The organism is Leptothrix mechoopdaensis (SeqCode), assembly GCF_053893855.1.
In genome coordinates, this window is record NZ_CM132699.1 from 1,931,217 (window position 1) to 1,986,196 (window position 54,980).

The following is a 54,980-nucleotide window of genomic DNA, read 5'->3' on the forward strand; positions in this document are numbered from 1 at the left end:
ATCGCGCTGGCCAACGGCACCGACTACGGCCTGCTGGCCGCCGTCTGGACCGAGAACGCCGGCCGCCTGCACCGCGTCGCCAAGGCGGTCAAGGCCGGCCAGGTCTTCATGAACTGCTACGGCGCCGGTGGTGGTGTCGAGTTGCCCTTCGGTGGCACCAAGCGCAGCGGCCACGGCCGCGAGAAGGGCCTGCTGGCCCTGGAAGAGGTCAGCACGACGAAGACCCTGGTGCACTGGCACGGTTGAGGTTGGCCCGGTCCACGCTTGCCCGGTCCATCAGTCGCCGGGCGCGCAGCAGCACCGGCGCATCGACCATGCGGCCGTCGACCGCGACGGCCGCGCCGCCACTGCCCGCCGCAGCGGCCAGCACGCGGCGGGCCCAGTCGAGTTCGGCGTCGCTCGGCGAGAAGCCGCGGTTGACCGCCTCGACCTGCTTCGGGTGGATGCACAGCTTCGCCCCGAAGCCCAGCCGCCGCGCCCGCGCCGTGGCCCGCGCCAGCGCCACGCCGTCATCCAGCGCGGTGCTGACGCCGTCGACCGGCGCCGCCAGCCCGGCCAGCCGCGAGGCCAGCACGAGGCCCGAGCGGAAGAACAGCAGCGCGTCGCCGCCGGCCACCTCGTCACCTGCGCCGCCCTCGTCGTCCCCGGCCGCGCCGTGCCCGGCCTCGATCCCCAGGTCGACCTGGAAATCGATCGAGCCGAACAGCAGCCGGCCGACGCCCGGCGCGCGCGCCACGTCCCGCACCGCCTCGTAGCCGGCCGCCGTCTCGATCAGCGGCAACACCGCCTGCCCGGGCAACGAGGCGATGACCGCCGCGACATCGTCGGCCGTCTCGGCCTTGGGCAACACGACACCCCGCACCGCAGGATGGGCGCAGACCCGCAGGTCATCGCCAAAGTCGACCGATGAACGCGCGTTGATCCGCACCAGCACCGGCACCGGCGCGGCCGAAGCGCCTTGCAGCCAGCCGGCCAGCCGATCGCGCGCCAACGCCTTGTCCTGTGGCGCGACGGCGTCCTCCAGGTCGACGATGACGGCATCGGCGCCGGAACTCAGGGCCTTGCCGATGCGCTCGGGGCGGTCGGCGGGAACGAACAGGTAGGAACGTGGGCTCATGACGGGGTCCGGAAGTGGCACTTCCGAGCATCGCAGCCAGACCGACCGGGCGCCATTGCCGGCTGGGCAAGGTCGTCTTGATGCGCGATCAACGCATCGCCGCGCATCAGCGTTTCGCCCGTTCTTCTTCCCGCAGCCTCAGCACCCGCCGCTGGACCTTGCCGGTGGTCGTCATCGGCAGGGCGTCGATGAACTCGATCTCCTTGGGGTACTCGTAGGGCGCGAGCCGGCCACGCACGTGCGCCTGCAGGTCGGCGATCAGGGCGTCGTCGGCGACATGGCCGGGGGCCACGACGACATAGGCCTTGACCACCGCGCCGCGCTCGGCGTCGGGCTTCGGGACCACCGCCGCGTTGGCGACGGCCGGGTGGCGCACGAGGCAGTTCTCGACCTCGCTGGGACCGATCCGGTAGCCGGCGGCCTTGAAGACATCGTCGCTGCGGCCGTGATACCAGAGGTAGCCGTCGTCATCCATGACCGCCGTGTCGCCGGTCCGGCACCAGCTGTCGGACGGGTCGCCAGTGAACTTGGCGCGGGTCGCGTCGTCGCGTTTCCAGTAGCCCAGGAAGAACACCGGATCGGGCTGGCCGTGGATGTCCAGCCGGTGCAGCGCGACGTCGCCGGGCCTGCCGCGCGGGCACTCGCGGCCGTCGTCGTCGATCACCGCGACACGGTGCCCCGGGTAGGCGCGGCCCATGCTGCCCGCGCGCGCTGGCCAGCCCGGGTGCAGGCGGCCGTCGACGCCCTGGAAGGCGCCGCAGTTGCCGACGATGTAGTTGATCTCGGTCTGGCCGAACATCTCGTTGACGCGCACGCCCAGCGCCTGTTCGCACCACTGGAACACCGCGTCGCCGACGGCCTCGCCGGCACTCATCACCGCACGCAGGCGCAGGTCGTAGACCTCGCGTGGCCGAGGCACCGCCTTCATCATGGCCTTCAGCGCGGTCGGGAACAGGAAGGTGTTGGTGATGCCGTGGCGCTGCATCAGCTCGAACGCACGTTCGGGCGTGAAGCGCGCGCGCAGGCCGACGATCGGCACGCCCAGGTACAGGCAGGGCAGCAGCGCGTCCATCAGGCCGCCGGTCCAGGCCCAGTCGGCCGGGCTCCAGAACACGTCGCCGGGCTGCGGGCAGGCGTTCTGGCTGCAGACAAAACCGGTCAGGTTGCCGATCAGCGCGCGGTGCGGGATCAGCGCCCCCTTGGGCGGGCCGGTGGTGCCGCTGGTGTAGATCAGCACGGCGGCCTCGTCGGCAGCGGTCGCCAACGCGGTCTCGATCGGCGCGCGGTGCGCCAGCAGGTCGGACCAGTGCGCATCGGCTCGCCCCGGCACCTCGCCCACCGCCACCAGCGTGGTCAGCAGCGGGGCCTCGGCACGGGCCTGTTCGAGCGCCGCCCAGGCCGAGTCGTCGGCGATGGCGATGCGGGCTTCGCTGTCGACCAGCCGGTAGGCCAGCGCCTCCGGGCCGAACAGCATCGACAGCGGCATCGCGACGGCGCCGATCGCGTAGATCGCCAGGTGCGCGACGGCGGTCTCGGGCCGCTGCGGCATGACGATGGCGACGCGGTCACCGCGTGCCACGCCCCGGTCGCGCAGGCTGGCGGCCAGCGCGCCGGCCTGGCGCCACAGCTCGGCGCAGGTCAGGCGGCCGGCGGGGCCGTCGACCGGGCCGTCGGCGTCCTCGGCCAGGATGGCGACCCGCTCAGGTGTCACGCGGGCCCAGCGTTCACCGCAGGCCTGGGCGATGTTGCAGATCGGCGGCACATGCCAGCGGAAGTCGCCGTGCAGGGCGGCGTGGTGGTCAACGGATCGGCGCATGGCCGCCAGCATAAGGCGGGCGCGCGGGCAGAATCGGCGCCCCATGCCGATGTTCCGACACCCCGAACCCGTCGACGCCGCCGCGATCGACGCCTGTGCCGAGCGCCTGTGCGAACAGGGCCACGTGCGTCTGACCCCTGCCGCGCTGGCCGCCCTGGCCGGCGTTCCGGCCGACACGCTGACCGCGCTCTCGCTGCACTGGCACGACCTGCCGCCCGATGCCCACCTGAAGGACGGCGGCCGCTACCGCCGCCGCCGCCACGGCAGCTACGTGCAGGACACCGCACGCGGCACGCTGGCCGCCGTACCCCACCGTGCGCACTGGCAGCCGACCACCTACAACGCGCTGCACGGCGGCATGCTGCGCTGGTTCGAGCCGCTGCAGCCCGAACTGGCCACGTCGCCCGCCTTCCTGGCCGTGACCCGGCGGCTGGGCGAGGTCTTCGCCGAAGCCGCCCGCGCCCTGCCCCCGGTGGCTGGCGAGCCGGTGTTCGACGGCACCTGGTCGATCGAGGCCCACGCCTTCCGCATCGACACCACCGGCGGCGTCGGCCGGCCGACCCCTGAAGGCGCACACCGCGACGGCGTCGCCTTCGTGGCGGTGCTGCTGGTCGACCGCCACGGCGTGATCGGCGGCGAGACCCGCGTGTTCGAGGCCGACGGCCCGCGTGGCGTGCGCTTCACGCTCGACCAGCCCTGGAGCGCCCTGCTGCTCGACGACGCCCGGGTGATCCACGAATCGACCCCGATCCAGCCGGCCGAACCCGGCGGCTGGCGCGACACCCTCGTGCTGACCTACCGCGCCGGCGGTTTCCAGGACCCGCCCGCGCCATGACGATGAGCTACACGCCCCGCCGCCCCGCGACCTCCGACCGCATCGGCCTGCGCGGCCGGCCCGACGCCCCGCTGCTGGACCTGCACGTGCTGCGCTGGGGCGCGCCGGCGGTCGACGACTCGCAACCGGCCTTGCCGCCGATCCTGCTGCTGCACGGCTGGATGGACGTCGGCGCCTCGTTCCAGTTCCTGGTCGACGCGCTGGACGACGGCTTCCTGCAAGGCCGCACGCTGATCGCGCTGGACTGGCGCGGCTTCGGCGAGACCCGCGTCGCCGAGACCGACAGCTACTGGTTCCCGGACTACCTCGCCGACCTCGACGCGCTGATCGACGCCGTCAGCCCCGACGCGCCGGTCGACCTGATCGGCCACAGCATGGGCGCCAACGTGACGATGTTCTATGCCGGCGTGCGCCCGCAGCGGGTGCGCCGGGCCGTCAACCTGGAAGGCTTCGGCATGCCGCCGACCAAGGCTGTGCAGGCCCCGGAACGCTACGCCCGCTGGCTCGACGAACTGCGTTCGCCCGCCACGCTGCGCCCCTACGACGACCTGTCCGGCGTGGCCCGCCGCCTGCGCGCCAACAACCCGCGCCTGGCCCCTGAACGGGCGCTGTGGCTGGCGGCGCAATGGTCCCGCCCGACCGACGACGGCCGCCGCGCGCTGCGGGCCGATCCGGCCCACAAGCACGTCAACCCGATGCTGGCCCGTCAGGAGGAAATGGAAGCCTGCTGGCGCCGCATCGCCGCCCCGGTGCTGTGGATCGAGGCGGCGCAGACGGAGGTCTTCGGCTTCTGGCAAATGCCGATGCCCGCCGTGCGCGCCGAGGTCGACCAGCGCATCACCTGGGTCCGCGACATCCGCACCCACGTGATCGACGGCTGCGGCCACATGCTCCACCACGACCAGCCCGACGCGCTGGCCGCGCTGATCCAGCCGTTCCTGGCGGGTTGAGGTCAGGGGCGACGCATACCGGCGCATGAATATGTGGCCTGATTAGCGCCGAGCACCGCGAAATACCCGTGTTCGCCAGCTTGAGCCCGAATGGTCAAGGCTGTGAGCACAGATCCGCGCTCACGTCGGTTCCTGGTCTGGAAGGAGAGTCATGCCCATCACGACCCGTTCACGTCCTGGCCGCTCCCATCGGGCGAGTGGGCAGCCATCGGCCATGTTGGCGACCACCCGGGCAAGCACCCTGTTGCGCGCCTCCTGTGTGGCTTCGGCACTCCTGTTGCCGTGTCAAACATTTGCCGCCGACGTGGACGGCAAGTACGTTCTGAGAAATGACCATCGACTCCACGAACTTCTGATCTTCAATCGTTCAGACGAAGGGTTCGATTTCGAACTGACCACCAGCTGGTACCCGGCCAAGAACTCGACGCCGACCAGTGGCTACTTCTCCGGGAAGGCGGTCATCAAGCGGGGAATTGGTCTTGCAAAGGATGCATCGAATGCCGGATGTGATCTGGTCTTCAATATCCAGAGAAAACCGAGCATCGAGGTGATCAGTTTTGGCGAGTGTTTCCATGGACACAATGCCTACCCCGATGAGGTTTATCAACTGGAGCGCAGCGAACCCAGGTAAGGCGGTGGTGTGGAGGGCGGCGTCGCCGGTTCCGTGACCCTGGCCCGCTCTCCACGCTCGCCCATCGCCCTCGTCGGCCCGTCGATGGCCCGTCGACGGCCGCCGGCCCTGACACGGGGCCCGAGCGGTCGGCGCCGGCCAACCCCAAGCGTCATGCGAAAATCGCGGGCTTGGTTCCCTGCGGGGAAGCCGCACCCGATTCCCGAAGAAGCACCGTCGAAGGACACCGTCCCATGGACATCGAACAGATCAACGCCATCGGCACCGCCCTGGCCGACCTCAGCGAGCGCACCAATGCGCTAAGGGGGTATCTTTGACTACGAGCGCAAGTCGCTGCAGCTCGCCGAGGTGAACGCCGCGCTCGAGAACCCGAGCGTCTGGAACGACCCGAAACGCGCCCAGGAGCTGGGCAAGGAAAAGAAGACGCTTGAGGACGTGGTCATGACCATCGACCACCTCACGCGCAACCTGGCCGACAACGCCGAGCTCTACGAGATGAGCAAGGAAGAAGGCGACATCGACGGCCTGGGCGCCATCGAGGCCGAGGTCGCCGGGCTGCGTGAGCTGATCGAGAAGCTCGAGTTCCGCCGCATGTTCAGCAACCCGGCCGACCCGAGCAACTGCTTCATCGACATCCAGGCCGGCGCCGGTGGCACCGAGGCTTGCGACTGGGCCAGCATGCTGCTGCGCCAGTACCTGAAGTACTGCGAGCGCAAGGGCTTCAAGGCCACGGTCGAGGACCAGACCGAAGGCGACACGGCCGGCATCAAGAGCGCGACGATCAAGGTCGAGGGCGACTACGCCTTCGGTCACCTGCGCAGCGAGACCGGCGTGCACCGGCTGGTGCGCAAGAGCCCGTTCGACAGCTCGGGCGGCCGCCACACCAGCTTCGCGTCGCTGTTCGTCTACCCCGAGATCGACGACTCGATCGAGATCGAGATCAACCCGGCCGACGTGCGCACCGACACCTTCCGGGCCTCCGGCGCGGGCGGTCAGCACATCAACAAGACCGACTCGGCGGTGCGCCTGACGCACATCCCGACCGGCATCGTCGTGCAATGCCAGGACGGCCGCAGCCAGCACAGCAACCGCGACGTCGCCTGGAAGCGCCTGCGCTCGCGCCTGTACGACTTCGAGATGCGCAAGCGCCAGGAAGCGCAGCAGAAGCTAGAGGACACCAAGACCGACGTCGGCTGGGGCCACCAGATCCGCAGCTACGTGCTGGACCAGAGCCGCATCAAGGACCTGCGCACCAACCACGAGACCTCGGCGACGCAGAAGGTGCTGGACGGTGACCTGGACGCCTTCATCGCAGCCAGCCTGAAGTCGGGCCTGTGATGAGCGCCGGCCGCCACGAGCTGAAGGCCGTGCTGTTCGACATGGACGGCACGCTGATCGACAGCATGCCGCTGCACGAACGGTCGTGGGAGATCTGGCATGCCGAGCTGGAACTGCCCTTCGACGACCCGGACGGCTTCTTCCTGGCGACCGCCGGGCGGACCCAGCACGAGATCCTGCGTGACCACTGGCCCGACTGGGACGCCGAACGGCGGCTGGTGCTGGCCGAGCGCAAGGAAGCGCTCTACCGCGAGATCGCCGCGCGCGAGCTGCAGCTGATCGCCGGTGCGGCCGAGGTCTGCGCCCATGCCCGCGAACGGGGCCTGAAGGTGGCGCTCTGCACGGCGGCACCGCGCGAGAACATCGCGGTGACCTTCCAGCGCTTCGGGCTCGACACGATGATCGACACGATCACCAGCCCGTCGGAGCCGAAGTTCGGTGGCGCGCCCGGCGAGACGCTGCGCGGCAAGCCGCATCCGGACATCTTTGCCGAGGCGGCCCGCCGCTTCGGCCTGGCGCCCGAGAACTGCCTCGTGTTCGAGGACGCGCCGCTCGGCATCGAGGCCGCCCGCCGCGCCGGCATGGCCGCCGTCGCGCTGACCACCACGCTGCCGGCCAGTGCCTTTGCCGGCTACCCGAACGTGATCGACACGATCGCCGACTACACCGGCTACGAGCTGCCCCGGCACCTGCCGGCCGTGGCGTCGACCTGAACCCCCGAACAGAAAGAGACTCCCCATGCGTGAAGGCACGACCCCGCTGGTGCGGCGCGAGGACTACACCGCCCCGTCGCACTGGATCCGCAGCGTCGACCTGAGCTTCGACCTCGATCCCGCCAAGACCCTGGTCATCAGCCGCATGCAGGTCGAGCCCAACGCCGACCGGCCGGGCGAGCCGCTGCGGCTGGACGGCGAGGACATCGTGCTGACGCGCGTGCTGGTCAATGGCGAGTCGGTCTCGTTCCGCAACGAGGGCGACCAGCTGGTGCTGGAGAACCTGCCGGCCGAGCCGTTCGCGCTGGAGATCCGCAACACCTGCGCGCCCGAGAAGAACCTGGAGCTGTCGGGCCTGTACACCTCCGGCGGCAGTTTCTTCACGCAATGTGAGGCGCAGGGCTTCCGCCGCATCACGTATTTCCTCGACCGCCCGGACGTGATGGCGATGTTCCGTGTCACGCTGCGCGCCGATGCCCGCGCCTACCCGGTGCTGCTGTCCAACGGCAACCTGGTCGAGCAGGGCAGCCTGCCGCAGGGCCGCCATTTCGCGACCTGGGTCGACCCGCATCCGAAGCCGTCCTACCTGTTCGCACTGGTGGCCGGTGACCTCGTCTGCCGCGAGCAGCGCGTGCGCAGCCGCTCCGGCCGCGACCACCTGCTGCAGGTCTACGTGCGCGCCGGTGACCTCGACAAGACCGAACACGCGATGAACTCGCTGATCGCGTCGGTCGTGTGGGACGAGGCCCGCTTCGGCCTGAGCCTCGACCTGGAGCGTTTCATGATCGTCGCCGTCAGCGACTTCAACATGGGCGCGATGGAGAACAAGGGCCTGAACATCTTCAACACGAAGTTCGTTCTGGCCAACCCGGCCACCGCCACCGATGTCGACTACGGGAACATCGAGGCCGTCGTCGGCCACGAGTACTTCCACAACTGGACCGGCAACCGCGTGACCTGCCGCGACTGGTTCCAGCTCAGCCTGAAGGAAGGCCTGACGGTCTACCGCGACCAGCAGTTCAGCCAGGACATGGCCGGCGAGGCCTCGGCCCGCGCCGTCAAGCGCATCGAGGACGTGCGCCAGCTGCGCCAGATGCAGTTCCCCGAGGACGCCGGCCCGATGGCCCATCCGGTGCGCCCGGAGCAGTACCAGGCGATCGACAACTTCTACACCACCACCGTCTACGAGAAGGGTGCCGAAGTCGTCCGCATGATGGCCACGCTGGTCGGCGAGGCCGGCTTCCGCGCCGGTATGGACCTGTACTTCCAGCGCCACGACGGCCAGGCCGTCACCTGCGACGACTACGCCCAGGCCATCGCCGATGCCAACCCGGGCAGCCCGCTGGCCACGCGTCTGGACATCTTCAAGCGCTGGTACGCCCAGGCCGGCACGCCGCGTGTCAGCGCCCGGGGCGTCTACAGCGCCGAACACGGCAGCTACACGCTGACGCTCAGCCAGCACACGCCGGCCACGCCGGGCCAGCCGGTCAAGGCGCCGTTCGTGATCCCCGTCGCGATGGGCCTGCTGGACTCCGATGGCCGCCCGCTGCTGCTGCAGCTGCAGGGCGAGGACGGCTACGGCGGCACCGACCGCGTGCTGGTGCTCGACCAGGCCAGCCAGACCTTCGTGTTCACCGGCCTGTACGGCCTGACCGGCTCGCCGGTGCCGTCGCTGCTGCGCGGTTTCTCGGCCCCGGTGATCCTCGAATGGGACGCCGACGAGGCGGCGCTGTTCACCCAGCTGCGCCACGACACCGACCCGTTCAACCGCTGGGAAGCGGCGCAGCGCCTGGCCGTCCAGCGCCTGCTGTCGGCGGTCCGCTCGGGCCAGCCGCTGCAGCTCGACGCCGCCTGGCTCGACGCCCAGCGCGCGGTGCTGCGCGATGCATCGCTCGACGCCGCCTTCAAGGACCTCGTGCTGACCCCGCCGAGCGCCGGCTACCTGGCCGAGCAGCTGGCAGCAGAAGGCGTGCCAGTCGACCCGCCGCGCATCCACGCGGCCCGCGAGGCCCTGCGCACGCAGCTGGCCCAGGCGCTGCACGACGACTGGGTCTGGGCCTTCGAGACCCACCACGACAACGGCGCCTACAGCCCCGATCCGCTGTCGACCGGCCGCCGCGCACTGGCCAACCTGGCGCTGTCGCACCTGGTGCTGGACGCCCAGCGCAGCGGCGACACCGTCTGGCCGGGCAAGGCCTTCCAGCGCGTCAAGGACGCCGGCAACTTCACCGACCGACAGGGCGCGCTGATCGCGCTGCTGCACGCCCACCACGAGCTGGCCGAGCCGGCGCTGGCGCGGGTCCATGCGCAATTCAAGGGCGAGGCGCTGGTGATCGACCGCTGGTTCGCGCTGCAGGCCGGCACGCCCGAGCGAGACGGCCGCGTCTTCGCCCGCATCAAGGCGCTGGCGCTGCACCCGGACTACTCGCTGCGCAACCCGAACCGCGCCCGCAGCCTGCTGGCCACGCTGTTCGTCATGAACCCGTCGGCGCTGCACCGCGAGGACGCCGCCGGCTACGTCTTCTGGGCCGACAAGGTCGTCGAGGTCGACGCCTTCAACCCGCAGCTGGCCGCCCGCCTGGCGCGTGGCCTGGACCGCTGGCGCACGCTGGCCGAGCCCTACCGCAGCGCGGCGCAGGAAGCGCTGGTGCGCGTCTCCGGCCGCGCCGATCTTTCTCCGGACACGCGTGAAATCGTGACACGCGCACTGCAAGACTGAAGTCAGACGCCGCCACTCGAATGGCGGCAGTCCCATCCCACAGGAAGTCCCATGGCCCAACCCGTCAGCCTCACGCGCTACCTTGTCGAACAGCACCGCAAGCACGGCCACATCACCTCCGAACTGCGCCTGCTGATCGAGGTCGTCGCCCGCGCCTGCAAGCGCATCGCCATCAGCGTCAACAAGGGCGCCCTCGGCGAGGTGCTGGGCAGCGCCGGCAGCGAGAACGTGCAGGGCGAGGTCCAGAAGAAGCTCGACATCATCTCCAACGAGGTGCTGATCGAGGCCAACGAATGGGGCGGCCACCTGGCGGCGATGGCGTCCGAGGAGATGGACTCCATCCACGTCGTGCCGAACCGCTATCCGCAGGGCGAGTTCCTGCTGCTGTTCGACCCGCTCGACGGCAGCAGCAACATCGACGTGAACGTCTCGATCGGCACGATCTTCTCGGTGCTGCGCAAGGTCAACAACCAGCGCGGCGTCAGCGAGGAAGACTTCCTGCAGCCCGGCAAGCAGCAGGCGGCGGCCGGCTACTGCGTCTACGGCCCGCAGACCACGCTGGTGCTGACGGTCGGTGACGGCGTTGCGATGTTCACGCTCGACCGCGAGACCGGCAGCTTCGTGCTGACCGCAGAGGACGTGAAGATCCCCGAGGACACGAAGGAATTCGCGATCAACATGTCCAACATGCGCCACTGGGCGCCGCCGATGAAGCGCTACATCGACGAATGCCTGGCCGGCAAGGAAGGCGCACGCGGCAAGGACTTCAACATGCGCTGGGTCGCCTCGATGGTGGCCGACGTCCACCGCATCCTGACCCGCGGCGGCGTCTTCATGTACCCCTGGGACCGCCGCGAGCCCAACAAGCCCGGCAAGCTGCGCCTGATGTACGAGGCCAACCCGATGGCCTTCCTGGTCGAACAGGCCGGCGGCATGGCCACCAACGGCGAACGCCGCATCATGGACATCGTCCCGACCGCCCTGCACGAGCGTGTCAGCGTGATGCTGGGGTCGAAGAACGAGGTGGCGCGGGTGACGCAGTACCACGTCGAGGCGACGACGCAGGACGCTGGCTGAGACGGCATCCTGTGGAGAAACGAACGGGCCCCGTGGGGCCCGTTTTGTTTTGGACCGTTCTGGACGGCAGCCGAGACGAACCGCGTCGATTCGCAGGGCTGGCTAGTTGTTTGCCGCCAGCCCGTCGGACACGTCCCGTGTCCGACCTACCGTGTTCAACGTCCGCCAGAAGGAGCACCCGGTCCGGCGTCATGCGCCATACCGGTAGGTCGGACACCAGCGGTGTCCGACGGGCTGGCGCCGACGGGCCTCCAGACCGCAACATCGTTCAACGCCTCCCCTGCCCCCGCCCAGCCCACCACCCATCCACCGACCAGCGCCCTGCCCCGCTGGCCACCAGCATCAGCAGCACCGCCGTCCAGGTGCCATGCGTGGGCCAGGCGCCCGGATAGACCAGCAGCTGGATCACCGCTGTCATGCCCAGCAGGGCGAGCGCGGACAGGCGCGTGGCCAGGCCGATCAGCAGCAGCAGCGGGAAGACGTGTTCGGCCGTCGCGGCCATGACGGCGGCGAGCGTCGGGTCGAGCAGCGGCAGGTGGTATTCGTCGCGGAACAGGTCGACCACGCTGTCGGACAGGCGTGGCCAGCCGAAGTGGAATTCGCCGGTGAGCGGGTTCAGCACGAAGCCCTGGATCTTGGTCTGACCGGACAGCCAGAACACGCTGGCAATAGAGACGCGGGCCAGCAGGGCGATGGCGTCCTGCGGGATGCGGCGGCACAGCGCCAGCAGCGTGTGGAGCGGAGACAGCAGCGGGGCGGTGGTCATGTCGGTTCCTCGTTCCAGGTCAGGTCGGTGATCGCGCCCTGGGCCAGCAGCAGGCCCAGCGTCGCGGCAAGGTCGAAGTCGGCGGCATCGGTCATCGCCTGATGCGCGCAGTCGGCCAGTGGCTCGCCGCATGTCGCAGCGGCGATGAAGGCGGCGGCGCCAGCGGGCAGGCGCAGCAGCAGGACGTCGAGCGCGGGGCGGACGATCAGCACGTCCTCGGCGCCATCGGGGTCGAAGGGCGTGACCTCGCCATCCGCGTGCTGATGCGCCGCCCAGATCGTCGCGACCGCATGGCGCGAACGCAGCAAGCGCAGCGACGGGTGCAGCGTGAAGCGCAGCCCACCAATGCGATCGCCCAGGGCCAGTGCCTGGCTCACGCGATGAGCCTGCACCGGATCGGCATCGGCCGCATGGCAGGACGAGACCCGCGCGTATTCCAGCCGGGCGACATCGCCCAGCCACGGCAAGGCGGCTGCGGGTGCGAAGGCTTCGATGAAGTCGGGCAGCGTGGCGCCGTACAGCGCCAACACGCGGCCGACCGGCGGTTGCTGCGTGGCGTAGACGCCGGCCATCGCCCGGAAGAAGTCGTCGCCGACGAGGGTGAGGGTGACCGGGAAGGTGCCGGCCAGCGCATCGACCAGGCCGACGCGCACGTTGTTGCGGTGGACGGCGAAACGCTGGGCCACGTCCGACCCGTTCCAGCTGCGCAGGCCCTTGGGCAAGGACGCCGCCGGATCCAGCAAGGCTGCGGCAAAGGTGGGGTGCGGCGTCATGCGGCAACACCTTCCAGGCTGCGCAGCAGGCGTTCGGCATGGGCGGCTTCGGCCAGCAGCACCGGCAGTGGCGGGACATCGTTGTCGCGCTCGATCAGCGTGGGCACCGGGCCGATGCGGTCGAGCAATTCGCCGTACAGCGACCAGACCGGCTCGGCGACCGGCGAGCCGTGGTCGTCGATCAGCAGCGGTGCGCCCAGGCTGTCGTGTTCGACGGCATGACCGGCCAGATGGACCTGACCGACCGCCTGCAGCGGCAGGCGCGCCAGCTCGCGGCGGGCGTCGCGGCCGTGGTTGGTGCAGGAGACGTGCAGGTTGTTGACGTCCAGCAGCAGGCCGCAACCGGTGCGGCGCACGACCTCGGCGAGGAAGCCGGGCTCGTCCATCGTCGACACGGCGAACTCGACATAGGTCGACGGGTTTTCCAGCAGGATGCGCCGCCGCAGCCGCGTCTGCACCTGATCGACATGGGCGCAGACCCGCCGCAGGTTCTCGCCGTCATAGGGCAGCGGCAGCAGGTCGTTGTAATGGTGGTGGCCGTGGCTGGACCAGGCCAGGTGTTCGGAGAAGGCGGCCGGCTGGTAACGCGCCAGCAGCGCGGCCAGCCGGTCCAGATGGTCATCATCGAGCGGGCCGGCACCACCGATCGACAGGCCGACGCCGTGGATGCTGATCGGGTGGCGTTCGCACACCCGTGTCAGCGCGTGGTGCAAGGGGCCGCCGTCGACGAGGTAGTTCTCGGCGTGGACCTCCAGGAAGCCGATGTCGGCGCGCATCGCCAGCAGCTCGGTGGCATGGCCGTGCTTCAGGCCGATGCCGGCCGCGCGTGGCAGGCAGATGTCGGATTCATGCGTGTTCATCGGCATTCCCGAAGATCGAGGGGTGCGCGGCGGCGGGATCAGCCCTTCTTCATCATGTCCTGGAAGGCCATGGTCTGGCCGTAGCCGGTCGGCGAGGTCTTCGACATCGTCTTCTCGCAGCTGCCCTTCGGGACATAGGACCAGGCGTTGGTCTGGTGGTCCATCTTCGAGGTACCCGCGCAGGTGGTGCCGGCACCGGCGGCGCAGTCGTTCTTGCCGGCCATGGCGACGCCGAAGCACTTCTCCTTGTCGGCCGACTGGGCGGCAGCGGGCAAGGACGTGAAGGCGGCGCCCAGGGCGATGGCGAGGGCGGCGGCGGACAGCGAGGTGTTGAAGGCTTGGGTCATGGTGAACTCCGTGAGGTCATGTGGATGGAAGGACCGGTCGCTGCAACCCTGCTGCGACCGCGAGGCTTGGACGGCCGAGCCCCCACGGTTCTTACGGGGTCACCCGCGAAAAACATTCGCCACGTATGCTGGACAGGCTGCAAGCTGAACGCTGGCCGCACGCCTCGCAGATCGGTGTAAGAACACCACCCAGACAGGCGACTGCCACCGGATCTCCCGACAACAAGCAGTCACGCCCATCCCCCCACGCCCGCACCGGGCAGGAGCCCCCGCATGAAAGCAATCTGGAATGGCACCGTCGTCGCCGAGAGCGACGACACCGTGGTCGTCGAAGGCAACCACTACTTCCCGCGCAGCGCGCTGAACGACGCCTACCTGCTGCCCAGCAACACGCACACGATGTGTTCGTGGAAGGGTCAGGCCAGCTACCTGACGCTGTTCATCGACGGCAACGCCAACCCGGACGCGGTCTGGTTCTACCCGGACCCGAAGGAGGCCGCCGCCGAGATCAAGGGGCGGGTCGCCTTCTGGAAGGGCGTGAAGGTCGTGGAGTGAGGCCGTGAGCGCGACGCTGGCCGAGCGCTACGCGGCGGTCCGCCGCCACTCGCTGGAGCGGGTCGAGGGGCTGTCGGCCGAGGACCTGTGCGTGCAGTCCATGCCCGACGCCAGCCCGGCGAAATGGCATCTGGCCCACACGACCTGGTTCTTCGAGACGCTGGTGCTGCTGCCGCAGGCCGAGACCGGATCGACCGGCCTGGCGCGCGGCTGGCGGGCGCATCACCCTGCCTATCAACAGCTCTTCAACTCGTATTACGAGGCCCTCGGCCCGCGCCACCCGCGCCCGCAGCGCGGTCTGCTGACGCGGCCGACGCTGGACGAGGTGCTGGCCTACCGGCAGGCGGTCGATGCGGCCATGCTCGACCTGATCGGCGTGGCCGAGCTGCGCGCCGACGACCCTGCCGTCCGCGCCCTGCTCGATCGCATCGAGCTGGGCCTGCACCACGAGCAGCAGCACCAGGAACTGCTGTGGACCGACCTGCTGCACCTGTTCTCGCTGAATCCGCTGCGGCCGGCGGTCAGGCCCGGGGCGATCCCGCCGTCGACGCCGGCGCCAGCCGGCTGGATCGAACGCCCTGGCGGCATCGCCCGCATCGGCCATGACCCCGGACGCGACGGCACCTTCCTGTTCGACAACGAGGGCCCGGCGCACGACGTGCTGCTGCAGCCGCATGCGCTGTCGACGCGGCTGGTGACCCAGGGCGAGTACCAGGCCTTCATCGACGATGGCGGCTACCGGCAAGCCGCCCTGTGGCTGTCCGACGGCTGGGCCACCGTGCAGGCGCTGGGCTGGACGGCGCCGCTGCACTGGCTGGACGACGGCCTGCAGTTCACGCTGCATGGCGCCGTGCCGCGCGAGGCCGATCAGCCCGTGCGCCACCTGAGCCTGTACGAGGCGGCGGCCTATGCCGAATGGGCCGGCGCCCGGCTGCCGACCGAGTTCGAGTGGGAGGCGGCGGTGCGCGCGCACGCCCTGCCCTCGCCCGCGATGACGCAGGCGCATGGCGAGGTCTGGCAATGGACCCGCTCGTCCTACGACCCCTACCCGCGCTACCGGCCGGCCGCCGGTGCGGTCGGCGAATACAACGGCAAGTTCATGGTCGGGCAGATGGTCTTGCGCGGCTCCAGCCTGGCCACGCCGGCCGGCCATGCCCGCGACAGCTACCGCAACTTCTTTCCGCCAGCCGCACGCTGGCAGTTCACCGGCCTGCGGCTGGCGAAGGACATCTGATGCCCGACACACCGGCCGATCTGTCCGGCTATGCCCAGGCCCTCGTCGAGGCGCTGTCGCAGCGGCCGCGGCGGCTGTCGCCGAAGTGGTTCTACGACGACGCCGGCTCGGCGCTGTTCGACCGCATCTGCACGCTGGAGGCCTATTACCCGACACGCACCGAGACGGCGCTGCTGGCCCGACATGCCGACGAGATCGCCGCCGTGATCGGCCCGGAGGCCGAGCTGATCGAGCCCGGCGCCGGTTCGGCCCGCAAGGTGCGCGTGCTGCTGCGGGCCCTGCAGCGCGGCGGCTGGCGGCCGGCCGGCTACCTGCCGATCGACATCTCCGGCGCCCACCTGCTGGCCGCCACCGAAGACCTGCGCGCCGACCTGGCCGATGCCCTGCCCGACCTGCCGCTGCGGCCGATGGCGGCCGACTTCCTGCAGCCCTTGCAGCTGCCTCCGCCACTGGCCGACGGCCGCCGCGTCGGCTTCTATCCGGGCGGTTCGATCGGCAACTTCGAGCGGCCCGAAGCCGTCGTGCTGCTGCGCCGTTTCGCCGACTGGATCGGACCGGGTGGCGGGCTGCTGATCGGCGTCGACCGCATCAAGGACCCGGCCCGGCTGCATGCGGCCTACAACGACCCGGAAGGTGTCACGGCGGCCTTCAACCTGAACCTGTGGGCACGCGCGAACCGCGAGGCCGGGGCGGACTTCGACCTGAGCGCGTGGCACCACGCCGCCTTCTACGACCCGCTGCAGCAGCGCATCGAGATGCACCTGGTCAGCCGCCGCGATCAGACCGTGCACGTGGCCGGGCAACGCTTCGACTTCGCCGAAGGCGACAGCGTCCACACCGAGAACTCCTGCAAGTACAGCGTGCCCGGCTTCCAGGCACTGGCCCGCGAGGCCGGCTGGCAGCCGCAGCATGGCTGGAGCGACGAGGCGGGCCTGTTCTCGGTCCACTGGCTCACGAACTGAGCCAGCTGGGGCCCGCCTCAGCCCACCTCACCCCGCCCGCTTGGCCAGCACCGCCCGCGCCACGCGCGAGCCATTGGGCTGGCCCAGCGCCGCGCGGATGCCCTGGCCGGCGTCGATGAGCCGGTCCAGGTCGATGCCGGTCTCGATGCCCAGGCCGTGCAGCAGCCAGACGACGTCCTCGGTGGCGACATTGCCGGTCGCGCCCTTGGCATAGGGGCAGCCGCCCAGGCCGCTGACGCTGGCGTCGAAGGTCGCGATGCCGACCTCCAGGCTGGCGTAGACGTTGGCCAGCGCCATGCCGTAGGTGTCGTGGAAATGGCCGCTGGTCTCGTCGATCGGGAAGTGGCGCAGGGCCGCTTCCATCGCCCGCTGGACGGCCTTGGGCGTGCCCACGCCGATGGTGTCGCACACGGCGATGTGCTGGACGCCGATGCCGTGCATCAGCCGCGCCACCAGCTCGACCCGCTCGGGCGCGATCTCGCCCTCGTACGGGCAGCCGACCGAACACGAGATGGCGCCGCGCACCTTGACGCCGGCCGCCCTCGCCGAGGCCACCACCGGCGCAAACCGTTCGATCGACTCGGCGATCGAGCAGTTGATGTTGCGCTGGCTGAAGGCCTCGCTGGCAGCGCCGAAGACGACGATCTCGTCGGGACGGCCGGCCTGGGCGGCTTCCCAGCCCTTCAGGTTGGGCGTCAGCACCGAATAGCGCACGCCGGGCTGGCGGGTGATGCCGGCCATGACCTCGGCGTTGTCGGCCATCTGCGGCACCCACTTCGGGCTGACGTAGCTGGTGACCTCGATCTCGCGCAGGCCGGCGTCCTGCAGCGCATGGACCAGCGCAATCTTGGCGGCGGCGCTGACCGCCTGCTTCTCGTTCTGCAGGCCGTCACGCGGGCCGACGTCGACGATCTTCACGCGCGTCGGCAGGTTCAGGGGCTGGTTCATGGTCACGGCTCCGGCTCGGGTCACGGGTGGCGGGTTCAGTCTTCCAGGCGCAGCAGTTCGGCACCTTCGCCGACCTGGTCGCCGATCGCGTACAGCAGCTCGGCGACAACGCCGTCGCGCGGGGCGGCGATGGTGTGTTCCATCTTCATGGCCTCCATCACCGCCAGCGCCTGGCCACGTTCGACGCGGTCACCGGCCTTGGCCAGCAGCGCGACGACCTTGCCCGGCATCGGCGCGGTCAGGCGCCCGCCGGCATCGGCGTGGTCGCCGGCATGGGCGATGGGGTCGAAGTCCTGCAGCTCGACCGAGCCCTGCGCGCCGAACACCGCGACGGTCTCGCCCACCGCATGCACGGCCAGCGTGCGGCGCTCGCTGCCCTGGGCATCCCCGAGCACGATGTCGTGGCGCGCATCGCCCAGCGCGCGGGTCTCGAGCGACCAGCTCGTCGCCCCCATCGCCAGCTGCAGCCGGCCGTCGTGGTGACGTTCCAGCGTGGCGATGTGGTGGACGTCGCCCCGCTTCAGGTCGAAGCGCCGCCGCGCCCCGCCGTGGAGGCGCCAGCCGTCGCGGCGCGACCAGGGGTCCGCATCCTGCAGCGCGGACTCGGTGTGCAGCGCCTGGGCGATGACGCCGGCGGCGGCCCAGTGCAGCGGCAGGCCTTCCTGGTCGAACAGCACGGCGCGTTCGCGCTCGATCAGCGCGGTGTCCAGATCGGCCTCGGCAAACGAGCGGCTGGCCACCACGCGGCGCAGGAAGGCCACGTTGGTCTGCAGGCCGACGATGCGGGTCTGCGCCAGGGCGGCATCCAGCCGGGCCAGCGCCTGGGCGCGGTCCTCGCCCCAGACGATCAGCTTGGCGACCATCGAGTCGTAGTGCGGGCTGATGGCGTCGCCTTCGCGCACGCCGGCATCGACGCGCACGCCGGCGCTGTCCTGCCCCGCACGCTGGAACGCCACATGCGCCGGCCAGCGCAGCACGTCCAGCCGGCCGGTGGCGGGCAGGAAGCCGGCGTCGGGGTTTTCGGCGCAGATGCGCGCCTCGATCGCGTGGCCGTGGATGCGCAGCGCGTCCTGCGTAGCCGGGAGCTTCTCGCCGCTGGCCACGCGCAACTGCCATTCGACGAGGTCATGGCCGGTGATGGCCTCGGTGACCGGATGCTCGACCTGCAGCCGGGTATTCATCTCCATGAAATAGAACCGCAGGTCGCCGTCGGCGGTCGGCTCCGCGATGAACTCGACCGTGCCGGCACCGACGTAGCCCACCGCCTTGGCGGCGGCCACGGCGGCGGCGCCCATCTCGGCGCGGCGTTCGGCGCTCATGCCCGGGGCTGGCGCCTCTTCCAGCACCTTCTGGTGGCGGCGCTGGACCGAGCAGTCGCGCTCGAACAGGTAGACGCACTGGCCGTGACCGTCGGCGAAGACCTGGATCTCGATGTGGCGCGGCCGGGTCACGTAACGCTCGACCAGCACGTGGTCGTCGCCGAAGCTGGCCTGGGCCTCGCGCTGGCACGAGGCCAGCGCGGCGGCGAAGTCCTCGGCCCGGTCGACCCGACGCATGCCGCGCCCGCCGCCACCGGCGCTGGCCTTGATCAGCACCGGGTAGCCGATGCGGTCGGCCTCGCGCTGCAGCAGCGCGGGGTCGTTGTCGCGACCGTGGTAGCCGGGCACCAGCGGCACGCCGGCACCTTCCATGAGCGTCTTGGCGGCCGACTTGCTGCCCATCGCGGCGATGGCCTCGGCCGAAGGGCCGATGAACACGAGGCCGGCGGCCGCACAGGCGCGCGCGAAGTCCTCGTTCTCGCTCAGGAAACCGTAGCCCGGGTGGATGGCCTGGGCACCGGTCGCGCGCGCCGCATCCAGGATGCGCTGCCACTGCAGGTAGCTGTCGCGCGCGGCGGCGCCACCGATGTGGACGGCCTCGTCGCAGGCCCGCACATGGGCGGCCTGGGCGTCCGCATCGGAATAGACCGCGACGGTCTGCACGCCCAGACGGCGGGCGGTGACCGCGACGCGGCAGGCGATCTCGCCACGGTTGGCGATCAGGATCTTCTTGAACATGGCGCTCTCCAGATTCGGATGGGGTGGCTCAGGCGCTGAGCCAGCCGGCGGGACGCTTGCCGAGGAAGGCCGACACGCCTTCCTTGCCTTCGGCGCTGCCGCGGATGTCGGCGATGCGGCGGGCCGTGTCGGCGCGCAGCTCGGCGGTGATGGGCTGGCTGGCGAGGTCCTGCACCAGCCGCTTGCAGGCCCGCACCGCTGCCGGGCCGTTGGCCACGAGTGCATCGACCAGCGCCTGCACGCGGGCATCGAGCTGGTCGGCCGCAAAGACCTCGTGGACCAGGCCGATGCGGCGGGCCTCGGCGGCATCGAACCGTTCGGCGGTGGTGAAGTAACGCTGCGCCGCCCGCACGCCGATCGCCTGCACGACATAGGGGCCGATCGTGGCGGGCAGCAGGCCCAGCCTGGCCTCGCTGAGGCAGAAGCCGACGCCCTCGGCCGCGACCACCGTGTCGCAGACGGCGGCCAGCCCGACACCGCCGGCATAACAGTCGCCGTGGATGCGGCCGATCACCGGCACGGGGCAGCGGTGGATGGCCCACAGCATGTCGGCCAGCGCCTGCGCATCGGCGCGGTTCTCGTCCCAGCTGTAGTCGGCCATGGCGCGCATCCAGTTCAGGTCGGCGCCGGCACAGAAGGCCTTGCCCTGCCCGGCCAGCACGACCACGCGCAGCTCGGCATCGGCCGCGAAGCCGTTGAACGCGGCGGTCAGCTCGGCGATCACCGCGTCGTTGAAGGCGTTGCGGACCTCCGGGCGGTTGAGCCAGACCTCGGCGACGTGGGGGCGGGGGCGGCGGATGTCGAGGGTGGGCACAAGGGTCATGGCACGGTCAGGTCGACGGACTCGGGGTGGGCAGACCGCGCCAGACGCGCAGGCCGCAATGAGCGGCGAAGGCGTCGTAATCGCGGTCCTGGTGCAGCAGGGTGTGGTCGTTCGCGATGCAGAAGGCGGCAATCAGGACATCGATCGAGCTGCGCACCGTGATGCCCAGTGCGCGCAGCGTCCGGTAGTGGCCGGCCGCGTCCAGCGCCAGGGCCGGGTCAACGCTCGCCTCGATCGACAACTCCTGCATCAGCGTACGGGCTTGGCGCATGTCGCGGTCGCTGCGAAAACCGCGCAGGACTTCGTAGAGAACGAGGTCAGGCACGACGAGGCGGGCCTTGTTCTCCTGGAGCAGGCGGCGCAGTTCGCCGCGAGCCTCGGACGTGCGACCGCTGAAGAAATCGATCCAGACGCTGGAGTCAACGACGACCACGGCGCGCCTTGGGAGTCTGGGTGGCACCTGCGTCTGCCGTCTGGCCGGACGCGCCATAGGGCGTCGCCGGCTCATGAGCCACCAGCTCGCCGACCTCGTTCGTGACGTTCCCGGTTCGCGGCGCCGTCCAGTCGATGTCCTGGTCGCCCTCCCACTTCAGCTTGCCTTCCCATTTCAGGATCTCGCGGTAGGCGGCCTGTCGGGCAAGCAGCTTCAGCCCCTCCTCGACCGCTTCCTTCTTGGTCTTGTAGGGGCCTGCCGCCATGGCGGCCGCCATCAGGGCCGGGTCGATCACGATGTTGGTGCGCATGGCGATGTGTATGAAAAGTACAGGACATACACACGATACATCACATCCGGAACACCCCGAACTTCGCGTCCGGGATCGGCGCGTTCAGGCTGGCCGACAGGCCCAGCGCCAGCACGCGGCGGGTGTCGGCGGGGTCGATGACGCCGTCGTCCCACAGGCGGGCACTGGCGTAGTACGGGTGGCCCTGGACCTCGTACTGCTGGCGGATCGGCGCCTTGAAGGCCTCTTCCTCGTCACGCGACCAGGCGCCGCCCTTCGATTCGATACCGTCGCGCTTGACCGTGGCCAGCACGCTGGCGGCCTGTTCGCCGCCCATCACGCTGATGCGCGCGTTCGGCCACATCCACAGGAAGCGCGGGCTGTAGGCCCGGCCGCACATGCCGTAGTTGCCGGCCCCGAAGCTGCCGCCGATGATCACGGTGAACTTGGGCACGTTGGCGCAGGCCACCGCCGTGACCATCTTGGCGCCGGCCCGGGCGATGCCCTCGTTCTCGACCTTCTGGCCGACCATGAAGCCGGTGATGTTCTGCAGGAACACCAGCGGCACCTTGCGCTGGCAGCACAGCTCGATGAAGTGGGCGCCCTTGTTGGCGCTCTCGGTGAACAGGATGCCGTTGTTGGCGACGATGCCCACGGGCATGCCCTCGATGTGGGCGAAGCCGCAGACCAGCGTGCTGCCGTAGCGGGCCTTGAACTCGTCGAACTCGCTGGCGTCGACGATGCGGGCGATGATCTCGCGCACGTCAAAGGGCTTGCGGGTGTCGGTCGGGATGACCGACAGCAGCTCGGCCGGATCGAAGGCCGGCGCGCGCGGCGGCACGGTGCGCAGGGGGCTGTCCTTGCGCCAGTTGAGGTTGCCGACGATCTGGCGCGCCAGTGCCAGCGCATGCAGGTCGTTGTCGGCCAGGTGGTCGGCCACGCCCGACAGGCGGGTGTGGACGTCACCGCCGCCGAGGTCTTCCGCGCTGACGACCTCGCCGGTGGCGGCCTTCACCAGCGGCGGGCCGCCCAGGAAGATCGTGCCCTGGTTCTTGACGATGATGGTCTCGTCGCTCATGGCCGGCACGTAGGCGCCGCCTGCCGTGCACGAGCCCATCACCACGGCCACCTGCGGCACGCCTTGCGCGCTCAGGTTGGCCTGGTTGTAGAAGATGCGGCCGAAGTGGTCGCGGTCCGGGAAGACGTCGTCCTGGTTGGGCAGGTTGGCGCCGCCGGAGTCGACCAGGTAGATGCAGGGCAGGCGGTTCTGCTGCGCGATCTCCTGCGCCCGCAGGTGCTTCTTGACGGTCAGCGGGTAGTAGGTGCCGCCCTTGACGGTGGCGTCGTTGCAGACGATCACGCACTCGACGCCGTTGACGCGGCCGATGCCGGCGATGACACCCGCCGCCGGGGCCGAGTCGCTGCCGTCCTTTTCCTTGTAGACGCCCATCGCGGCCAGCGGGGCGATCTCCAGGAAGGGCGTGTCCGGGTCGAGCAGGCCTTCGACGCGGTCACGTGGCAGCAGCTTGCCGCGCGACAGGTGCCGCGCGCGGGCCACCTCGCCGCCGCCCAGCGCGATGCGGGCGAGCTGCGCGTTCAGGTCCTCGACCAGCGCGCGCATCGCGGCGGCGTTGGCCTGCGACTCGGCCGAACGCGGGTTGAGCTTGCTGACGAGCGCGGCCATCACATCGTCTCCGAGAACAGCTCGCGGCCGATCAGCATCCGGCGGATCTCGCTGGTGCCCGCGCCGATCTCGTAGAGCTTGGCATCGCGCCACAGCCGGCCGGTGGGGTATTCGTTGGTGTAGCCGACGCCACCGAGCGCCTGGATCGCCTCGCCGGCCATCCAGGTCGCCTTCTCGGCGGTGTAGAGGATCACGCCGGCGGCGTCCTTGCGCAGCGTGCGCGAGTGGTCGCCGCGGTCGCAGGCCTGCGCCACGGCGTAGGCATAGGCGCGGCAAGCCTGGAAGGTGCTGTACATGTCGGCCAGCTTGCCCTGCATCAGCTGGAACTCGCCGATGCTCTGGCCGAACTGCTTGCGCTCGTGGACGAAGGGCACGACCACGTCGAGGCAGGCGGCCATGATGCCCAGCGGGCCGCCGCTCAGGACCACGCGCTCATAGTCGAGGCCACTCATCAGGACCTTCGCGCCATTGCCTTCGCCGCCCAGCACGTTCTCGACGGGCACCTCGCAGTTGTCGAAGAACAGCGGGTAGGTGTTGGAGCCGCGCATGCCGAGCTTGTCGAGGTGCTCGCCCTTGCTGAAGCCCTTGAACGACTTCTCGATCAGGAAGGCGGTCATGCCACGCGCGCCCATCTCCGGGTCGGTCTTGGCGTAGACCACCAGCGTGTCGGCATCGCCGCCGTTGGTGATCCACATCTTGCTGCCGTTGAGCACGTAGCGGTCGCCCTTGAGTTCGGCGCGCAGCTTCATGCTGACGACGTCGGAGCCGGCGCCCGGCTCGCTCATGGCCAGCGCGCCGACCTGCGTGCCGGCGATCAGGCCGGGCAGGTACTTGCGCTTCTGCGCGGGCGTGCCGTTGCGGTTGATCTGGTTGATGCACAGGTTGCTGTGGGCGCCGTAGCTCAGGCCGACCGAGGCGCTGGCGCGGCTGATCTCCTCCATCGCCACCATGTGCGCCAGGTAGCCCAGGCCGGTGCCGCCGTCTTCTTCGCCGACGGTCAGGCCGTGCACGCCCAGGTCGCCGAGCTTCTTCCACATGTCGGCCGGGAACAGGTTGTCGCGGTCGATCTGCGCGGCGCGCGGCGCCAGCTCGTGCTGGGCGAAGTCGCGCACGGCCTCGCGCAGCGCGGCGATGTCCTCGCCGTGGTTGAACTGGAAGGTGGACTCGAACATGCGGTGTCTCCTGTGCCCGTCCGCGCGCTGCCGGCGGTCTTGAGCATGACTCAACGTAAACCCTGATCGAACCCTGCCAGGGCCCGACGCCGGACGCGAATCTAGCAGCACAGCCGACGACACACAAGCCATCTTGAGTGATACTCAAATCATGTCGAATGCACGAACCACCACGACAGAGCCGGCGCCGCGCGCCGCCCGTCGCGCACCGGCCAGCGCCAAGAGCGAGCAACGCATCCGCGACATCCTGCGGGTCGGGCGCGAGGTCTTCGCCGAGAAGGGCTACGAGCGCGCCACGACCACCGAGATCGCGCAGCGACTGGGCATCAGCGAGGCCACCGTCTTCACCTACTTCCGCGGCAAGCGCGAGCTGTGCGTGCGCGTGATCAGCGACTGGTACGACGAGATCATCGAGGCGATGGAGACCGGCCTGCCGCGTGGCGAGCCGATCCGCGTGCAGCTGCATTTCCTGATCCGCACCCACCTGCACCTGTTCCTGGTGCAAGGCACGGGGCTGTGCGCGCTGGTGCTGTCAGAAGGCCGATCCAAGGGCGAGCCGGGCCAGGAACTGGCCGACAGCTTCCTGCCGCTGCAACGCCGCTACACCGCGCCGCTGATGGACCTGCTGGCGCGCGGTCAGGCCAGCGGCGAGGTCCGCGCCGACATGCCGCTGCGCACGCTGCGGGCGCTGGTGCTGGGGCCGATGGAGCACCTGCTGTGGGAGGTCATCGCGCAGGGCCGCACGCCCGACATCGACCAGGCCGCCGCGCAGCTGGTCGACCTGCTGTGGTCGGCGCTGGCCGCGCCCGAAGCCGAGCTGGCCGCGCTGCGGCAGATGCGTGCGGAGATCGCCGGCGCGCTGGCCCGCAGCGCCGGCCGGGGCTGAGCCCGTCCTGCTGCGTCAGCCGGCGACCGGCAGGCCGGCCGGCGCGGCCTCGGCGCGGCGCTCGCGCCAGCGGCGCTGCAACTGGCCGATGCGCTGTTCCAGCGCGTGGGCGCAGGCCAGCGTCAGCAGCCAGGTGCCGACGAGGCCCAGCAGGTTGATCTCCAGCGACTCGGGCGCCAGCGTCGTCACCAGGGCCGCCACGGCCAGGCTGATCGGGTAGTGCAGCAGGAACACCGCGTACGACAGCCGCGCCAGCCAGGCGCACAGCGCGCGCATCGGCTGACGGTCCAGCCGCAGCCGGCCCAGCCAGGCGGGACTGGCGACCAGCAGCACCGCGATGGCGCCGGCCAGCGCGATGCGCGAGCGGTAATCCACCGCCAGCGCCCCGGCCACCAGCACGCACAGGCCGGCCAGCCCCAGGCCGCGCCAGGTCGCCTGGCTCATGCGGCCCAGCCAGTGCGCCAGCACGCCCAGGCCGTAGCTGCCGAAGAAGTACGGCGCCCAGGCGTCCCAGCCCTGCAGGCGGTTGAAGCCGTACAGCGAGGCGGCCACCAGCGCCACCATCGTCAGCACGACCATCAGCGCCCGGCTGCGCTCGGAGACGCCGCCCAGCAGGCCGGTCGCCGCACCGAAGAAGGCCAGCCCGGCGTAGAGCTGCAGGTCGATCGCGACATACCAGAGGCCGGCCGACAGCGCGTCATGGCCGGTGACGTCCTGCAGGAACAGCAGGTTCGCCAGCAGTTGCGTCGCGTGCGGGAGCAGCGGCGTGTCGGGGTCGTCCAGCCAGACCCGCGCCACCGCCGAGGTCGCCAGCACCAGCGCGATCGCCAGCCAGTAGACCGGCGCGAGCCGCAGCACGCGGCTGCCCAGCACACCCGGCAAGCCCTGCGCGCGGACCCGTCCGGCGGCGCCCGGCGTGGGCATCAGCGCACGGGCCGCGAGGTAGCCGGCGATGACCAGGAAGACCTGCACCGCCAGCCGCGCCGGACCGGCCAGCCAGGCCCACAGGTCCGGCGCGATCGGGCGGACCTGGCGGCTCATCGGGCCGTAGATGACGAGGTGGTGGGCAACGATCAGCTGCGAGGCCAGCGCCTTGGCGGTGTCGATCAGGGTCGACGGCAGCGGGGACGGGGCGTGGATCGCGGGGGGTATCGCGGGACTGCGCGGTTGGATCGGGCGGGTGGGGGTACTGCTCTGGGACATCAGGGGACGGACAGCGACAGGAAGGCCCGGAACCGGGAAAGTCGCGCAGTGTACGAGGGTAAACACGGAGGGCCGCCCGGTGCGGCCCCCTCGATCGGGTGCACGCCCGGGCGCTCAGCGCGGCTTGCTGCGGTCCTCGACCGGCGCGGGCGCCTGGCCGCCGCTGCTCCCCGCGTCGCTGCCGCTGCCGACGATCTCCTTCTTGGCGGCCCGGTAGCCCGAGCTGGCCGCCGAACCGACGGCCTTGGCGCCGTCCTTGGCGAGGCCCCAGACCTCCTTGGCGGCCGACGCGGCGGCGCCGCCGATCTCCTTGGCGCCCTCGGCCACCGTCCTGCCGGCGGTCTTGGCATCGCGGGCGATGGCACCGCCCGCCTCGCGGGCCTTGTCGCCGATGCCGGCGGAGCTGCCGCTGGCGGCGGGCTCGGCTGCAGCCTGGCTCCAGGCCGGCGTGGCCAGCGCCAGCGTGGCGGCACACGCCAGCGTGATCAGCGAGGACGTCTTCAGGGTCTTGAGCGGCTTCTGGTTCATCTCGTGTCGATCGGTTTCGTGGGTGGGACGGATCGTCAGGCCGCACAGGCGGCATCACGGCTTTCGTCGTGAAGCAGCCGTGACGGGTTGTGACGGGCGCTGGCGGGCGCTGCCGGCTGGTCGGTCCACCCGCGTTGCAGGATCGGCTCGACCGCCTGCGGGTCGTTGACGGTGCGCAGCTCGTCGAAGGCCGCCTGGGCTTGCGGGTGGACGCGGCGCAGCAGGTTGAGCCACTGCTTGAGCCGGCCGGCGCGGTGACGCGGTGCGCAGCGCGTGCCGGTCAGTTGCCAATGGATACGGATCAGCGGCTCCAGCGTGGCCCAGTCGCAGCCCTGCGGCTGGCCGGCCGGCCCCGGTGCCGGCCCGAACGCCGCGCGGACGGCCCACGCCAGGCCCGGGTCGGCGACGATGCCGCGCCCCAGCATCAGGTCGGTGCAGCCGCTCTCGCGCTGGCAGCGCAAGGCGTCGTCGGCGTCCCAGATCTCGCCGTTGGCGACCACCGGCACGGCGACCGCCTCGCGCACCGCCGCGATGCGGTCCCACCAGGCCGGCGGCCGGTAGCCCTGCGCCTTGGTGCGGCCATGCACGACCAGTTCGGCAGCACCGCCGTCGACCAGCGCCCGGGCGCAGTCCAGCGCCAGCGAGTCGTCGGCATAACCCAGCCGCATCTTGGCCGACACCGGCAGATGGGCCGGCACGGCGCGCCGCACGGCGGCCACCAGCGGCGCGAGCTGTTCCGGGTCCTGCAGCAGCGCGGCCCCGCCGCCGTGGCGGTTGACGACCGCCGCCGGGCAGCCGAAGTTCAGGTCGACCCCCTCGGCGCCCATCTCGGCCAGCCGGGCGGCGTTCTCGGCCAGGCAGGCAGCGTCCGAGCCCAGCAGCTGCGGCCGCACCGGCACGCCGGCGACCGTCCTGCTGCCGTTGGCCAGCTCCGGCACCACCCGCAGGAAGGCCCGTTCGGGCAGCAGCGTGCCGGTCACGCGGATGAACTCGGAGACACAGCGGTCGACGCCGCCGACACGCGTCAGCACGTCGCGCAGCGGTGCATCGAGGAGGCCCTCCATCGGGGCAAGCAGCAGTCTCATCGGGGCGGTGTCCGTGGGTCGTCTGACAGGCGTCATGAAAGCAAACGTGAGGCGGGATTGTCGTCGCGGGTCGGCTCGCTAAAGTCAGGCCATGAACAGGACCCACACCCTCCCCGCCCGGCGCCTGCTCGGCCTGGCCAGCACCCTGGCCCTGCTGCTGGGCGCCTGCGGCAACGCCCCGGCGGCGGCGCCCCGTGCCGACGAGGCCGCGCCGCTGCTGCGCCGCATCGAGCAGACCATCGGCACCGCCAGCTGCCAGCGCGACAGCGACTGCCGCACCGTGCCGGTCGGCCAGAAGTCCTGCGGCGGCCCGGAAGCCTGGCTGCCGTGGTCGACCCGCACCGTGTCGACGCCGGAGCGCCAGCAGGCCCTGACCGATCTGGCCCGCCAGCACGCGCAGGCCCGCACGGCGGCGCATCAGGCCAGCGGGATGATGTCGAACTGCAGCGTCCTGCCGGACCCCGGCGCGACCTGCCAGGCGCAGCGCTGCGTGCTGCGCGAGGCGGCGCCGGGCGATCCGGCAATGGTGCCGCGCTGAGTCGGGCCGCCGCCGACGCCTTCAGAACCCCGAGCCGGGCTGCTTCAGGAACTCGATCTCCTCGGCCGTGCTCTGCCGGCCGAGCACCGCGTTGCGGTGCGGGAAACGGCCGAAGCGCGCGACGATGTCGTGGTGGCGGCGGGCCCATTCGAGCAGGTCGGCCAGTTCCGGCTCGTCGCGCGCGAGCTGGGTGAACAGCGCCATCGCGCAGCGCTGGGCGACCAGCGACTCGGCGTGTTCGAACGGCAGGTAGACGAACTGGCGCTCGATGCCCAGCAGCTGCCGGTCCAGCCCGGCGGCGACCAGACGGCCGGCGACGTCCAGCGCCCGTGCGTCGCCGTCGAACGATCGGGCATCGCCCCGGTAGAGGTTGCGCGGGAACTGGTCCAGCACGATCAGCAGCGCCAGCGCCTGGCGGGCCTGGGCGGCGTCGCCCGAGTCGAGCGGCTCCCAGTCCAGCAGGCCACCGGCCTGGGCGGCCTGCACCAGCGGGCCGAAGCGGTCGGCGATGTGCGCGTCGAAGACCGGATCCTTGCGGAACCACTCGGTGCGCGGCCGGCCGTGGGCCGGCGAGCCGGGCGGGCCGAACCAGAAATCGAGCACCTCCTGGGCGGAGGCAAGGTGGGATGCAGCGGGTGACATGAGGGAGAACATCGACGGCACGGTGACGGAGGCCAGGGGCCCTTGAACCAGGCCCGGCAGCCGAAGGTGCCACGACCGGGGGGCTGCCGGTCGTTACCGTTGGAAAAAGTCGTCCGTCAGTCGCAGCGTGGACCACTTCTGGCGGACCCCGTCGAGAAGGTCAGCGCCCTTTCTTGCGCGGCCCGCCGGTCTCGCGCGGCGGCAGGCCGGTGTGCTGGGTCAGGATGCGGCCACGCACCGGACCGGCCTTCGGCGCGGCGGTCTTGGCGACGGCCTTCGGCGCGGCCTTGCCCACCGCCTGCGGCACGATGACCTTGCCCGATCCCGCCGCCTGCGGGGTCGAGTTCTTGCGGCGCGGGCTCACGTAGCCGCCCCCGGTGGCCGGCTGCCAGGTCGGGATCAGGTGGTGCTTGCCGTTGCCGATCAGGTCGGCGCGGCCCATCTCCTGCAGCGCCTCGCGCAGCAGCGGCCAGTTGTTGGCGTCGTGGTAGCGCAGGAAGGCCTTGTGCAGGCGACGCCGGCGCTCGCCGCGCACCACGTCGACCTTCTCGCCCTTGCCGGCCACACGGCTGATGCCCTTGAGCGGGTTCAGGCCCGAGTGGTACATGGTCGTGGCCGTGGCCATCGGGCTCGGGTAGAAGGTCTGGACCTGGTCGGCGCGGAAGCCGTTCTTCTTCAGCCACAGCGCGAGGTTCATCATGTCCTCGTCGGTCGTGCCCGGGTGTGCGGCGATGAAGTACGGGATCAGGAACTGCTGCTTGCCGGCCTCGGCGCTGTACTTGTCGAACAGCTGCTTGAAGCGGTCGTAGCTGCCGATGCCCGGCTTCATCATCTTCGACAGCGGGCCTTCCTCGGTGTGCTCCGGGGCGATCTTCAGGTAGCCGCCGACGTGGTGCTGCACGAGTTCCTTGATGTACTCCGGCGAGCGCACCGCCAGGTCGTAACGCAGGCCCGAGCCGATCAGGATCTTCTTGACGCCGCGCAGCGCGCGCGCCCGGCGGTACATCTGCACCAGCGGGCCGTGGTCGGTGTTGAGGTTCGGGCAGATGCCCGGGTAGACGCAGCTCGGCTTGCGGCAGGCGGCCTCGATGGCCGGGCTCTTGCAGCCGATGCGGTACATGTTCGCGGTCGGCCCGCCGAGGTCGGAGATGACGCCGGTGAAACCCTTGACCTTGTCGCGGATGTCCTCGATCTCGCGGATCACCGAGTCCTCGCTGCGGCTCTGGATGATCCGGCCCTCGTGTTCGGTGATCGAGCAGAAGGTGCAGCCGCCGAAGCAGCCCCGCATGATGTTCACGCTGAAGCGGATCATTTCCCAGGCCGGGATCTTGGTCGCGCCGTCGTGGCCCCCGCGCTCGTCGGCATAGGCCGGATGCGGGCTGCGGGCGTAGGTCAGGCCGAACACCCAGTCCATCTCGGCGGTGGTCAGCGGGATCGGCGGCGGGGTGATCCAGACGTCGCGCGCGGTCGGCCCGAAGCCGTGGCGCTGGACCAGCGCGCGGGCGTTGCCGGGGTTGGTCTCCAGGTGCAGCACGCGGTTGGCGTGGGCGTAGAGGACCGGGTCGCTCTTGACCTGCTCGTAGGCCGGCAGGCGGATGACGGTGCGCTCGCGCGGCGGCATCTGGATGCGCCCGCTCAGCGCCGCCTGCGCACGCGGGCCGGGAATGAAGGTGATCGGGCGGACGTCGCCCTGGGCCGGCGTGTCGGTCGTCCCGGTCTGCGCTGCGTCCGCCTCAGGCGCCTCGCCGTCTTCCTTCGCGCAGCTGCTGCCCTGGGCGGCGGCCTGCTCGGCGGTGGTCTGGTAGGGGTTGATGTGGCTGTCGATGCGCCCGGGCTGGTCGACCTCGGTCGAGTCGATCTCGAACCAGCCGGCGGCGTCCGGGTCGTCGCTGCGGCGCACGAAGGCGGTGCCGCGCACGTCGGTGATGCGGCGCACCGGCTCGCCGGCGGCCAGGCGGTGGGCGATCTCGACGATCGCGCGTTCGGCGTTGCCGTACAGCAGCAGGTCGCACTTGGCGTCGACCACCATCGAGCGGCGGACCTTGTCCTGCCAGTAGTCGTAGTGGGCGATGCGGCGCAGGCTGGCCTCGATGCCGCCCATCACGATGGGCACCTCGGGGTAGGCCTCCTTGCAGCGCTGGGCGTAGACCAGCGAGGCGCGGTCCGGCCGCTTGCCGCCGACGTTGCCGGGCGTGTAGGCATCGTCGCTGCGGATCTTCCGGTCGGCCGTGTACCGGTTGATCATCGAATCCATGTTGCCGGCCGTGACGCCCCAGAACAGGTTGGGCTTGCCGAGCGCCTTGAACGGGTCGGCACTCTGCCAGTCGGGCTGGGCAATGATGCCGACGCGGAAGCCCTGCGCCTCCAGCACCCGGCCGATCACGGCCATGCCGAAGCTCGGGTGGTCGACGTAGGCATCGCCGGTGACGACGATGACGTCGCAGGAGTCCCACCCCAGCGCGTCCATCTCGGCGCGGCTCATCGGCAGGAAGGGCGCGACGCCGAAGCGCTTGGCCCAGTGGGGGCGCCAGGACGTCAGCGGCCGGGCCACGGGCATCGCGGCGGGGCCGGACGGGGCGCGGGGAATGGCGGTCGGGGCGGTCTGGAGAGCGGAGTCGGTCACGGGCGTCGATCAGGCGAGGGGCAACCTGCGATTGTCCCCGCAGCCGGCGCGGTCGACCACGGTCGGGTCTTGTCCCTCGCCAGCGGCGGGGATTCGACCGGGGCGGTCAGTGCAGGTCGCTGAGCTGCACGGCCGGCGTAGCGTACTCGCGGCCGACCAGCGACTGGGCCCGGCGGTAGGCCAGCCGGGCGCGCTCGCTCAGGTGTTCCTCGCCGACGCGGCCCTGCGCGTCGCAGGGGAAGCTCAGGCCGCGTCCGCTGTCGTACAGCGACTGGAAGCGGATCTCGTAACGCGCCGCCGAAGCGGCCTCACGGGATGTCTGACTCATGGTGCGGACCTCCGAAACGGTGACGGGACCAGGACTCGATGAGCCCATCGTGCCGCCCCGAGGCGTCGCGCAAAACCCGGAAACGAGGGGTCGTCTGACCCCAATCCGGCAAGCCCGCCGTGGTCCGTGACGGTTTTCCCGGCCCTGAGCGGGATCAAGGCTGGAGGCTGTACGAGCCGTTCAGGTCGACACCCGTCACCACTTCCGACTCGTCCACGTCCGGCGCCAGGAAGCCGCCACTCTGGTGCGCCCAAAGCCTCGCGTAGATGCCGTTGCGCGACAGCAGCTCGTGGTGGCTGCCCTCCTCGACGATGCGGCCCTTGTCGAGCACGATCAGCCGGTCCATCGCCGCGATGGTCGACAGCCGGTGCGCGATGGCCACGACCGTCTTGCCCTCCATCAGCTGGTAGAGCGTGGTCTGGATGGCCGCCTCGACCTCCGAATCCAGCGCGCTGGTGGCCTCGTCGAGCAGCAGGATCGGTGCGTCCTTGAGCATCACCCGCGCGATCGCGATGCGCTGGCGCTGGCCGCCCGACAGCTTCACGCCACGTTCGCCGACGTGCGCGTCGTAGCCGGTGCGGCCCTTCGGGTCGGCCAGCGTGGCGATGAACTCGTCGGCCTGGGCCCGCCGCGCGGCCGACACCATCTCGGCGTCGCCCGCATCGGGCCGGCCGTAGAGGATGTTGTCGCGCACCGAGCGGTGCAGCAGCGAGGTGTCCTGCGTGACCATGCCGATGTGCGCGCGCAGGCTGTCCTGCGTCACGGCGGCGATGTCCTGGCCGTCGATCAGGATGCGCCCGCCGCGCAGGTCGTGGAAGCGCAGCAGCAGGTTGACGATGGTCGACTTGCCCGCGCCGGAGCGGCCGACCAGGCCGATCTTCTCGCCCGGGCGGATGTGCAGGTCCAGGCCCTGCAGCAGCGACGGCGAGTTGCCGTAGCCGAAATCGACCGCCTCGAAGCGGATCTCGCCGTGCGGCACGTCGAGTTCCTTCGCGTCGGCCCGGTCGAGCACCGCATTGGGCTTGGTCAGCGTGGCCAGGCCGTCCTGCACGGTGCCGATGTGCTCGAACAGCGAGGCCACTTCCCACATGACCCAGTGCGACATGCCGTTGAGCCGCAGCGCCATCGCGGTGGCCGCCGCCACCGCGCCGATGCCGACCTCGCCCTTCGTCCAGAGCCACAGCGCGACGGCCGTGGTCGACAGGATGAACATCATGCTCAGGCTGTGGATGCCGACCTCGAAGCCGCTGACCAGCCGCATCTGCGCGTGCACCGTCTGCATGAACTCCTGCATCGCCGAGCGCGCATACGAGGCCTCGCGGTGGGCGTGCGAGAACAGCTTGACCGTCGTGATGTTGGTGTAGGCATCGGTGATGCGACCGGTCATCAGCGAGCGCGCATCGGCCTGGTTCTTCGACACCCGCGCCAGGCGCGGCACGAAGAACTTCACCGCCAGGCCGTAGGTCACCAGCCAGCCGGCGAAGGGCAGCAGCATGACCGGGTGGAAGCCGCCGACCAGCAGCGCCATCGTGACGAAGTAGATCGTCACGAAGACCAGGATGTCGGTGACGATCAGCACGACGTCGCGCACCGCCAGCGCCGACTGCATCACCTTGGCGGCGACCCGGCCGGCGAACTCGTCCGAGTAGAACGCCATGCTCTGGCCGAGCATCAGGCGGTGGAAGTTCCAGCGCAGCCGCATCGGGAAGTTGCCGGCCAGCGTCTGGTGCTTGAACAGGGTCTGAAGTCCCACCAACAGCGGACTGGCCACAATGACCGCCAGCAGCAGCAGCAGTTCACCGCGGGCCTGTGTCCACAGCTGCGAAGGCTGGACCGCGCCGAGCCAGTCGACCACCCGGCCGAGCATGCCGAACAGCAGCGCCTCGAAGGCGCCGATCAGCGCGGTGCAGATCGTCATCGCCAGCACGAACGGACGGGTGCCCTCGCTGCAGGCCCAGATGAAGCCGAGGAAGGTGGTGGGCGGCGGGGCGGGCCGGGTGTCGGGATAGGCGTCGACCAGGCGCTCGAAGAATGCGAACAAGGGGGGCTCCAGGCAGCGCGGTCGAAGGCCGGCCGCGCGAAACCGCGCATCGTAGACGCAGGCGCCTGGCGCCGCAGGGTCGGCCTGCCGGAAAGCCCCAGACGACGCCGTCGGCGCGATGCGTTACAAGCTGATCATTCCTTAACAGCGGAGCGAACATGGGCCAGAACATCACCTTCCAGCGTCCCGACGGCCAGAGCGTCTCGGGCTACCTCGCCGAACCCGCCAACGTCAGCGCCGCCACGCCGGCCGTCGTCGTGATCCAGGAATGGTGGGGCCTGAACGACCAGATCCGCGGCGTGGCCGACCGGCTGGCCGCCGCCGGTTATGTCGCGCTGGTGCCGGACCTCTACCGCGGCAAGTCGACCGTCGAGGCCGAGGAAGCCCATCACCTGATGGACGGCCTGAACTTCGCCGATGCCGCCTCGCAGGACGTGCGCGGCGCCGTGCAGCACCTGAAGGCCGACGGGCGCAAGGTCGGCGTCACCGGCTTCTGCATGGGCGGTGCGCTGACCGTGCTGTCGCTGTGCTTCGTGCCGGAGATCGACGCCGGCGCCATCTGGTATGGCCAGCCGCCGCTCGACTACATCGACGCCACGAAGATCAAGGCGCCGGTGCTCGGGCACTGGGCCACGCAGGACCAGTTCTTCGCGCCCGACACCGTCGCGCCCTTCGAGGCCAAGCTGCGCGAGGCCGGCGTGACCTACGAGTTCCACCACTACCTGGCCCAGCACGGCTTTGCCAACGAGACCGCCATCGGTCCGCGCCGCATCCCGCAGGTCCAGTACGACGCGGCCTGGGCGCAGATCGCCTGGGACCGCACGCTGCGTTTCTTCGGCCGCACGCTGGGCTGAACGTCGCCCCCCCCTTACGCGCCAGCGCCCCACCGCATGACCCACCCCACCCGGACCCCGCTGGCCAGCTGGCGCCTGTCGATCGAGGCGGCGCTGCTGGGGGGCATCGTCGTGGCCTCGGTGCTGGTGGCGGTCCTGGTCGGCTGGCAGGTGGCCGACTGGGGCGTCGACGGCGTGCGCAGCCAGCTGCAGCTGCGCCTGTCGGTGAATGCGCGCGACATCGCGCTACGCCTGGCGGCCACGCTGGACGAACGGCTCAACGACGTCGAGCAGGCCCGCGACACGTTGCAGCAGGACATCCCCCGGGAGGATGGCGCCGCCCGCCAGCGCGTGGTCGACCGCTACAAGGCCGGCCATCCGCAGTTCGCCTGGCTCGGGCTGGTCGGACCGGACGGTCGCGTGCTGGCCGGCTCGGACGGCGTGCTGGTCGGCAGCGACCAGTCCCGCCGCGACTGGTTCGTCGGCGCGATGAAGGGCCAGCCCTACTACGGTGACCTGCACGCCGGTGTCGCGCTCGACATGCCCACGCCGCAGGACAGCGCCGCGCTGCCGATGCGGCAGTTCGACGTCGCACTGCCGATGCTCGACGACCAGGGGCGGGTCGAATCGGTGCTGGTGAGCCACTTCCGGATGGACGTCGTCATCGAGGCCCTGGAACAGAGCCTCGCCAGCCCGTCGGTGCCCGGCTTCGCCGCCACCCTGGCCGCCCGCGACGGCACGATCCTGCACGACACGGCCGGCAGCACCGGCAACCTCTCGTCGCTGAAGCCGGCCTTGCGCGAGAGCGGAAAGCTCGCCGTCGAGCTGCGCTGGCCCGATCGGGGCGACGCCGTCTATGCCGCCTGCGAGCCGGTCAGCGCCTCGTCCGCCGGCCGCCAGTTCGGCTGGCTGGTCGTCGTGCGCGAACCGGCGGCGGCGATCCAGCAGGCGCAGTCGGACGTCCGCTGGCGCACGGCGGCCATCTGCTTCGCCGGGGGCGCCCTGCTGAGCCTGATCGCGCTGGTGCTGGTGCGCCGCGTGACCCGGCCGATGCGTGCGCTGGTCACCGCGCTGCGCCGCTTCGGTGATCACGAGCGCCACGCCGAAGACGACACGCCCCAGCCCGCGCTGACCCCGCTGGCGCCGACCCGGCTGATCGAGATCGAGCTGTTGCAGCAGAGCTTCCTCGGCATGACCCAGGCGGTCCAGGGCCAGCACGACAGCCTGTACGCGACCCAGCTGCAGATCCTGCAGACGCTCGGCCGGGCCGGCGAATTCCGTGACAACGAGACCGGCGACCACGTCCAGCGCATGAGCCGGCTGTGCGCCCACCTCGCCCGCCTCGTGGGCCTGCCACCCGAACAGGTCGGCCGCATGCGGCTGGCCAGCCAGCTGCACGACATCGGCAAGATCGGCATCCCCGACCACATCCTGCTCAAGCCCGGCCGGCTCGACGACGAGGAGCGCCGCATCATGTCGCGCCATCCGCTGATCGGCGCGCGCATCCTCGCCGGCCTCGACACCCCCCTGCTGCACATGGCCCGCGAGATCGCGCTGACCCACCACGAGCGCTGGGACGGCAGTGGCTACCCCGAAGGCCTGCGCGGTGCGGCCATCCCTATCGCCGGCCGCATCGTCGCGATCTGCGACGTCTACGACGCCCTGTCCTCGTCACGGCCCTACAAGAAGGCCTGGCCACGCGCCGATGTGCTGGACTACCTGCGCCGGGAATCGGGTCGCCAGTTCGATCCCGACCTGGTGCGGCTCTTCCTCGAACACGAGGAAACCTTCGCCATGCTGGAGCACGACACCGCGCCCGCTGCGGAGGCCGCGACCGGCGGCCACGCCTGAGCCGTCAGGCCGACGGGCTCGCCTCTTCCTCGCCTTCGGCGCTCAGCCGCTCCGCATCGAGCCGCTGCATGTTCTCGAGGATCTTCAGCAGGTAGTGCAGCGTGTGCGTCACGTCGTTGACCGAGAAGTCCGACAGGATCGACTCGTAGTAGTCATGGATCTTCGGCAGCGCCAGGTCGTGCCAGACATGCCGGCCCGAGTCGGTCATCGTCACCACGCGCGAACGCCGGTCCTGACCGCTGGCGGCGACCGTCACATGCCCGTCGCGCTCCATCCGGCTGATCAGGCCTGACAGGTTCTGGCGGCTGACCATCAGGTAGCGCGCCAGGTCCCCCACGCTCATGCCCGCCTGCGACTGCTCGCGCGACAGCGCCCCGAGCACCGCCCACTGCTGCGTCGTCAGCCCTTCATCCTCGACCGCTCGGGTGCCGGTCTTGTGCAACATGTTGGCACATTGATAAAGCCGAAAGAACAACCTGTTGGCAAGACCGATCTTCGTTTCTCTCGAATCACTCATCGGGAAATCCCTGAACTCAAGACGGCATCGACCCCTTGAGCGTGTTCATGAACTCTCCTACAGTTGCGTCAACATATTGACTTAACCAAGTAGGTGATGCGCTTCATCTTCACCCACTTGCCCTGCCATTGCAACGGAGAGCATCCATGAACCAGCGTTTCCACGACCAGACCGTGATCGTCACCGGCGGCGGCGGCGGCATCGGCGGGGCGACCTGCCGGCGCTTCGCCGCCGAAGGCGCGGCCGTCGCCGTGTTCGACCGTGACCTGGATGCCGCCGAGGCCGTCGCAGCCGGCATCCGCGCTACGGGCGGCCGCGCGCTGGCGGTCCGCTGCGACATCACCGAGCGAGCCGATGTCGACGCCGCCGTGCGCGAGACCGAGCGCACGCTCGGTGCCATCGACGTGCTGGTCAACAACGCCGGCTGGGACGTCTTCAAGCCCTTCACGAAGACGGAGCCGCAGCAGTGGGACCGGCTGATCGCCATCAACCTCACCGGCGCGCTGCACCTGCACCACGCCGTGCTGCCGGGCATGGCCGAACGGCGGCGCGGGCGCATCGTCAACGTCGCCTCCGACGCGGCCCGCGTCGGCTCGTCCGGCGAGGCGGTCTACGCGGCCTGCAAGGGCGGCCTGGTGGCCTTCTCCAAGACGATCGCCCGCGAGCACGCCCGCCACGGCATCACCGTCAACGTGGTCTGCCCCGGCCCCACCGACACCGCGCTGCTGGCCGGCGTGGCCGAAGGCGCGCCCAACCCCGAGAAGCTGATCGAGGCCTTCACGCGCGCCATCCCGCTCGGCCGCCTGGGTCAGCCGGACGACCTCGCCAGCGCCATCGTCTTCTTCGCCAGCGACGACGCGGGCTTCATCACCGGCCAGGTGCTGAGCGTCTCCGGCGGCCTGACGATGAACGGCTGACCCGACCAACTGCCCAGGAGAGTTCCCATGACGTTCGAAGACATCCTCTACGAGGTCCGCAACCGCGTGGCCTGGATCACCATCAACCGCCCCGAGAAGATGAATGCCTTCCGGGGCACCACCTGCGACGAGATCATCCGGGCGCTGAACAAGGCCGGCTATGACCGCGAGGTCGGCTGCATCGTGCTGGCCGGCGCTGGCGAGAAGGCCTTCTGCACCGGCGGCGACCAGTCCGCCCATGACGGCAACTACGACGGTCGCGGCACGATCGGCCTGCCGATGGAGGAACTGCACACCGGCATCCGCGACGTGCCCAAGCCGGTCATCGCCCGCGTGCAGGGCTTCGCGATCGGCGGTGGCAACGTGCTGTGCACGATCTGCGACCTGACCATCTGCTCGGACAAGGCCATCTTCGGCCAGGTCGGCCCGAAGATGGGCTCGGTCGATCCGGGCTACGGCACGGCCTTCCTGGCCCGCGTGGTCGGCGAGAAGAAGGCCCGCGAGATCTGGTATCTCAACAAGCGCTACACCGGCGCCGAGGCCGTGGCGATGGGGCTGGCCAACATCTGCGTGCCGCACGAGGAGCTCGATGCCACCGTGCAGGAATGGGCCGAGACGATCTGCGAACGCAGCCCGACGGCCATTGCCATCGCCAAGCGCAGCTTCAACATGGACACCGCCCACCAGGCCGGCATCGCGGGCCTGGGCATGTATGCGCTGAAGCTGTATTACGACACCGAAGAGTCGAGGGAAGGCGTGGCCGCGCTGAAGGAAAAGCGCAAGCCCGACTTCCGCAAGTTCGCCAAGTGAGCCGGGGCACACGGCCATGAACCCGAACCCCTACATCGACGAGGACCTGCAGGCGCTGGCCGAAACGGTCCGGCGCTTTGCCGAGGACCGTGTCCGGCCGGGCTTCCAGGAGCGCGACCGGACCCGCGTGCTCGACCGCACGCTGCTGCGCGAGATGGGCGACCTGGGCTTCATCTGCCCGGAGCTGCCCGAGTCCTTCGGCGGCATGGGCCTGGGCTGCCTGGCCGCCGGCGTGATCCACGAGGAGATCGCCCGCGCCGACCTGAGCTTCTCCTACCTGAACCTGCTGGCCTCGCTGAACAGCCAGATCCTGTCGCGCTACGGCCAGCCGGAGATCGTCGGTCCCTGGCTGACGAAGATCGTGCAGGGCGAGGCCATCTGCGCCATCGCGCTGACCGAGCCGCGCGGCGGTTCGGACGCGGCCAACCTGCGCCTGCGCATCGAGCGCGACGGCGATGTCTACGTCATCAACGGCGAGAAGACCTCGATCTCGGCGGCCGACCAGGCCGACATCACCGTGGTGTTCGGCCGCACCGGCTCGACCGAGTCCGGCGCCCACGGCGTGACCGCGCTGCTGGTGCCGATGGACACGCCGGGCGTGACCACCAACCGCTTCGACTGCCACGGCCAGCGCGCCATCGGCCGCGGATCGATCTTCTTCGAGAACGTGCGCGTGCCGGCCAGCCATCGGCTGGGCGAGGAGAACAAGGGCTTCGTGCAGGTCATGCACGGCTTCGACTTCTCGCGCTCGCTGATCGGCCTGCAGTGCCTGGCGGTGGCACGCGTCGCGCTGGACGAGACCTGGGCCTACATCACCCAGCGCGAGGCCTTCGGCCAGCCGCTGTCGGCCTTCCAGGGCGTCACGCATCCCCTGGCCGCCTACGACACCGAGGTGGAAGGCGCCCGCCTGCTGTGTCTGCAGGGCCTGTGGCTGAAGGACCGCGGCCTGCCGCATTCCGCCGAGGCCGGCATGGCCAAGTGGTGGGGTCCGAAGCTGGCCTACGACGTGATCCACCAGTGCCTGCTCTGCCACGGCCACGGCGGCTATGACCGCGGGCTGATGGAACAGCGGCTGCGCGACGTCCTGGGCTTCCAGATCGGCGACGGCACCGCCCAGATCATGAAGACCATCATCGCCCGCACCCGGGCAGGACGCCGGTTCGTGCCGGCCTGATCACGACCCACCGGAGACACGCCATGCAATTCGACCCCGTCCTCCTGCCGCCCCGGCGCGCCGACAGCATCGCGCGCGGCTGGTGGCATGACCGCACCATCAACGACGAACTGGACGCCTGCGTCGCCGCCTGTCCGGACAAGATTGCCCTGACGGCGGTGCGGGTCGAATCGGGCGAGCTGCGCCGCTTCAGCTACCGCGAGCTCGCGGCCATGGCCGATCGAGTCGCGGTGGGCCTGACGCGGCTGGGCGTGGGCCGCGACGACGTCGTCGCGATGCAGCTGCCCAATGGCTGGCAGGTCACCGTGCTCTACCTGGCCTGCTCGCGCATCGGTGCCGTGCTCAATCCGATGATGCACATCTTCCGCGAGCGCGAGCTGTCGTTCATGCTGCGCCACGGCGGTGCCAAGGTGCTGGTGGTGCCGCGGGTCTTCCGGGGTTTCGACCACGAGGCGATGGCCCGCAGCCTGCAGGCGGACCTGCCCGGGCTGGAGCGCGTCATCGTCGTCGGTGGCGGTGGTGCCGATGACTTCGACGCCCTGCTGACCGAACCCGCCTGGGAGCGCGAGCCCGATGCGGCCGCGATCCTGTCGCGCGCACGCCCTGGCCCGGACGACATCACGCAGCTGATCTACACCTCGGGCACGACCGGCGAGCCCAAGGGCGTGATGCACTCGGCCAACACGCTGCTGGCCAACATCATTCCCTACGCGCAGCGGCTGGCACTGGGGCAGGACGATGTCGTGCTGATGGCCTCGCCGATGGCCCACCAGACCGGCTTCATGTACGGGCTGATGATGCCCATCGTGCTGCGCGCCAGCGTCGTGCTGCAGGACGTGTGGGATCCGAAGAAGGCGATCGAGCTGATCAACGCCGAGGGCGTCTCCTTCACGATGGCCTCGACGCCCTTCCTGACCGACCTGACCCGTGGCGTGAAGGACGCCGCCACGTCGGTGCCCAGCCTGCGGACCTTCCTGTGCGCCGGCGCGCCGATCCCCGGCCCGCTGGTCGAACAGGCCCGGCAGGTGCTGGGCAGCAAGATCGTGTCGGCCTGGGGCATGACCGAGAACGGCGCCGTCACGCTGATCCGGCTCGATGACGACGACCGCCTCGCCTGCACCACCGATGGCTGCCCGCTGCCCGGCGTCGAGGTCCGGGTGGTCGACCTCGACGGTCGCCCGCTGCCGACCGGCGAGTCCGGCAAGCTGCTGGTCCGGGCCTGCTCCAACTTCGGCGGCTACCTGCACCGGCCGCAGCTCAACGGCACCGATGCCGACGGCTGGTTCGACACCGGCGACCTCGCCACGATCGATGCCGACGGCTACATCCGCATCAGCGGGCGCAGCAAGGACGTGATCATCCGCGGCGGCGAGAACATCCCCGTCTTCGAGATCGAGGTGCTGCTCTACCGGCATCCGGCCGTCGCCCAGGTGGCCATCGTGGCCTACCCCGACGAACGCCTGGGCGAACGCGCCTGCGCCATCGTCGTACCCAAGGCCGGCCAGACGCTCGACGCGGCCGGCATGGTCGATCACCTCAAGTCGCAGAAGGTGGCGCTGCAGTACATCCCCGAGCGCCTGATCCTCGTCGACGCGATGCCGGCGACCCCGTCCGGAAAGATCCAGAAGTTCAAGCTGCGCGAGATGCTGCGCAACGGCACGCTCTGACGCGCACGGTCCCTGCCCTCGCGCCCCGATCCCCGATCCCCACGGAGACACACCGATGAAGACCCCCACCCGCGGCCGCCCGGTCGCCCGGCGCCCTGTGCTCGCCGCCCTCGCCGGCACCCTCACCACGGTCTGCGCGGCCGGCCTGCTGGCCGCCGCCGGCCCGGCCGGTGCGCAGTCCGCCTGGCCGACCCGATCCGTCCGCATGGTCGTGGGCTTCGCGCCCGGCGGCACCACCGACGCGATGGCCCGCGTGCTGGCGCAGGGCCTGTCCGAGGCCCTCGGCCAGAGCGTCATCGTCGACAACAAGCCCGGCGCGAGCGGCAACCTCTCGGTCGCCGAGGTGGCCAAGGCCGCACCCGACGGCTACACCGTGCTGGTGGCCCCGACCTCGGTCGAGACGGCCAACCCGTCGCTGTTCAAGTCGAACGTGCTGCCGTCACGTGACCTGACGCCGCTGATGGGCATCGGCCGCACGCAGATGTACGTGATCGCGCGGCCGACGCTGGAGGTCAAGGACGCGAAGCAGCTGATCGCGCTGCTCAAAGCCAGTCCGGACAAGCTGTCCTATGCCTCGGCCGGCACCGGCACGGCGCCCCATCTGGCCGGCGAACTCTTCAAGCAGAGCACCGGCACCGCCGTGACCCACGTGCCGTATCGCGGCGCAGCCCCGGCGCTGCAGGACGTCATGGCCGGCCAGGCCGACCTGGTGTTCGATCCCGGCATCGCCTTCCCCCACATCAAGACGGGCAAGGTCAAGCTGCTGGCCGTGGCCAGCGACAAGAAGTCGCCGTTCTTCCCGGACGTGCCGACCTACGCCGACCTGGGCATCCGCAACGCCGGCCTCGACATCTGGTTCGGCGTCTGGCTGCCCAACGGCACACCCGCCGAGGCGACCGCACGGCTGGGCCGGGAACTGGCCAAGGTGCTGGCCAGCCCGACGGTCAGCCAGCGCTTCGGCGAGCTGGCGGCCGAGCCGGTGGCGCTGGACAACGCCGAGTTCCGCAAGCTGCTGAAGCAGGAAGGCGAGACCCTGTCGACGCTGATCCGCGACCGCAAGATCGTCCTCGAATGAACGCCCCCGAAGCCACTCCGGTGCAAGAACCCGTGGTGCTGGCGCGCAGCGTCGGCCGCGTCGGCGTGATCACGCTGAACCGGCCGCGTCAGCTCAACGCGCTGGACGACACGCTGATGGACGCGCTGGGCGAGGCGCTGCTGCGGCTCGACGGCGACGACGGCATCGGCGTCATCGTGCTGACCGGCGGTGCCAAGGCCTTTGCCGCCGGTGCCGACATCACGACGATGACCGGCTGGTCCTACATGGATGTCAGCCGCGATCAGTTCATCACCCGCAACTGGGAGACGATCCGGCGCGTGCGCAAGCCCGTGATCGCCGCCGTCGCCGGTGTGGCGATGGGCGGCGGCTGCGAGCTGGCGCTGGCCTGCGACCTCATCCTGGCGGCCGAAAGCGCCAAGTTCGCGCTGCCCGAGGTCAAGCTCGCGATGCTGCCGGGCGCCGGTGGCACCCAGCGCCTGCCGCGTGCCATCGGCAAGGCCAAGGCGATGGACATGTGCCTGTCGGCCCGCACGCTCAGCGCCATCGAGGCCGATCGCTACGGGCTGGTCTCGCGCATCGTCGAGGACGAACGCCTGATGGACGAGGCGCTGGCGCTGGCCGAGACGATCGCCGGCTACTCGCTGCCGGCGCTGATGGCGATCAAGGATTCGGTCAACCGCGCCTTCGAGTCGTCGCTGGCCGACGGCATCGCCCATGAACGCCAGCAGCTCTACGGCCGCTTCGCCAGCGAGGACGCGCATGAAGGCATGAACGCCTTCCTGGCCCGCCGCAAGCCCGTCTTCCGTCACCGTTGAACCCCCAGGACCCGCCATGGCCCTCGACGCTGAATCGTTCGACCTCCTGCTCGCCGCCGTGCAGCGCTTCGTGCGCGAACGGCTGGTGCCCGCCGAGAACCTGCTCGAAGAACACGACGAAGTCCCGCCCGCCCTGATCGACGAGATGAAGGCGATGGGCCTGTTCGGCCTGACGGTGCCCGAGGCCTACGGCGGCATCGGCCTGTCGGTCAGCCAGGAGGTGCAGGTCAACTTCGAGCTGGGCCGCACCGCACCGGCGTTCCGCTCGGTGTTCGGCACCAACATCGGCATCGGCTCGCAGGGCATCCTGATGGACGGCACGCCCGACCAGAAGGCCGACATCCTGCCGCGCGTGGCCAGCGGTGACCTGGTGATGTCCTTCGCGCTGACCGAGCCCGATGCGGGCTCCGACGCCGCGTCGCTGAAGACCCGCGCCGAACTCGACGGTGATGTCTACGTGCTCAACGGCACCAAGCGCTACATCACCAACGCACCGCGTGCCGGCGCCTTCACGCTGATGGCACGCACCGGTGGGCCAGGCGCGGCGGGCGTGTCCGCCTTCATCGTCCCGGCCGACCTGCCCGGCATCACGCTGGGCAAGAAGGACCGCAAGATGGGCCAGCGCGGCACGATGACCTGCGACGTGATCCTGGAGGATGTGCGCGTGCCGGCCGCCAACATCATCGGCGGCGTGCCCGGCCAGGGCTTCAAGACGGCCATGAAGGTGCTCGACCGCGGCCGGCTGAACATCGCGGCCGTGGCCTGCGGCATCGCCCGGCGGGTGCTCGACGAGTCGGTCCGCTATGCCCGTGATCGCCAGCAGTTCGGCCGCAAGATCGGCGACTTCCAGCTGATCCAGGCCATGCTCGCCGACAGCCAGGCCGAGCTACTCGCCGGCTGGGCGCTGGTGCGCGAGGTCGCCGAACGCTACGACCACAAGCCGGCCGACCGCCCGGATCCGGACCTGTCGATGCGCGTGTCCTGCGCCAAGCTGTTCTGCACCGAGATGGCCGGCCGCGTGGCCGACCGCGGCGTGCAGGTCCACGGCGGCGCGGGCTACATCAACGACTACCCGGTCGAACGCTTCTACCGCGACGTCCGGCTGCTGCGCCTCTACGAGGGCACGACGCAGATCCAGCAGATCATCGTCGGCCGCGAACTGATGAACCAGGACCAGGAGACATGACCATGGCTACCGTGCCTTCCAAGGGCAATCCGTTCGCGTGGGACGACCCGCTGCAGCTCGACGGCCAGCTCACCGAGGACGAACGCGCGATCCGCGAGGCCGCGCGGGCCTACTGCCAGGAACGGCTGCTGCCGCGCGTGCAGGACGCCTTCCGCCACGAGCGCACCGACCCGGCCATCTTCCGCGAGATGGGCGAGCTCGGCCTGCTCGGCCCGACCATCCCCGAGGCCTACGGCGGCGCCGGGCTGAACTACGTCAGCTACGGCCTGATCGCACGCGAGGTCGAGCGGGTCGACTCGGGCTACCGCTCGATGATGAGCGTGCAGTCGTCGCTGGTGATGGTGCCCATCCACGCCTTCGGCAACGAGGCGACGAAGCAGAAGTACCTGCCCCGTCTCGCCACCGGCGAATGGATCGGCTGCTTCGGCCTGACCGAGCCGAACCACGGTTCGGACCCGGGCAGCATGGTCACGCGGGCCCGCCGGGTCGCGGGCGGCTACCGGCTCAGCGGCAGCAAGACGTGGATCAGCAACAGCCCGATCGCCGATGTCTTCGTGGTCTGGGCCAAGGACGACGACGGCGCGATCCGCGGCTTCGTGCTCGAGAAGGGCATGCCGGGCCTGACCGCACCGGCCCTGCACGGCAAGGTCGGCCTGCGCGCCAGCATCACCGGCGAGATCGTCATGGACGAGGTGTTCTGCCCCGAGGAGAACGCCTTTCCCGAAGTCCGCGGGCTCAAGGGCCCGTTCACCTGCCTGAACAGCGCGCGCTACGGCATCGCCTGGGGGGCGCTGGGCGCCGCCGAGGACTGCTACGCCCGGGCGCGCCAGTACGTGCTGGACCGCCGCCAGTTCAACCGGCCGCTGGCGGCCAACCAGCTGATCCAGAAGAAGCTCGCCGACATGCTGACCGAGATCACGCTCGGCCTGCAGGGCTGCCTGCAGCTGGGCCGGCTGAAGGACGCGGGCACCGCCGCCGTCGAGGTCACCTCGATCATGAAGCGCAACAGCTGCGGCAAGGCGCTGGACATCGCCCGCATGGCGCGCGACATGCTCGGTGGCAACGGCATTTCCGACGAGTTCGGCGTGGCGCGTCACCTCGTCAACCTGGAGGTGGTCAACACCTACGAGGGCACGCACGACGTGCACGCGCTGATCCTCGGCCGGGCCATCACCGGCATCGCGGCCTTCAGCTGAGGACGGGGCGGCGGGCACGGTCCTGCCGTCCGATGGAAGGTGCCCGATGGCGCGTGGCTTGACCGCTCCACATGATGACCGTAATATGATGGCCATCATGTCAAGCCAGCCCACCCGGAAGGAACTGAGCCACGACCGCATCGTCGACGTGGCGGCCCGCGCGATCCGGCGGGCCGGTTACCGGGGTGTCGGTGTCGCCGACATCATGAAGGAGGCCGGGCTGACACACGGCGGCTTCTACGCGCACTTCGCGTCCCGTGACGCGCTGCTGGTCGAGGCCATGCAGCGGGCCGGCCAGGACAACCGCGCCACGCTGTCGCAGGCGATCGAGCGCCGCATGGCCAAGGGCGCGACACGCTTCGCCGCGCTGGTCGGGGCCTACCTCCACGACTCGCACCTGGACCGCACCGAACAGGGCTGCGTCGTCGCCGCGCTCGCGTCGGAGATGACACGCCAGGACGACGCCGTGCGCGACGAGGCTCGTCGCCGGGTCTCGGACCTCGTCGCGCTCGTGGCCGCCTCATTGCCAGCCAGCGCGGCACCTGACGACGCGGCCGTCGTCGCCGCCACGATGGTCGGCGCGCTGCAGCTGGCCCGCACGCTCGACGGCAAGGCAGGCCGAACCCTGCTGGCCCAGACACGCGAGGCGCTGATCCGGCGTCACGACGCACCCGCCTGAACGGGGCCCACGGCCCCGCCCCTCTTCCTGCTCCTCTCCCGATCCACCCGCCCGACGGCGGCTTGCCCGCAGATATGACGGGCGTCATACAAAAAGGTCCTGACCATGAAGATCCAAGATTCGACCGTCCTGATCACCGGCGCCAACCGGGGCATCGGCCTGGCCTTCGCCCGGGCATTCCTGGCCCGGGGTGCGCGCAAGGTCTACGCCGCCGCGCGGGACCCGTCGACCGTCACGCTGGCGGGCGTGACGCCGCTCCAGCTGGATGTCACCTCGCCGACCGAGGTCGAGGCGGCGGCACGCTGGGCCGATGACACGACCATCGTCGTCAACAACGCCGGCATCGCCCGCTTTGGCGGCTTCCTGGCCGACGACGCGGAAGCCGTGCTGCGCCAGCATCTGGAGACCAACCTGATGGGCCTGCTCCGCGTCAGCCGGGCCTTCGCACCGGTGCTGGCCCGCAATGGCGGCGGCGCGCTGCTCAACGTCGCCTCGGTGGCCAGCTGGATCACCAACCCGCTGCTGGCCAACTACGCCGTCTCGAAGGCGGCGGTCTGGAGCCTGAGCAACGGCCTGCGCAACGACCTGCGCGAGCAGGGCACGCACGTCCTCACGTTGCACATGGGCTTCGTCGACACCGACCTGACGCGCGGCATCGAGATGCCGAAGGCGACGCCCGAGGCGATCGTCGAGCAGGCGCTGGACGGGCTGGAAGCCGGTGCGCTGGAGGTGCTGGGCGACGACCTGACCCGCCAGGTCCGGCAAGGCCTGTCGGCCGATCCGGCGATCGACCTGGTGGTGCGCTGACGTGAGTCGATCCACCACGACCGCCGACGCCGCCGTCACCGCACCCTCGCCCTGGCCGACCTTCTGGATCGCCTGCAGCGCGGTCTTCCTGGTCTCGCTGGACTCGACGATGCTGTTCGCGGCCTTCGATGCGCTGCGCCACAGCTTCGCCGACAGCTCGGCCGCGACGCTGTCGTGGGTGCTCAATGCCTACACCGTCGTCTATGCCGCGATGCTGATCCCGGCCGGCGGCCTGGCCGACACGCACGGGCGCAAGCGCGTGTTCCGGCTCGGGCTGGCGGTGTTCATCGCCGCATCGGTGGCCTGCGGCGCGGCGCCGACGGTCGGCTGGCTGGTCGCCGCGCGTGTCGTCCAGGCACTGGGCGCGGCCCTGCTGACACCGGCCTCGATGTCGATCGTGCTGGCGGCCTTCCCGAGCGAGCGCCGCGCAGCCGTCATCAGCCTCTGGGGCGCGGTGGGCGGGCTGGCTGCGGCGGTCGGACCGAGCCTGGGCAGCTGGGTCACCGCACAGGCCGGCTGGCCGTGGGCCTTCTACATCAACGTTCCCGTCGGGCTCTGGGCCCTGTGGCGCAGCCGCTCGCGCGTCGAGGAGGCCGTCAAGCCGGTCGCGCCGCGACGGGTCGACGTGGTCGGCCTGCTGCTGCTGATGGCGGCGGTCGGCGCGGTCGCGCTGGCGATCGTCGAGAGCGGCTCCCCTGCCTGGCAGACGACCGAGACCGCTGCGGTGGCCGGTGGCGGTGTCTTGGCCGCCATCGCGTTCCTGCTGTGGGCGCGGGTCCACCCGGCGCCGCTGCTGGACCTGAAGCTGTTCGGCCATGCGACCTACCGCTACGTCAATGCCGCGACGCTGACCTTCGGCACGGCCTTCTCGATGATGTTCCTGGGCTTCTTCTTCTTCATGACCGGCGTCTGGCACTACAGCCTGCCCCAGGCCGGACTGGCCGTGACCCCGGGCCCCCTGCTGGTGATGCCCACCGCCATCGTCAGCGGCCGTCTGGCCGGGCGACTGGGTCACCGGCCCTTCCTGGTCGGCGGCTCGCTGCTGTACGCCTGCAGCGCCCTGTGGCTGCTGCTGGTGCCGGGCACGCAACCCGAGTACCTGCGCCACTGGCTGCCAGGCCTGCTGATGAGCGGCATCGCGGTCGGCCTGGTCCTGCCGTCGCTGGCTGGCGCGGCCGTGAGCCGGCTGCCGGCCGAACACTACGCCGTCGGTGCCGCCTTCAACCAGGCCACGCGCCAGATCGGCGGTGTGCTCGGCGTCGCGATCACGGTGGGACTGCTCGGCCACGCGAGCCTGCAGCGCAGCGACTTCGACAAGCTGTACCTGCTGCACGCGACACTGGCCGTGCTCACCGCCCTGCTGAGCTGGCCGGTCAACACACGTCCGCGCTGATGCGGTATCCGCCGCCCCACCCGCCCCCAACCCGTCGACAAGAGGAACCGGTCATGGACCCCCAGGAACTGCTCGCGCAATGGCTCTCGGACGAACAGGCCGTGCGTGCCCGACTGAGGCCGGCCGACGCGCCGCCGCCGACACGGTCGCTGGCGGGCCTGTCCGGCATGGAGGTCTTCGAGGCCGTCTTCGCCGGCGAGCTGCCGCCGCCGCCCATCGGCGAGACGCTGGACTTCGTGCCGATCCACATGGCGCCGGGCGAAGCCGTCTTCCAGGGGCGACCGCAGCGGCGGCACTACAACCCGCTCGGCACCGTGCATGGCGGCTGGTTCGCGACGCTGCTGGATTCGGCGGTGGCCTGCGCCATCCACTCGACCCTGCCGGCCGGACGCGCCTACACGACGCTGGAACTCAAGCTCAACGTGGTTCGTGCGCTGACCGACGCGGTGCCGCGGGTCCGCGCCGAAGGCAAGGTCATCCACGTCGGGCGCCAGACCGGCACGGCCGAAGGCCGCATCGTCGGTCCGGACGGCAAGCTCTACGCACACGCGACGACGACCTGCCTGATCTTCGACCAACGGCCGGGCTGAGCCAGCGGACGAGCGCGGCCACGAGGGATTTCCCTCGCGTTTCCGTTTCGGACCCACTGGTATGCTTGCCCGACCAGTCAACCACTCCATCCGGAAAGGGCAGCGTCGTGGACATCCTCCACCACCGCGTTCCAGGCTCCGAATCCCGCGAGATCACCAAGCGCACGGTCAAGGACCAGGTCGCCGACAAGATCGCGTCGATGATCCAGACCGGCCTGCTGCAGCCGGGCGACGAACTGCCGTCCGAGCGCGAGCTGGCGGCCACGCTGTCGGTGTCGCGCGAGTCGGTACGGGGGGCAATCTCGGTGCTGGCGGGTCGCAAGATGCTGGGCGTGTCGCAGGGCGCGCGCACCAAGGTGCTGGGCACCGCCGGGCAGACGCTGCAGGACACCGTGTCGTCCTTCGGCCTGTTCAAGGGCCGCTCGATCGAGGAAGTGACCGAGGCGCGCGGGCTGGTCGAGGTCGAGGTGGTCCGCCTGGCCGCCGCGCGCATGAAGCCGGCGACGCTGGATCGGCTGGAGGCGCTGGTGGCCGAGCAGGCCACGATGGTCAACGACCCGGTGCGCTTCCAGATCTCCGACCGCGAGTTCCACACCGTCCTGTACGAGGCCTGCGGCAACGAGCTGCTGGCCACCTTCGTGGTCGACCTGTATGCCTTCGCGCTGGACGCGCGGCGCAAGGCGCTGAAGCACAAGGGCGCGATCGCCCGCAGCGTCGAGGACCACCGCGCCATCGTCGCCGCACTGCGCTCCAAGCACCCGACCCGCGCCGGCGACGCCATGCGCAGCCACCTGGACAGCGTCTACACGACGACGCTGTCGGAACTGAAGAGGTAGGCCATGACGATCGAGATCCTCGACGCCCGCTTCGCCCGGGTGGTGCCACAGGCTTGCCAGCTCGAACGCCTGTGCACCGGCGCGACCTGGAGCGAAGGGCCGGTGTGGATGCACGAGGACGGCTCGGTGCTGTGGAGCGACATCCCCGCCAACCGCATGCTGCGCTGGCATCCGCGCGACGGCATGAGCGTCTGGCGTGACGCGGTCGAGTTCACCAACGGCCACTTCCGCGAGGCCGATGGCGCGCTGCTGCACTGCTCGCACGGCCAGCGCGCGATCGTGCGGACCCGCTTCAGGCCCGGCACCCTGGAGCCCGTCGCCGACGAGGTCGTCGTCAGCCACTACCAGGGCCGGCGCCTGAACTCGCCCAACGACGTGGTCGTCAAGTCCGACGGCACGATCTGGTTCAGCGACCCGCCCTACGGCATCGCCTCGGACCACGAGGGTCACCAGGCCGAGCCGGAACAGCGCGCCAACCACGTCTTCCGCTACGACCCGGCCAGCGGCGCGCTGGACATCGCCAGCGACTTCGTCGACGAGCCCAACGGCCTGGCCTTCTCGCCCGACGAGCGCGTGCTCTACGTCTCCGACACCTCGGCCGCGCTGCGCGGCGACGGCGGTGGCCACCACCACATCGTCGCCTTCGACGTGATCGGCGGGCGCACGCTGGCGAACCCGCGTGTCTTTGCGGTCGTCAACCCCGGCCTGGCCGACGGTTTCCGCATCGACGAACAGGGCTGGCTCTACACCAGCAGCGCCGACAGCGTGCAGGTCTACCACCCGGACGGCACCCGCCTGGCCCGCATCCCCGTGCCGGAGAAGGTCGGCAACCTGACCTTCGGCGGCCCCGGCCGCAACGAGCTCTACATCTGCGCCAGCCGGTCGCTGTACCGCCTGGTCCTCGACACCCGGGGCCTGCAGGCCCCCTGAACGGACGACACCATGAGCCGAGACACCTTGCTGCTGGTCGAGAAGTGCGCGCACTGCATCAGCTGGTATGACCTTGAATCGGGCGAGCGGCTGCGCTCGCTGGCGCTGCCCGACTTCCCGCACGAGTTCGTGACCGACAGCGCGCAGCGCCACGCCTATGTCGGCCACTACGGCGTCGAGACCTCCGGCCATGTCGGATCGGGGGGTCATGCGCTGCTCCAGGTCGACATTCGTTCGGCTCAACTGGTCCGGTCCATAGACCTGTTCCCGTTCAACCGGATCCACGGCCTGCAGATGGACCAGCACGACCGCCTCTACGCGCTGAGCGAGGAGAAGGCCACGCTGCTGGTGCTGGAACAGCCCGAGACCGACACCCAGGCGCGCCGCGCGGTGCCGTCGGGCGGCATCAAGAGCCATCTGTTCGCGCTGACCCGCGACGGCCAGACGGCCTACTGCATGAACCTGCTGAGCCACACGGTGACCAAGGTGAAGCCGTGGGATCCGCTGGCCCAGCCGGTCGCCTGCCACCCGGGCCAGAAGCCCGAGGGCTATTGCCTGAGCGAGGACGAGCGCACGCTCTACGTCAGCAACCGCTGGAGCAACACGCTCGCGGCGATCGACACCGAGACGATGACGGTGCGCCTGAGCGCCCCGTCACGCGACGACGTGACGCGCATCCACCGCCACCGCGACGGTCGCCTGTTCACCAGCAACTACGGCGAACGCAGCCTGTCGGTGGTCGACCCGGTGACGCTGGCCGAGACCGGCCACCTGAAGATGGAGGCGCGCGCCATCGCACTGTCCTTCCACCCGAGCCTGCCGCTGGCCTTCATCTCGCAGGACAACGACCGCGTGATGGTGCTGGACACCGACACGCTGAAGCCGGTGCGCTACATCGCCACCCAGCGCGAGCCCGACGTGTCGACGGTGGTGTCGCTGTGAGCACGACACCCTTGTTGTCCTTCCGGGGCATCAGCAAGCGCTTCGGCGGCACCCAGGCGGTCGACCGCGTGTCCTTCGACATCCACCCGGGCGAGATCGTCGCGCTGCTGGGCGAGAACGGTGCCGGCAAGTCCACGCTGATCAAGCTGCTGGCCGGCATCTACCCGAGCGACGACGGCGAGATCCTGTTCGATGGCCGGCCCGAGGCCGAGTGGCGCAGCCGCGACCGCGCGCGCCAGCCGGTCGCCTTCATCCACCAGGACCTCGGCCTGGTCGAGTGGATGACGGTGGCCGAGAACGTCGCGCTGGGCATGGGCTACCCGAAGCGTTTCGGCCTGATCGACTGGGCCGCCGCACGTGACCGGGCCCGCCGCGTGCTGGCCCGCGTCGGCTGCGACATCGACCCGGAACGGCGCGTCTTCTCGCTGACGCGGGCCGAGAAGTCGCTGCTGGCGATCGGCCGTGCGCTGGAAGTCCAGGCCCGTCTGCTGGTGCTGGACGAACCCTCGGCCAGCCTGCCGATGGCCGACGTCGAGCGCCTGTTCACCGTGCTGCGCGAGCTGCGGCGGCAGGGCATGGCGATGGTCTATGTCTCGCACCGGCTCGACGAGGTGATGGCGATCTCCGACCGCGCCGCCGTGATGCGCGACGGCAAGCTGGTGTCGGTGCTGCGCACGGCCGAGACCGGCCAGGACGAGCTGGTCCGGCTGATCGTCGGCAAGGCGCTGTCGCGCGAGGTCGTCAAGGCCGCCGCACCGGTCGACAGCCCCGTCGTGCTGGAGCTGGACGACGCCGCCAGCGGCAATGCCGGCCCGCTGAGCTTCGCGGTGCGGCGTGGCGAGGTGGTGGGCCTGGTCGGCCTGCGCGGCGCCGGCCACGAGGCCATCAGCCGCGCGCTGTTCGGCCGCGAGCCGCTGTCGGCCGGGCGCATGAAGCTGGCCGGCGAGCTGGTCACCTTCCGCGACTGCGCCGAGGCGATCCGGGCCGGCGTGGCCTATGTCGCCGGCGAGCGGCTGGAAGAGAACCTGGCCGGCTCGATGAGCGTGCTGGAGAACCTGTTCCCGCACCCGTCGCTGCACGGCGACCGCGGCCTGTCGCTCGACCGGCGCCGGCGGGAAGCCGAATCGGCGATGGCGCTGATCCGCCAGTTCGACGTCAACCCGCCGGCCCCGGCCGCCGAGATCACGCAGCTGTCGGGCGGCAACCAGCAGAAGGTCGTGCTGGCGCGCTGGTTCCACCTCGACAAGCCGCTGGTCGTGCTGGAAGAACCCACCGCCGGCGTCGACGTCGGCGCCAAGCGGCAGATCTACGGCGTGCTGCGCCAGCGGGCCGAGACCGGCACCGCGCTGATCGTGGTGTCGACCGACTTCGAGGAGGTCGCCACGGTCTGCAACCGCGTGCTGGTCTTCCGCGACGGCCTGATCGCCGCCGAGCTGACCGGTGCCGACATCACGGTCGAGAAGCTGCTCGCGCTGGCCGCAGGTGCCAGCCCGCTCGCCCACGCACACGACCACGCGAACAAGAACGAAAACCTGGAGACCATGGCATGACCGCCTCGATCAAGTCCACGGCGCTGGAGCCGGACCGTTCCCTCGACGGCGATGCCGTCTCGCTGGGCCAGCGCCTGTCGCGCGCCCTGCCCGTCTATGGCCTGGTGATGCTGACGGTCGGCCTGGCGCTGCTGTTCTCGCTGCTGTTGCCCGACACCTTCCCGACGCTGTTCAACCTGCGGTCGATCCTGGCCGACAAGTCCGTCATCGCGCTGCTCGCGCTGGCCGCGACGATCCCGATGATCACCGGCAAGATCGACCTGACGGTGGGCTACGGCATCGTGCTGTGGCACATCCTGGCCATCAGCCTGCAGACCCGCTACGGCCTGCCCTGGCCGGCCGCCGTGCTGATCGTCATCGCCTGCGCGGCGCTGTTCGGCGTGCTGAACGGCCTGCTGGTCGAACTCGCGCAGATCGATTCCTTCATCGCCACGCTCGGCACCGGCACCGTGATCTACGCGGTCGCGCTGTGGCACAGCGGCGGTCGTCAGGTGGTCGGCGAGCTGCCCGATGCCTTCGTGGCGATTGCCGGCGGCAACCTGCTGGGCCTGCCGATCGGTGCCTTCTACGTACTGGCCGTCAGCCTCGCGATCTGGCTGGTCACCGAGTTCACGCCGCTGGGACGGGCGCTCTACGTGATCGGCGCCAACCCGAAGGCGGCGCAGCTCAACGGCATCTCGGTGCGCCGCCACGTCATGGGCGCCTTCGTGGCCTCGGGCACCTTGTCGGGCTTTGCCGGCGTGATGCTGGCCTCGCGGCTGCAGATCGGCCAGGCCAGCGTCGGCCTCGAATTCCTGCTGCCGGCGCTGGTCGGCGCCTTCCTCGGCTCCACCACGATCCGGCCCGGCCGCGTCAATGTCTGGGGCACGCTGATCGGGGTGGCCATCCTCGCCATCGGCATCTCCGGCATCCAGCAGTTCGGCGGCGCCTTCTACGTCGAGCCGCTCTTCAACGGCCTGACCCTGCTCGTGTCCATCGGCATCGCCGGCTGGGCCCAGCAGCGCCGCAACCTGTCCATCAAGCGCCGCATCGCCGAACGCCAGCTCGGCGACGCGCCGCCCGCCTCCGCTTCCTAGGTTTCCCCCCACGGCCGCCGACCAGCCTCATGGCGACGGCCTTCACCTTGACCACAGACCCATCCAACAGGAGACAAGCATGACCTCAGTGCAACGGCGCTTCAGCGCCCTGGCCCTTGCCGTGTTCGCGGCCGGCTACGCGAGTTCGGCGCTGGCCGACGACTTCCTCGATGCCGCCAAG

At 70.4% G+C, this 54,980-nt stretch carries 54 protein-coding genes (2 of these 54 cut by a window edge); 33 read left to right on the forward strand and 21 right to left on the reverse strand.

The annotated features are described in order from the left end of the window. On the forward strand, window positions 1–246 hold the end of the coding sequence (locus tag ACWA7K_RS08535; protein WP_456167542.1) for an aldehyde dehydrogenase family protein. 1,188 nt of this gene lie to the left of the window's left edge; 246 of the gene's 1,434 nt are visible here — the last part of the coding sequence; its start codon lies beyond the left edge, outside the window; its stop codon occupies window positions 244–246. On the opposite strand, the gene ACWA7K_RS08540 is transcribed toward ACWA7K_RS08535, so the two are convergent. After that, window positions 209–1,117 carry an HpcH/HpaI aldolase/citrate lyase family protein gene (locus tag ACWA7K_RS08540; protein ID WP_456167544.1) on the reverse strand — a complete coding sequence of 303 codons (909 nt, stop codon included), beginning with the start codon at window positions 1,115–1,117 and terminating at the stop codon, window positions 209–211. The genes ACWA7K_RS08535 and ACWA7K_RS08540 overlap by 38 nt on opposite strands. Window positions 1,118–1,223: 106 nt before the next feature. After that, window positions 1,224–2,933, reverse strand: a complete 1,710-nt coding sequence (locus ACWA7K_RS08545) for an acyl-CoA synthetase (protein ID WP_456167546.1) — start codon at window positions 2,931–2,933, stop codon at window positions 1,224–1,226. A gap of 49 nt (window positions 2,934–2,982) precedes the next feature. Between ACWA7K_RS08545 and ACWA7K_RS08550 the strand changes: the two genes are divergently transcribed. The 7 genes from ACWA7K_RS08550 (at window position 2,983) to ACWA7K_RS08580 (ending at window position 11,196) form a co-directional block, all read left to right on the forward strand. Continuing rightward, window positions 2,983–3,768: a 2OG-Fe dioxygenase family protein gene (locus ACWA7K_RS08550; protein WP_456168742.1), complete on the forward strand. Its 786-nt coding sequence runs from the start codon at window positions 2,983–2,985 to the stop codon at window positions 3,766–3,768. Then, window positions 3,765–4,718, forward strand: a complete 954-nt coding sequence (locus ACWA7K_RS08555) for an alpha/beta fold hydrolase (RefSeq protein WP_456167548.1) — start codon at window positions 3,765–3,767, stop codon at window positions 4,716–4,718. The genes ACWA7K_RS08550 and ACWA7K_RS08555 overlap by 4 nt, the downstream gene beginning before the upstream one ends. Before the next feature lie 151 nt (window positions 4,719–4,869). Next, complete coding sequence (locus ACWA7K_RS08560; RefSeq protein ID WP_456167550.1) at window positions 4,870–5,349, forward strand: hypothetical protein; 480 nt, start codon at window positions 4,870–4,872, stop codon at window positions 5,347–5,349. Window positions 5,350–5,582: 233 nt separating this feature from the next. Further along, window positions 5,583–6,687 (forward strand): peptide chain release factor 2 gene (gene prfB, locus ACWA7K_RS08565; RefSeq protein WP_456167552.1). Its coding sequence is split into 2 segments (ribosomal slippage): window positions 5,583–5,663 and window positions 5,665–6,687, totalling 1,104 coding nucleotides; the frame shifts between segments, so codons are not numbered across the junction. Further along, a complete protein-coding gene (locus tag ACWA7K_RS08570) occupies window positions 6,687–7,400 on the forward strand; it encodes an HAD family hydrolase (protein ID WP_456167554.1) in 714 nt (237 codons plus the stop codon). Before prfB ends, ACWA7K_RS08570 begins: the two co-directional genes overlap by 1 nt. A gap of 25 nt (window positions 7,401–7,425) precedes the next feature. Then, the gene (gene pepN / locus ACWA7K_RS08575; RefSeq protein WP_456167556.1) at window positions 7,426–10,119 is read left to right on the forward strand and encodes an aminopeptidase N; all 2,694 of its coding nucleotides are present in this window, start codon (window positions 7,426–7,428) and stop codon (window positions 10,117–10,119) included. A 51-nt stretch (window positions 10,120–10,170) separates the two neighbouring features. Next, window positions 10,171–11,196, forward strand: coding sequence for a class 1 fructose-bisphosphatase (locus ACWA7K_RS08580; RefSeq protein ID WP_456167558.1), 1,026 nt, complete (start codon window positions 10,171–10,173; stop codon window positions 11,194–11,196). 268 nt (window positions 11,197–11,464) lie between these two features. Here ACWA7K_RS08580 and ACWA7K_RS08585 read toward each other — a convergent pair whose 3' ends face one another. Genes ACWA7K_RS08585 through ACWA7K_RS08600 form a run of 4 tightly spaced genes read right to left on the reverse strand, consistent with a single transcriptional unit; the run spans window position 11,465 to window position 13,942 of the window. Further along, window positions 11,465–11,962 carry a DoxX family protein gene (locus ACWA7K_RS08585; protein WP_456167560.1) on the reverse strand — a complete coding sequence of 166 codons (498 nt, stop codon included), beginning with the start codon at window positions 11,960–11,962 and terminating at the stop codon, window positions 11,465–11,467. Next, entirely contained in the window at window positions 11,959–12,735 is a 777-nt protein-coding gene (locus ACWA7K_RS08590; RefSeq protein WP_456167562.1) for an HvfC/BufC family peptide modification chaperone, read from the reverse strand. The genes ACWA7K_RS08585 and ACWA7K_RS08590 overlap by 4 nt, the downstream gene beginning before the upstream one ends. Continuing rightward, window positions 12,732–13,601, reverse strand: a complete 870-nt coding sequence (bufB, locus tag ACWA7K_RS08595) for an MNIO family bufferin maturase (protein WP_456167564.1) — start codon at window positions 13,599–13,601, stop codon at window positions 12,732–12,734. The genes ACWA7K_RS08590 and bufB overlap by 4 nt, the downstream gene beginning before the upstream one ends. A 32-nt stretch (window positions 13,602–13,633) precedes the next feature. Beyond that, window positions 13,634–13,942: a BufA1 family periplasmic bufferin-type metallophore gene (locus tag ACWA7K_RS08600; protein WP_456167566.1), complete on the reverse strand. Its 309-nt coding sequence runs from the start codon at window positions 13,940–13,942 to the stop codon at window positions 13,634–13,636. A 273-nt stretch (window positions 13,943–14,215) separates the two neighbouring features. Between ACWA7K_RS08600 and ACWA7K_RS08605 the strand changes: the two genes are divergently transcribed. Genes ACWA7K_RS08605 through egtD form a run of 3 tightly spaced genes read left to right on the forward strand, consistent with a single transcriptional unit; the run spans window position 14,216 to window position 16,693 of the window. Then, window positions 14,216–14,497 carry a DUF427 domain-containing protein gene (locus tag ACWA7K_RS08605; RefSeq protein ID WP_456167568.1) on the forward strand — a complete coding sequence of 94 codons (282 nt, stop codon included), beginning with the start codon at window positions 14,216–14,218 and terminating at the stop codon, window positions 14,495–14,497. A 4-nt stretch (window positions 14,498–14,501) separates the two neighbouring features. Next, window positions 14,502–15,731 carry an ergothioneine biosynthesis protein EgtB gene (egtB, locus tag ACWA7K_RS08610; protein WP_456167570.1) on the forward strand — a complete coding sequence of 410 codons (1,230 nt, stop codon included), beginning with the start codon at window positions 14,502–14,504 and terminating at the stop codon, window positions 15,729–15,731. Further along, window positions 15,731–16,693, forward strand: coding sequence for an L-histidine N(alpha)-methyltransferase (gene egtD / locus ACWA7K_RS08615; protein WP_456167572.1), 963 nt, complete (start codon window positions 15,731–15,733; stop codon window positions 16,691–16,693). The genes egtB and egtD overlap by 1 nt, the downstream gene beginning before the upstream one ends. Window positions 16,694–16,720: 27 nt before the next feature. Here egtD and ACWA7K_RS08620 read toward each other — a convergent pair whose 3' ends face one another. The 7 genes from ACWA7K_RS08620 to ACWA7K_RS08650 are packed head-to-tail and all read right to left on the reverse strand — an operon-like array spanning window position 16,721 to window position 24,099. Further along, window positions 16,721–17,641: a hydroxymethylglutaryl-CoA lyase gene (locus tag ACWA7K_RS08620; RefSeq protein WP_456167574.1), complete on the reverse strand. Its 921-nt coding sequence runs from the start codon at window positions 17,639–17,641 to the stop codon at window positions 16,721–16,723. A gap of 35 nt (window positions 17,642–17,676) precedes the next feature. Continuing rightward, a complete protein-coding gene (locus ACWA7K_RS08625) occupies window positions 17,677–19,698 on the reverse strand; it encodes an acetyl/propionyl/methylcrotonyl-CoA carboxylase subunit alpha (RefSeq protein ID WP_456167576.1) in 2,022 nt (673 codons plus the stop codon). Window positions 19,699–19,726: 28 nt separating this feature from the next. Beyond that, window positions 19,727–20,521: an enoyl-CoA hydratase/isomerase family protein gene (locus ACWA7K_RS08630; protein ID WP_456167578.1), complete on the reverse strand. Its 795-nt coding sequence runs from the start codon at window positions 20,519–20,521 to the stop codon at window positions 19,727–19,729. 7 nt (window positions 20,522–20,528) lie between these two features. Further along, the gene (gene vapC, locus ACWA7K_RS08635; RefSeq protein ID WP_456167580.1) at window positions 20,529–20,954 is read right to left on the reverse strand and encodes a type II toxin-antitoxin system VapC family toxin; all 426 of its coding nucleotides are present in this window, start codon (window positions 20,952–20,954) and stop codon (window positions 20,529–20,531) included. Beyond that, window positions 20,941–21,264: a type II toxin-antitoxin system VapB family antitoxin gene (locus ACWA7K_RS08640; RefSeq protein WP_456167582.1), complete on the reverse strand. Its 324-nt coding sequence runs from the start codon at window positions 21,262–21,264 to the stop codon at window positions 20,941–20,943. The genes vapC and ACWA7K_RS08640 overlap by 14 nt, the downstream gene beginning before the upstream one ends. A 40-nt stretch (window positions 21,265–21,304) precedes the next feature. Continuing rightward, window positions 21,305–22,927 (reverse strand): carboxyl transferase domain-containing protein, encoded by a 1,623-nt coding sequence (locus tag ACWA7K_RS08645; RefSeq protein ID WP_456167584.1) that lies wholly within the window; start codon window positions 22,925–22,927, stop codon window positions 21,305–21,307. Continuing rightward, window positions 22,927–24,099 (reverse strand): isovaleryl-CoA dehydrogenase, encoded by a 1,173-nt coding sequence (locus ACWA7K_RS08650; RefSeq protein ID WP_456167586.1) that lies wholly within the window; start codon window positions 24,097–24,099, stop codon window positions 22,927–22,929. The genes ACWA7K_RS08645 and ACWA7K_RS08650 overlap by 1 nt, the downstream gene beginning before the upstream one ends. Window positions 24,100–24,250: 151 nt before the next feature. Between ACWA7K_RS08650 and ACWA7K_RS08655 the strand changes: the two genes are divergently transcribed. Continuing rightward, window positions 24,251–24,985 (forward strand): TetR/AcrR family transcriptional regulator, encoded by a 735-nt coding sequence (locus ACWA7K_RS08655; RefSeq protein WP_456167588.1) that lies wholly within the window; start codon window positions 24,251–24,253, stop codon window positions 24,983–24,985. Window positions 24,986–25,000: 15 nt separating this feature from the next. Here the strand turns inward: ACWA7K_RS08655 and ACWA7K_RS08660 are convergent, their stop codons facing one another. From ACWA7K_RS08660 to ACWA7K_RS08670, 3 genes are all read right to left on the reverse strand, one after another. Beyond that, window positions 25,001–26,188, reverse strand: a complete 1,188-nt coding sequence (locus ACWA7K_RS08660) for an acyltransferase family protein (RefSeq protein WP_456167590.1) — start codon at window positions 26,186–26,188, stop codon at window positions 25,001–25,003. Between the two features lie 114 nt (window positions 26,189–26,302). Then, window positions 26,303–26,716 carry a hypothetical protein gene (locus tag ACWA7K_RS08665; protein ID WP_456167592.1) on the reverse strand — a complete coding sequence of 138 codons (414 nt, stop codon included), beginning with the start codon at window positions 26,714–26,716 and terminating at the stop codon, window positions 26,303–26,305. 35 nt (window positions 26,717–26,751) lie between these two features. Then, window positions 26,752–27,801, reverse strand: coding sequence for a tRNA dihydrouridine synthase (locus ACWA7K_RS08670; RefSeq protein ID WP_456167594.1), 1,050 nt, complete (start codon window positions 27,799–27,801; stop codon window positions 26,752–26,754). 91 nt (window positions 27,802–27,892) lie between these two features. Between ACWA7K_RS08670 and ACWA7K_RS08675 the strand changes: the two genes are divergently transcribed. Then, the gene (locus tag ACWA7K_RS08675) at window positions 27,893–28,339 is read left to right on the forward strand and encodes a hypothetical protein (RefSeq protein WP_456167596.1); all 447 of its coding nucleotides are present in this window, start codon (window positions 27,893–27,895) and stop codon (window positions 28,337–28,339) included. A 21-nt stretch (window positions 28,340–28,360) separates the two neighbouring features. Here ACWA7K_RS08675 and ACWA7K_RS08680 read toward each other — a convergent pair whose 3' ends face one another. The 4 genes from ACWA7K_RS08680 to ACWA7K_RS08695 all read right to left on the reverse strand — a co-directional run bounded on the left by ACWA7K_RS08680 (window position 28,361) and on the right by ACWA7K_RS08695 (window position 33,973). Then, window positions 28,361–28,993 (reverse strand): DUF924 family protein, encoded by a 633-nt coding sequence (locus tag ACWA7K_RS08680; RefSeq protein WP_456167598.1) that lies wholly within the window; start codon window positions 28,991–28,993, stop codon window positions 28,361–28,363. A gap of 148 nt (window positions 28,994–29,141) precedes the next feature. Continuing rightward, entirely contained in the window at window positions 29,142–31,538 is a 2,397-nt protein-coding gene (locus ACWA7K_RS08685) for a YgiQ family radical SAM protein (RefSeq protein ID WP_456168744.1), read from the reverse strand. Window positions 31,539–31,710: 172 nt separating this feature from the next. Further along, the gene (locus ACWA7K_RS08690) at window positions 31,711–31,932 is read right to left on the reverse strand and encodes a hypothetical protein (protein ID WP_456167600.1); all 222 of its coding nucleotides are present in this window, start codon (window positions 31,930–31,932) and stop codon (window positions 31,711–31,713) included. 154 nt (window positions 31,933–32,086) lie between these two features. Continuing rightward, window positions 32,087–33,973 (reverse strand): ABC transporter ATP-binding protein, encoded by a 1,887-nt coding sequence (locus ACWA7K_RS08695; RefSeq protein ID WP_456210421.1) that lies wholly within the window; start codon window positions 33,971–33,973, stop codon window positions 32,087–32,089. A 158-nt stretch (window positions 33,974–34,131) separates the two neighbouring features. Here ACWA7K_RS08695 and ACWA7K_RS08700 point away from each other — a divergent pair, with 158 nt between their 5' ends. Both ACWA7K_RS08700 and ACWA7K_RS08705 read left to right on the forward strand, forming a co-directional pair. After that, window positions 34,132–34,827: a dienelactone hydrolase family protein gene (locus ACWA7K_RS08700; RefSeq protein ID WP_456167604.1), complete on the forward strand. Its 696-nt coding sequence runs from the start codon at window positions 34,132–34,134 to the stop codon at window positions 34,825–34,827. 36 nt (window positions 34,828–34,863) lie between these two features. Next, window positions 34,864–36,657, forward strand: coding sequence for an HD domain-containing phosphohydrolase (locus tag ACWA7K_RS08705; protein WP_456167606.1), 1,794 nt, complete (start codon window positions 34,864–34,866; stop codon window positions 36,655–36,657). A gap of 4 nt (window positions 36,658–36,661) precedes the next feature. Here the strand turns inward: ACWA7K_RS08705 and ACWA7K_RS08710 are convergent, their stop codons facing one another. After that, window positions 36,662–37,174, reverse strand: coding sequence for a MarR family winged helix-turn-helix transcriptional regulator (locus tag ACWA7K_RS08710; protein ID WP_456167608.1), 513 nt, complete (start codon window positions 37,172–37,174; stop codon window positions 36,662–36,664). Window positions 37,175–37,320: 146 nt separating this feature from the next. On the opposite strand from ACWA7K_RS08710, the gene badH reads away from it, so the two are divergent. From badH to ACWA7K_RS08800, 18 genes are all read left to right on the forward strand, one after another. Next, complete coding sequence (gene badH, locus ACWA7K_RS08715) at window positions 37,321–38,091, forward strand: 2-hydroxycyclohexanecarboxyl-CoA dehydrogenase (protein ID WP_456167610.1); 771 nt, start codon at window positions 37,321–37,323, stop codon at window positions 38,089–38,091. Window positions 38,092–38,118: 27 nt separating this feature from the next. After that, window positions 38,119–38,901: a 2-ketocyclohexanecarboxyl-CoA hydrolase gene (gene badI / locus ACWA7K_RS08720; protein ID WP_456167612.1), complete on the forward strand. Its 783-nt coding sequence runs from the start codon at window positions 38,119–38,121 to the stop codon at window positions 38,899–38,901. A 16-nt stretch (window positions 38,902–38,917) separates the two neighbouring features. Continuing rightward, window positions 38,918–40,075: a cyclohexanecarboxyl-CoA dehydrogenase gene (gene aliB / locus ACWA7K_RS08725; RefSeq protein WP_456167614.1), complete on the forward strand. Its 1,158-nt coding sequence runs from the start codon at window positions 38,918–38,920 to the stop codon at window positions 40,073–40,075. Between the two features lie 23 nt (window positions 40,076–40,098). Continuing rightward, window positions 40,099–41,742 (forward strand): cyclohexanecarboxylate-CoA ligase, encoded by a 1,644-nt coding sequence (aliA, locus tag ACWA7K_RS08730; protein WP_456167616.1) that lies wholly within the window; start codon window positions 40,099–40,101, stop codon window positions 41,740–41,742. A gap of 55 nt (window positions 41,743–41,797) precedes the next feature. Then, a complete protein-coding gene (locus tag ACWA7K_RS08735; protein WP_456167618.1) occupies window positions 41,798–42,817 on the forward strand; it encodes a Bug family tripartite tricarboxylate transporter substrate binding protein in 1,020 nt (339 codons plus the stop codon). After that, complete coding sequence (locus tag ACWA7K_RS08740; protein ID WP_456167620.1) at window positions 42,814–43,614, forward strand: enoyl-CoA hydratase-related protein; 801 nt, start codon at window positions 42,814–42,816, stop codon at window positions 43,612–43,614. The genes ACWA7K_RS08735 and ACWA7K_RS08740 overlap by 4 nt, the downstream gene beginning before the upstream one ends. A 16-nt stretch (window positions 43,615–43,630) precedes the next feature. Continuing rightward, the gene (locus ACWA7K_RS08745; protein WP_456167622.1) at window positions 43,631–44,800 is read left to right on the forward strand and encodes an acyl-CoA dehydrogenase family protein; all 1,170 of its coding nucleotides are present in this window, start codon (window positions 43,631–43,633) and stop codon (window positions 44,798–44,800) included. 2 nt (window positions 44,801–44,802) lie between these two features. After that, complete coding sequence (locus tag ACWA7K_RS08750; protein WP_456167624.1) at window positions 44,803–45,996, forward strand: acyl-CoA dehydrogenase; 1,194 nt, start codon at window positions 44,803–44,805, stop codon at window positions 45,994–45,996. A gap of 97 nt (window positions 45,997–46,093) precedes the next feature. Beyond that, entirely contained in the window at window positions 46,094–46,675 is a 582-nt protein-coding gene (locus tag ACWA7K_RS08755; RefSeq protein WP_456167626.1) for a TetR/AcrR family transcriptional regulator, read from the forward strand. A 105-nt stretch (window positions 46,676–46,780) separates the two neighbouring features. Further along, window positions 46,781–47,482, forward strand: coding sequence for an SDR family oxidoreductase (locus tag ACWA7K_RS08760; RefSeq protein ID WP_456167628.1), 702 nt, complete (start codon window positions 46,781–46,783; stop codon window positions 47,480–47,482). A gap of 1 nt (window position 47,483) precedes the next feature. Beyond that, window positions 47,484–48,875, forward strand: coding sequence for an MFS transporter (locus ACWA7K_RS08765; protein WP_456167630.1), 1,392 nt, complete (start codon window positions 47,484–47,486; stop codon window positions 48,873–48,875). 53 nt (window positions 48,876–48,928) lie between these two features. Further along, window positions 48,929–49,465 (forward strand): PaaI family thioesterase, encoded by a 537-nt coding sequence (locus ACWA7K_RS08770; protein ID WP_456167632.1) that lies wholly within the window; start codon window positions 48,929–48,931, stop codon window positions 49,463–49,465. A gap of 107 nt (window positions 49,466–49,572) precedes the next feature. Next, a complete protein-coding gene (locus tag ACWA7K_RS08775; protein WP_456167634.1) occupies window positions 49,573–50,301 on the forward strand; it encodes a FadR/GntR family transcriptional regulator in 729 nt (242 codons plus the stop codon). Between the two features lie 3 nt (window positions 50,302–50,304). Next, window positions 50,305–51,231 (forward strand): SMP-30/gluconolactonase/LRE family protein, encoded by a 927-nt coding sequence (locus ACWA7K_RS08780; RefSeq protein ID WP_456167636.1) that lies wholly within the window; start codon window positions 50,305–50,307, stop codon window positions 51,229–51,231. Window positions 51,232–51,243: 12 nt separating this feature from the next. Continuing rightward, entirely contained in the window at window positions 51,244–52,173 is a 930-nt protein-coding gene (locus ACWA7K_RS08785; RefSeq protein ID WP_456167638.1) for a YncE family protein, read from the forward strand. Next, window positions 52,170–53,723: a sugar ABC transporter ATP-binding protein gene (locus tag ACWA7K_RS08790; protein WP_456167640.1), complete on the forward strand. Its 1,554-nt coding sequence runs from the start codon at window positions 52,170–52,172 to the stop codon at window positions 53,721–53,723. The genes ACWA7K_RS08785 and ACWA7K_RS08790 overlap by 4 nt, the downstream gene beginning before the upstream one ends. Beyond that, a complete protein-coding gene (locus ACWA7K_RS08795; protein ID WP_456167642.1) occupies window positions 53,720–54,799 on the forward strand; it encodes an ABC transporter permease in 1,080 nt (359 codons plus the stop codon). Before ACWA7K_RS08790 ends, ACWA7K_RS08795 begins: the two co-directional genes overlap by 4 nt. Before the next feature lie 79 nt (window positions 54,800–54,878). Further along, window positions 54,879–54,980, forward strand: the 5' end (the start) of a protein-coding gene (locus ACWA7K_RS08800) for an ABC transporter substrate-binding protein (protein WP_456167644.1). 1,008 nt of this gene lie beyond the right edge of the window; the window shows 102 of its 1,110 coding nt (coding positions 1–102); it begins with the start codon at window positions 54,879–54,881; its stop codon lies beyond the right edge, outside the window.

What these genes read in the sequence shown, in the direction of transcription:
- ACWA7K_RS08760 (WP_456167628.1), top strand. Translation starts at nt 46,781, where the DNA reads ATGAAGATCCAAGATTCGACCGTCCTGATCACCGGCGCCAACCGGGGC.
- ACWA7K_RS08660 (WP_456167590.1), bottom strand. Translation starts at nt 26,188, where the DNA reads ATGTCCCAGAGCAGTACCCCCACCCGCCCGATCCAACCGCGCAGTCCC.
- ACWA7K_RS08640 (WP_456167582.1), bottom strand. Translation starts at nt 21,264, where the DNA reads ATGCGCACCAACATCGTGATCGACCCGGCCCTGATGGCGGCCGCCATG.
- ACWA7K_RS08580 (WP_456167558.1), top strand. Translation starts at nt 10,171, where the DNA reads ATGGCCCAACCCGTCAGCCTCACGCGCTACCTTGTCGAACAGCACCGC.
- ACWA7K_RS08670 (WP_456167594.1), bottom strand. Translation starts at nt 27,801, where the DNA reads ATGAGACTGCTGCTTGCCCCGATGGAGGGCCTCCTCGATGCACCGCTG.
- ACWA7K_RS08585 (WP_456167560.1), bottom strand. Translation starts at nt 11,962, where the DNA reads ATGACCACCGCCCCGCTGCTGTCTCCGCTCCACACGCTGCTGGCGCTG.
- ACWA7K_RS08755 (WP_456167626.1), top strand. Translation starts at nt 46,094, where the DNA reads ATGTCAAGCCAGCCCACCCGGAAGGAACTGAGCCACGACCGCATCGTC.
- ACWA7K_RS08740 (WP_456167620.1), top strand. Translation starts at nt 42,814, where the DNA reads ATGAACGCCCCCGAAGCCACTCCGGTGCAAGAACCCGTGGTGCTGGCG.
- ACWA7K_RS08625 (WP_456167576.1), bottom strand. Translation starts at nt 19,698, where the DNA reads ATGTTCAAGAAGATCCTGATCGCCAACCGTGGCGAGATCGCCTGCCGC.
- ACWA7K_RS08700 (WP_456167604.1), top strand. Translation starts at nt 34,132, where the DNA reads ATGGGCCAGAACATCACCTTCCAGCGTCCCGACGGCCAGAGCGTCTCG.
- ACWA7K_RS08540 (WP_456167544.1), bottom strand. Translation starts at nt 1,117, where the DNA reads ATGAGCCCACGTTCCTACCTGTTCGTTCCCGCCGACCGCCCCGAGCGC.
- ACWA7K_RS08685 (WP_456168744.1), bottom strand. Translation starts at nt 31,538, where the DNA reads ATGCCCGTGGCCCGGCCGCTGACGTCCTGGCGCCCCCACTGGGCCAAG.
- pepN (WP_456167556.1), top strand. Translation starts at nt 7,426, where the DNA reads ATGCGTGAAGGCACGACCCCGCTGGTGCGGCGCGAGGACTACACCGCC.
- aliA (WP_456167616.1), top strand. Translation starts at nt 40,099, where the DNA reads ATGCAATTCGACCCCGTCCTCCTGCCGCCCCGGCGCGCCGACAGCATC.
- ACWA7K_RS08600 (WP_456167566.1), bottom strand. Translation starts at nt 13,942, where the DNA reads ATGACCCAAGCCTTCAACACCTCGCTGTCCGCCGCCGCCCTCGCCATC.
- ACWA7K_RS08655 (WP_456167588.1), top strand. Translation starts at nt 24,251, where the DNA reads ATGTCGAATGCACGAACCACCACGACAGAGCCGGCGCCGCGCGCCGCC.
- ACWA7K_RS08780 (WP_456167636.1), top strand. Translation starts at nt 50,305, where the DNA reads ATGACGATCGAGATCCTCGACGCCCGCTTCGCCCGGGTGGTGCCACAG.
- ACWA7K_RS08665 (WP_456167592.1), bottom strand. Translation starts at nt 26,716, where the DNA reads ATGAACCAGAAGCCGCTCAAGACCCTGAAGACGTCCTCGCTGATCACG.
- bufB (WP_456167564.1), bottom strand. Translation starts at nt 13,601, where the DNA reads ATGCCGATGAACACGCATGAATCCGACATCTGCCTGCCACGCGCGGCC.
- ACWA7K_RS08620 (WP_456167574.1), bottom strand. Translation starts at nt 17,641, where the DNA reads ATGAACCAGCCCCTGAACCTGCCGACGCGCGTGAAGATCGTCGACGTC.
- ACWA7K_RS08745 (WP_456167622.1), top strand. Translation starts at nt 43,631, where the DNA reads ATGGCCCTCGACGCTGAATCGTTCGACCTCCTGCTCGCCGCCGTGCAG.
- ACWA7K_RS08545 (WP_456167546.1), bottom strand. Translation starts at nt 2,933, where the DNA reads ATGCGCCGATCCGTTGACCACCACGCCGCCCTGCACGGCGACTTCCGC.
- ACWA7K_RS08735 (WP_456167618.1), top strand. Translation starts at nt 41,798, where the DNA reads ATGAAGACCCCCACCCGCGGCCGCCCGGTCGCCCGGCGCCCTGTGCTC.
- ACWA7K_RS08705 (WP_456167606.1), top strand. Translation starts at nt 34,864, where the DNA reads ATGACCCACCCCACCCGGACCCCGCTGGCCAGCTGGCGCCTGTCGATC.
- ACWA7K_RS08650 (WP_456167586.1), bottom strand. Translation starts at nt 24,099, where the DNA reads ATGTTCGAGTCCACCTTCCAGTTCAACCACGGCGAGGACATCGCCGCG.
- egtD (WP_456167572.1), top strand. Translation starts at nt 15,731, where the DNA reads ATGCCCGACACACCGGCCGATCTGTCCGGCTATGCCCAGGCCCTCGTC.
- badH (WP_456167610.1), top strand. Translation starts at nt 37,321, where the DNA reads ATGAACCAGCGTTTCCACGACCAGACCGTGATCGTCACCGGCGGCGGC.
- ACWA7K_RS08785 (WP_456167638.1), top strand. Translation starts at nt 51,244, where the DNA reads ATGAGCCGAGACACCTTGCTGCTGGTCGAGAAGTGCGCGCACTGCATC.
- ACWA7K_RS08605 (WP_456167568.1), top strand. Translation starts at nt 14,216, where the DNA reads ATGAAAGCAATCTGGAATGGCACCGTCGTCGCCGAGAGCGACGACACC.
- ACWA7K_RS08555 (WP_456167548.1), top strand. Translation starts at nt 3,765, where the DNA reads ATGACGATGAGCTACACGCCCCGCCGCCCCGCGACCTCCGACCGCATC.
- badI (WP_456167612.1), top strand. Translation starts at nt 38,119, where the DNA reads ATGACGTTCGAAGACATCCTCTACGAGGTCCGCAACCGCGTGGCCTGG.
- ACWA7K_RS08630 (WP_456167578.1), bottom strand. Translation starts at nt 20,521, where the DNA reads ATGACCCTTGTGCCCACCCTCGACATCCGCCGCCCCCGCCCCCACGTC.
- ACWA7K_RS08645 (WP_456167584.1), bottom strand. Translation starts at nt 22,927, where the DNA reads ATGGCCGCGCTCGTCAGCAAGCTCAACCCGCGTTCGGCCGAGTCGCAG.
- ACWA7K_RS08680 (WP_456167598.1), bottom strand. Translation starts at nt 28,993, where the DNA reads ATGTTCTCCCTCATGTCACCCGCTGCATCCCACCTTGCCTCCGCCCAG.
- ACWA7K_RS08560 (WP_456167550.1), top strand. Translation starts at nt 4,870, where the DNA reads ATGCCCATCACGACCCGTTCACGTCCTGGCCGCTCCCATCGGGCGAGT.
- ACWA7K_RS08795 (WP_456167642.1), top strand. Translation starts at nt 53,720, where the DNA reads ATGACCGCCTCGATCAAGTCCACGGCGCTGGAGCCGGACCGTTCCCTC.
- ACWA7K_RS08570 (WP_456167554.1), top strand. Translation starts at nt 6,687, where the DNA reads ATGAGCGCCGGCCGCCACGAGCTGAAGGCCGTGCTGTTCGACATGGAC.
- ACWA7K_RS08690 (WP_456167600.1), bottom strand. Translation starts at nt 31,932, where the DNA reads ATGAGTCAGACATCCCGTGAGGCCGCTTCGGCGGCGCGTTACGAGATC.
- ACWA7K_RS08675 (WP_456167596.1), top strand. Translation starts at nt 27,893, where the DNA reads ATGAACAGGACCCACACCCTCCCCGCCCGGCGCCTGCTCGGCCTGGCC.
- ACWA7K_RS08550 (WP_456168742.1), top strand. Translation starts at nt 2,983, where the DNA reads ATGTTCCGACACCCCGAACCCGTCGACGCCGCCGCGATCGACGCCTGT.
- ACWA7K_RS08710 (WP_456167608.1), bottom strand. Translation starts at nt 37,174, where the DNA reads ATGAGTGATTCGAGAGAAACGAAGATCGGTCTTGCCAACAGGTTGTTC.
- ACWA7K_RS08590 (WP_456167562.1), bottom strand. Translation starts at nt 12,735, where the DNA reads ATGACGCCGCACCCCACCTTTGCCGCAGCCTTGCTGGATCCGGCGGCG.
- aliB (WP_456167614.1), top strand. Translation starts at nt 38,918, where the DNA reads ATGAACCCGAACCCCTACATCGACGAGGACCTGCAGGCGCTGGCCGAA.
- ACWA7K_RS08750 (WP_456167624.1), top strand. Translation starts at nt 44,803, where the DNA reads ATGGCTACCGTGCCTTCCAAGGGCAATCCGTTCGCGTGGGACGACCCG.
- ACWA7K_RS08770 (WP_456167632.1), top strand. Translation starts at nt 48,929, where the DNA reads ATGGACCCCCAGGAACTGCTCGCGCAATGGCTCTCGGACGAACAGGCC.